This window comes from Paracoccus marinus, assembly GCF_007018965.1.
GTDB classification, from domain to species: Bacteria; Pseudomonadota; Alphaproteobacteria; order Rhodobacterales; family Rhodobacteraceae; genus Paracoccus; species Paracoccus marinus.
Genome location: NZ_VJYZ01000001.1, coordinates 55,082 through 109,242, shown reverse-complemented (window position 1 = coordinate 109,242; position 54,161 = coordinate 55,082). Strand labels below are relative to the sequence as shown.

General features: G+C 70.3%; 57 protein-coding genes and 2 tRNA genes (2 of these 59 running past the window's edge). 29 read left to right on the top strand and 30 right to left on the bottom strand.

Features of this window, described 5'->3' with window-relative positions:
* From FNF32_RS00555 to FNF32_RS00520, 8 genes are all read right to left on the bottom strand, one after another.
* Positions 1-219, bottom strand: the 5' end (the start) of a protein-coding gene (locus tag FNF32_RS00555) for an AEC family transporter (protein WP_131675335.1). 726 nt of this gene lie to the left of the window's left edge; only the first 219 of its 945 coding nucleotides appear in the window; it begins with the start codon at positions 217-219; its stop codon lies off the left edge, out of view.
* Positions 216-1,016 (bottom strand): MBL fold metallo-hydrolase, encoded by an 801-nt coding sequence (locus FNF32_RS00550; RefSeq protein ID WP_131675334.1) that lies wholly within the window; start codon positions 1,014-1,016, stop codon positions 216-218. Before FNF32_RS00550 ends, FNF32_RS00555 begins: the two co-directional genes overlap by 4 nt.
* Positions 1,013-1,867: a TatD family hydrolase gene (locus FNF32_RS00545; RefSeq protein WP_131675333.1), complete on the bottom strand. Its 855-nt coding sequence runs from the start codon at positions 1,865-1,867 to the stop codon at positions 1,013-1,015. The genes FNF32_RS00550 and FNF32_RS00545 overlap by 4 nt, the downstream gene beginning before the upstream one ends.
* A 60-nt stretch (positions 1,868-1,927) precedes the next feature.
* A complete protein-coding gene (locus FNF32_RS00540; RefSeq protein WP_143796429.1) occupies positions 1,928-3,016 on the bottom strand; it encodes a DNA polymerase III subunit delta' in 1,089 nt (362 codons plus the stop codon).
* Positions 3,013-3,636, bottom strand: coding sequence for a dTMP kinase (tmk, locus tag FNF32_RS00535; RefSeq protein ID WP_131673595.1), 624 nt, complete (start codon positions 3,634-3,636; stop codon positions 3,013-3,015). Before tmk ends, FNF32_RS00540 begins: the two co-directional genes overlap by 4 nt.
* 10 nt (positions 3,637-3,646) lie before the next feature.
* Positions 3,647-4,816 carry a D-alanyl-D-alanine carboxypeptidase family protein gene (locus tag FNF32_RS00530; protein ID WP_131673594.1) on the bottom strand — a complete coding sequence of 390 codons (1,170 nt, stop codon included), beginning with the start codon at positions 4,814-4,816 and terminating at the stop codon, positions 3,647-3,649.
* A 144-nt stretch (positions 4,817-4,960) separates the two neighbouring features.
* A complete protein-coding gene (locus FNF32_RS00525; protein ID WP_131673593.1) occupies positions 4,961-5,533 on the bottom strand; it encodes a thymidine kinase in 573 nt (190 codons plus the stop codon).
* A gap of 114 nt (positions 5,534-5,647) precedes the next feature.
* Entirely contained in the window at positions 5,648-6,889 is a 1,242-nt protein-coding gene (locus FNF32_RS00520; protein WP_131673605.1) for a DEAD/DEAH box helicase, read from the bottom strand.
* Between the two features lie 667 nt (positions 6,890-7,556).
* Between FNF32_RS00520 and FNF32_RS15495 the strand changes: the two genes are divergently transcribed.
* From FNF32_RS15495 to FNF32_RS00495, 5 genes are all read left to right on the top strand, one after another.
* On the top strand, positions 7,557-8,852 hold the full coding sequence (locus FNF32_RS15495; RefSeq protein ID WP_246087613.1) for a BON domain-containing protein: 1,296 nt from the start codon (positions 7,557-7,559) through the stop codon (positions 8,850-8,852).
* A 178-nt stretch (positions 8,853-9,030) separates the two neighbouring features.
* The gene (osmF, locus tag FNF32_RS00510) at positions 9,031-9,936 is read left to right on the top strand and encodes a glycine betaine ABC transporter substrate-binding protein OsmF (RefSeq protein WP_246087612.1); all 906 of its coding nucleotides are present in this window, start codon (positions 9,031-9,033) and stop codon (positions 9,934-9,936) included.
* Between the two features lie 7 nt (positions 9,937-9,943).
* On the top strand, positions 9,944-11,080 hold the full coding sequence (locus FNF32_RS00505) for an ABC transporter permease (RefSeq protein ID WP_131673591.1): 1,137 nt from the start codon (positions 9,944-9,946) through the stop codon (positions 11,078-11,080).
* A gap of 44 nt (positions 11,081-11,124) precedes the next feature.
* Complete coding sequence (locus FNF32_RS00500) at positions 11,125-12,036, top strand: ABC transporter ATP-binding protein (protein ID WP_342778001.1); 912 nt, start codon at positions 11,125-11,127, stop codon at positions 12,034-12,036.
* Positions 12,033-12,785: an ABC transporter permease gene (locus tag FNF32_RS00495; protein ID WP_131673589.1), complete on the top strand. Its 753-nt coding sequence runs from the start codon at positions 12,033-12,035 to the stop codon at positions 12,783-12,785. The genes FNF32_RS00500 and FNF32_RS00495 overlap by 4 nt, the downstream gene beginning before the upstream one ends.
* A 2-nt stretch (positions 12,786-12,787) precedes the next feature.
* Here the strand turns inward: FNF32_RS00495 and dtd are convergent, their stop codons facing one another.
* Both dtd and FNF32_RS00485 read right to left on the bottom strand, forming a co-directional pair.
* Positions 12,788-13,237 carry a D-aminoacyl-tRNA deacylase gene (gene dtd, locus FNF32_RS00490; protein ID WP_131673588.1) on the bottom strand — a complete coding sequence of 150 codons (450 nt, stop codon included), beginning with the start codon at positions 13,235-13,237 and terminating at the stop codon, positions 12,788-12,790.
* Positions 13,238-13,239: 2 nt separating this feature from the next.
* Positions 13,240-13,479 (bottom strand): hypothetical protein, encoded by a 240-nt coding sequence (locus FNF32_RS00485; protein ID WP_131673587.1) that lies wholly within the window; start codon positions 13,477-13,479, stop codon positions 13,240-13,242.
* A gap of 141 nt (positions 13,480-13,620) precedes the next feature.
* On the opposite strand from FNF32_RS00485, the gene FNF32_RS00480 reads away from it, so the two are divergent.
* Positions 13,621-13,872, top strand: a complete 252-nt coding sequence (locus FNF32_RS00480; RefSeq protein ID WP_131673586.1) for a DUF2312 domain-containing protein — start codon at positions 13,621-13,623, stop codon at positions 13,870-13,872.
* Positions 13,873-13,917: 45 nt separating this feature from the next.
* Here FNF32_RS00480 and FNF32_RS00475 read toward each other — a convergent pair whose 3' ends face one another.
* Entirely contained in the window at positions 13,918-14,793 is an 876-nt protein-coding gene (locus FNF32_RS00475; protein WP_131673585.1) for a hypothetical protein, read from the bottom strand.
* A 123-nt stretch (positions 14,794-14,916) separates the two neighbouring features.
* Here FNF32_RS00475 and FNF32_RS00470 point away from each other — a divergent pair.
* Positions 14,917-14,991, top strand: a tRNA-Thr gene (locus FNF32_RS00470).
* 268 nt (positions 14,992-15,259) lie between these two features.
* On the opposite strand, the gene kce is transcribed toward FNF32_RS00470, so the two are convergent.
* Genes kce through FNF32_RS00450 form a run of 4 tightly spaced genes read right to left on the bottom strand, consistent with a single transcriptional unit; the run spans position 15,260 to position 18,635 of the window.
* Entirely contained in the window at positions 15,260-16,207 is a 948-nt protein-coding gene (kce, locus tag FNF32_RS00465; RefSeq protein WP_131673584.1) for a 3,5-dioxohexanoate:acetyl-CoA acetone transferase, read from the bottom strand.
* A 24-nt stretch (positions 16,208-16,231) separates the two neighbouring features.
* Positions 16,232-17,179, bottom strand: a complete 948-nt coding sequence (locus FNF32_RS00460) for a 5-oxoprolinase subunit C family protein (protein WP_131673583.1) — start codon at positions 17,177-17,179, stop codon at positions 16,232-16,234.
* On the bottom strand, positions 17,176-17,865 hold the full coding sequence (locus tag FNF32_RS00455) for a 5-oxoprolinase subunit B family protein (RefSeq protein ID WP_131673582.1): 690 nt from the start codon (positions 17,863-17,865) through the stop codon (positions 17,176-17,178). Before FNF32_RS00455 ends, FNF32_RS00460 begins: the two co-directional genes overlap by 4 nt.
* Positions 17,866-17,870: 5 nt before the next feature.
* The gene (locus FNF32_RS00450) at positions 17,871-18,635 is read right to left on the bottom strand and encodes a LamB/YcsF family protein (RefSeq protein ID WP_131673581.1); all 765 of its coding nucleotides are present in this window, start codon (positions 18,633-18,635) and stop codon (positions 17,871-17,873) included.
* A 137-nt stretch (positions 18,636-18,772) separates the two neighbouring features.
* Between FNF32_RS00450 and FNF32_RS00445 the strand changes: the two genes are divergently transcribed.
* Positions 18,773-19,000, top strand: a complete 228-nt coding sequence (locus FNF32_RS00445) for a hypothetical protein (protein WP_131673580.1) — start codon at positions 18,773-18,775, stop codon at positions 18,998-19,000.
* 26 nt (positions 19,001-19,026) lie between these two features.
* Here FNF32_RS00445 and FNF32_RS00440 read toward each other — a convergent pair.
* Positions 19,027-19,102 (bottom strand) — tRNA-Ile (locus tag FNF32_RS00440).
* A gap of 111 nt (positions 19,103-19,213) precedes the next feature.
* Between FNF32_RS00440 and purM the strand changes: the two genes are divergently transcribed.
* Both purM and purN read left to right on the top strand, forming a co-directional pair.
* Positions 19,214-20,245, top strand: a complete 1,032-nt coding sequence (gene purM / locus FNF32_RS00435) for a phosphoribosylformylglycinamidine cyclo-ligase (RefSeq protein ID WP_131673579.1) — start codon at positions 19,214-19,216, stop codon at positions 20,243-20,245.
* Entirely contained in the window at positions 20,242-20,829 is a 588-nt protein-coding gene (purN, locus tag FNF32_RS00430; RefSeq protein ID WP_131673578.1) for a phosphoribosylglycinamide formyltransferase, read from the top strand. The genes purM and purN overlap by 4 nt, the downstream gene beginning before the upstream one ends.
* A 15-nt stretch (positions 20,830-20,844) precedes the next feature.
* On the opposite strand, the gene FNF32_RS00425 is transcribed toward purN, so the two are convergent.
* From FNF32_RS00425 to FNF32_RS00405, 5 genes are all read right to left on the bottom strand, one after another.
* Positions 20,845-22,185: a branched-chain amino acid ABC transporter permease gene (locus FNF32_RS00425; protein WP_131673577.1), complete on the bottom strand. Its 1,341-nt coding sequence runs from the start codon at positions 22,183-22,185 to the stop codon at positions 20,845-20,847.
* A 10-nt stretch (positions 22,186-22,195) separates the two neighbouring features.
* A complete protein-coding gene (locus FNF32_RS00420) occupies positions 22,196-23,203 on the bottom strand; it encodes a branched-chain amino acid ABC transporter permease (RefSeq protein ID WP_131673576.1) in 1,008 nt (335 codons plus the stop codon).
* 96 nt (positions 23,204-23,299) lie between these two features.
* Entirely contained in the window at positions 23,300-23,980 is a 681-nt protein-coding gene (locus FNF32_RS00415; RefSeq protein ID WP_425467867.1) for an ABC transporter ATP-binding protein, read from the bottom strand.
* Positions 23,981-24,129: 149 nt separating this feature from the next.
* Entirely contained in the window at positions 24,130-24,912 is a 783-nt protein-coding gene (locus FNF32_RS00410) for an ABC transporter ATP-binding protein (protein WP_143796428.1), read from the bottom strand.
* 149 nt (positions 24,913-25,061) lie between these two features.
* Positions 25,062-26,246: an ABC transporter substrate-binding protein gene (locus FNF32_RS00405; RefSeq protein ID WP_131673574.1), complete on the bottom strand. Its 1,185-nt coding sequence runs from the start codon at positions 26,244-26,246 to the stop codon at positions 25,062-25,064.
* Positions 26,247-26,504: 258 nt separating this feature from the next.
* Here FNF32_RS00405 and FNF32_RS00400 point away from each other — a divergent pair, with 258 nt between their 5' ends.
* Positions 26,505-27,884 (top strand): class II 3-deoxy-7-phosphoheptulonate synthase, encoded by a 1,380-nt coding sequence (locus FNF32_RS00400; RefSeq protein WP_131673602.1) that lies wholly within the window; start codon positions 26,505-26,507, stop codon positions 27,882-27,884.
* A gap of 46 nt (positions 27,885-27,930) precedes the next feature.
* Here the strand turns inward: FNF32_RS00400 and FNF32_RS00395 are convergent, their stop codons facing one another.
* Positions 27,931-28,713, bottom strand: a complete 783-nt coding sequence (locus tag FNF32_RS00395) for a PAS domain-containing protein (RefSeq protein WP_143796427.1) — start codon at positions 28,711-28,713, stop codon at positions 27,931-27,933.
* 250 nt (positions 28,714-28,963) lie between these two features.
* Here FNF32_RS00395 and gmk point away from each other — a divergent pair, with 250 nt between their 5' ends.
* Genes gmk through FNF32_RS00380 form a run of 3 tightly spaced genes read left to right on the top strand, consistent with a single transcriptional unit; the run spans position 28,964 to position 31,220 of the window.
* Entirely contained in the window at positions 28,964-29,593 is a 630-nt protein-coding gene (gmk, locus tag FNF32_RS00390) for a guanylate kinase (RefSeq protein ID WP_131673573.1), read from the top strand.
* Positions 29,590-30,114 (top strand): gamma carbonic anhydrase family protein, encoded by a 525-nt coding sequence (locus FNF32_RS00385; RefSeq protein ID WP_131673572.1) that lies wholly within the window; start codon positions 29,590-29,592, stop codon positions 30,112-30,114. The genes gmk and FNF32_RS00385 overlap by 4 nt, the downstream gene beginning before the upstream one ends.
* Positions 30,115-30,122: 8 nt before the next feature.
* A complete protein-coding gene (locus FNF32_RS00380) occupies positions 30,123-31,220 on the top strand; it encodes a sensor histidine kinase (protein WP_281285628.1) in 1,098 nt (365 codons plus the stop codon).
* A 37-nt stretch (positions 31,221-31,257) separates the two neighbouring features.
* On the opposite strand, the gene purL is transcribed toward FNF32_RS00380, so the two are convergent.
* The 3 genes from purL to FNF32_RS00365 form a co-directional block, all read right to left on the bottom strand.
* A complete protein-coding gene (gene purL / locus FNF32_RS00375; RefSeq protein ID WP_131673571.1) occupies positions 31,258-33,435 on the bottom strand; it encodes a phosphoribosylformylglycinamidine synthase subunit PurL in 2,178 nt (725 codons plus the stop codon).
* Positions 33,436-33,529: 94 nt separating this feature from the next.
* Positions 33,530-34,213 (bottom strand): hypothetical protein, encoded by a 684-nt coding sequence (locus FNF32_RS00370; RefSeq protein WP_131673570.1) that lies wholly within the window; start codon positions 34,211-34,213, stop codon positions 33,530-33,532.
* Positions 34,214-34,551: 338 nt separating this feature from the next.
* On the bottom strand, positions 34,552-35,448 hold the full coding sequence (locus FNF32_RS00365) for a LysR family transcriptional regulator (protein ID WP_131673569.1): 897 nt from the start codon (positions 35,446-35,448) through the stop codon (positions 34,552-34,554).
* 137 nt (positions 35,449-35,585) lie between these two features.
* On the opposite strand from FNF32_RS00365, the gene FNF32_RS00360 reads away from it, so the two are divergent.
* From FNF32_RS00360 to FNF32_RS00330, 7 genes are all read left to right on the top strand, one after another.
* Positions 35,586-38,987, top strand: a complete 3,402-nt coding sequence (locus FNF32_RS00360; RefSeq protein WP_131673568.1) for an indolepyruvate ferredoxin oxidoreductase family protein — start codon at positions 35,586-35,588, stop codon at positions 38,985-38,987.
* A gap of 88 nt (positions 38,988-39,075) precedes the next feature.
* Positions 39,076-39,888, top strand: a complete 813-nt coding sequence (locus FNF32_RS00355) for a glutamate racemase (RefSeq protein WP_131673567.1) — start codon at positions 39,076-39,078, stop codon at positions 39,886-39,888.
* 18 nt (positions 39,889-39,906) lie between these two features.
* Positions 39,907-40,356 (top strand): cytochrome c maturation protein CcmE, encoded by a 450-nt coding sequence (gene ccmE / locus FNF32_RS00350; RefSeq protein WP_131673566.1) that lies wholly within the window; start codon positions 39,907-39,909, stop codon positions 40,354-40,356.
* Positions 40,357-40,437: 81 nt separating this feature from the next.
* A complete protein-coding gene (locus FNF32_RS00345; RefSeq protein WP_131673565.1) occupies positions 40,438-41,049 on the top strand; it encodes a holin-associated N-acetylmuramidase in 612 nt (203 codons plus the stop codon).
* Positions 41,040-41,534 carry a holin family protein gene (locus FNF32_RS00340; RefSeq protein ID WP_131673564.1) on the top strand — a complete coding sequence of 165 codons (495 nt, stop codon included), beginning with the start codon at positions 41,040-41,042 and terminating at the stop codon, positions 41,532-41,534. Before FNF32_RS00345 ends, FNF32_RS00340 begins: the two co-directional genes overlap by 10 nt.
* 102 nt (positions 41,535-41,636) lie before the next feature.
* A complete protein-coding gene (locus tag FNF32_RS00335; RefSeq protein WP_131673563.1) occupies positions 41,637-43,595 on the top strand; it encodes a heme lyase CcmF/NrfE family subunit in 1,959 nt (652 codons plus the stop codon).
* On the top strand, positions 43,592-44,053 hold the full coding sequence (locus tag FNF32_RS00330) for a cytochrome c-type biogenesis protein (RefSeq protein ID WP_131673562.1): 462 nt from the start codon (positions 43,592-43,594) through the stop codon (positions 44,051-44,053). Before FNF32_RS00335 ends, FNF32_RS00330 begins: the two co-directional genes overlap by 4 nt.
* 25 nt (positions 44,054-44,078) lie before the next feature.
* Here the strand turns inward: FNF32_RS00330 and FNF32_RS00325 are convergent, their stop codons facing one another.
* The 3 genes from FNF32_RS00325 to FNF32_RS00315 form a co-directional block, all read right to left on the bottom strand.
* A complete protein-coding gene (locus FNF32_RS00325) occupies positions 44,079-44,765 on the bottom strand; it encodes an NUDIX hydrolase (protein WP_131673561.1) in 687 nt (228 codons plus the stop codon).
* A complete protein-coding gene (locus FNF32_RS00320) occupies positions 44,762-45,166 on the bottom strand; it encodes a DUF983 domain-containing protein (protein ID WP_246087611.1) in 405 nt (134 codons plus the stop codon). Before FNF32_RS00320 ends, FNF32_RS00325 begins: the two co-directional genes overlap by 4 nt.
* Before the next feature lie 292 nt (positions 45,167-45,458).
* Complete coding sequence (locus tag FNF32_RS00315) at positions 45,459-46,874, bottom strand: diguanylate cyclase domain-containing protein (protein WP_131673559.1); 1,416 nt, start codon at positions 46,872-46,874, stop codon at positions 45,459-45,461.
* 85 nt (positions 46,875-46,959) lie between these two features.
* Here FNF32_RS00315 and FNF32_RS00310 point away from each other — a divergent pair, with 85 nt between their 5' ends.
* The 7 genes from FNF32_RS00310 to FNF32_RS00280 all read left to right on the top strand — a co-directional run bounded on the left by FNF32_RS00310 (position 46,960) and on the right by FNF32_RS00280 (position 52,711).
* Positions 46,960-47,247: a DUF3572 family protein gene (locus FNF32_RS00310; protein WP_246087610.1), complete on the top strand. Its 288-nt coding sequence runs from the start codon at positions 46,960-46,962 to the stop codon at positions 47,245-47,247.
* Positions 47,248-47,297: 50 nt separating this feature from the next.
* Entirely contained in the window at positions 47,298-47,888 is a 591-nt protein-coding gene (locus FNF32_RS00305; protein WP_131673558.1) for a heme NO-binding domain-containing protein, read from the top strand.
* Positions 47,885-48,925, top strand: coding sequence for a GGDEF domain-containing protein (locus FNF32_RS00300; protein ID WP_131673557.1), 1,041 nt, complete (start codon positions 47,885-47,887; stop codon positions 48,923-48,925). Before FNF32_RS00305 ends, FNF32_RS00300 begins: the two co-directional genes overlap by 4 nt.
* A gap of 371 nt (positions 48,926-49,296) precedes the next feature.
* Entirely contained in the window at positions 49,297-51,117 is a 1,821-nt protein-coding gene (locus tag FNF32_RS00295) for an ABC-F family ATP-binding cassette domain-containing protein (protein WP_131673556.1), read from the top strand.
* Positions 51,118-51,324: 207 nt separating this feature from the next.
* Positions 51,325-51,738, top strand: a complete 414-nt coding sequence (rplU, locus tag FNF32_RS00290) for a 50S ribosomal protein L21 (protein ID WP_131673599.1) — start codon at positions 51,325-51,327, stop codon at positions 51,736-51,738.
* A gap of 13 nt (positions 51,739-51,751) precedes the next feature.
* The gene (gene rpmA, locus FNF32_RS00285) at positions 51,752-52,021 is read left to right on the top strand and encodes a 50S ribosomal protein L27 (protein ID WP_131673555.1); all 270 of its coding nucleotides are present in this window, start codon (positions 51,752-51,754) and stop codon (positions 52,019-52,021) included.
* A 108-nt stretch (positions 52,022-52,129) separates the two neighbouring features.
* Positions 52,130-52,711: a GNAT family N-acetyltransferase gene (locus FNF32_RS00280; RefSeq protein WP_131673554.1), complete on the top strand. Its 582-nt coding sequence runs from the start codon at positions 52,130-52,132 to the stop codon at positions 52,709-52,711.
* 36 nt (positions 52,712-52,747) lie between these two features.
* Here FNF32_RS00280 and FNF32_RS00275 read toward each other — a convergent pair whose 3' ends face one another.
* Complete coding sequence (locus FNF32_RS00275; RefSeq protein ID WP_131673553.1) at positions 52,748-53,311, bottom strand: hypothetical protein; 564 nt, start codon at positions 53,309-53,311, stop codon at positions 52,748-52,750.
* A 123-nt stretch (positions 53,312-53,434) separates the two neighbouring features.
* Here FNF32_RS00275 and FNF32_RS00270 point away from each other — a divergent pair, with 123 nt between their 5' ends.
* Positions 53,435-53,845 carry a SufE family protein gene (locus FNF32_RS00270; RefSeq protein WP_131673552.1) on the top strand — a complete coding sequence of 137 codons (411 nt, stop codon included), beginning with the start codon at positions 53,435-53,437 and terminating at the stop codon, positions 53,843-53,845.
* Between the two features lie 35 nt (positions 53,846-53,880).
* Here the strand turns inward: FNF32_RS00270 and FNF32_RS00265 are convergent, their stop codons facing one another.
* Positions 53,881-54,161: the 3' portion of a glutathione peroxidase gene (locus FNF32_RS00265; RefSeq protein WP_131673551.1), read on the bottom strand. It continues 265 nt past the right edge of the window; only the last 281 of its 546 coding nucleotides appear in the window; its start codon lies beyond the right edge, outside the window — the gene reads right to left on this strand; its stop codon occupies positions 53,881-53,883.

The following is a 54,161-nucleotide window of genomic DNA, read 5'->3' as shown; positions in this document are numbered from 1 at the left end:
CGCGCCGGAATAGAAGGCGACCCAGGTCCAGGGGTTGAAGTTCGTGGCAAGATCCAGCCGCGCGACCTGAGCGAACAGCAGGACGGGCACGGCGAAGTTCTGCGCGAACCGCATCAGCGCGTCGATCGCGGCCTCGGTCAGCATCCCGCGCCAGGCGACGACGTAGCCGTAACCCAGCACGACGAAGACCGGCAGGATGACGGTGAACAGAACGCTCAAAGCGTCAGCACCAGCCCGTCATGCGCGGGGACGACATGGTCGGGCGTTTCCGCCATCACCGCCTCGTAGTCGAGATCGATGTGCATGTTGGTGATGACCGCCCGCCGCGCCCGCGACCGCTCGATCCAGCCGAGCGTCAGGTCCAGATGCGCGTGCGAGGGGTGGGGCACGCGGCGCAGCGCGTCGCAGATGAAGATGTCGGCGTCCATGATCGCGGGCCAGGCCGCATCCGGGATGCCGTTCACGTCGGGCAGGTAGACGAGCGCGCGACCGTCATCGCCGCCGATCTTCAGCCCCAGCGCCGTGATGTTGCCGTGCGTGACCTCGATCGGCAGGACCTCGATCGCACCGCCCGCGCCGTCCACGGCGAACGCGCCCTCGATCAGGTTCAGGGCGACGATGGGCGGATAGGACGAGCCCGGCGGCGTGTGGAAGATATAGCCAAAGCGGGTCTGCAGCGCCCGCGTCGTGGCGGCGTCGGCCCAGCCCGGCAGCACCCCGCCGGTGTTGTGGGTGATCTGGCGCAGGTCGTCGATGCCGTGGATGTGGTCGGCGTGGGGATGGGTCCAGACGACCGCGTCCAGCACCCCCACGCCCGCGTCGGTCAGCTGCGGGACCAGGTCGGGGCCGGTATCGACCAGCAGCCGGGTGGTCCCGCCGGGGCCGTCGCGTTCGACCAGCAGCGAGCAGCGGCGGCGGCGGTTCCTGGGGTTCGCGGGGTCGCAGGCGCCCCAGTGCCCGCCGAGGCGCGGAACGCCGCCCGACGAGCCGCAGCCGAGGATCGTCGCCCGGATCATGCGCGACGGGCCAGCGCGGCGGAGTCCGGGTGCGCGGCCGCCTTGGCGAACAGGCGGTCGAAGTTGGCGCTGGTCTGGGCGGCGAACGCGGCCTCGGTCATCTCGAACAGCGCCGCGCCCGCGCGCGCGGTGTGGACGACATGCGCGGGTTCGTTGCGCTTGCCGCGGAACGGGGGCGGGGCGAGGAACGGCGCGTCGGTTTCGACGAGGATGCGGTCAACCGGGGCGGCCGCGAAGATCTCGCGCAGCTCGGTCGAGCGCGGAAAGGCCGCGATCCCCGACATCGACAGGTAGAAGCCGAGCCCGAGGGCGGTTTCGGCCAGCGCGGGACCCGAGCTGTAGCAGTGCATCACGCAGGAAAACGCACCCGCCGCGTGCTCGGTCGACAGGATCCGCGCCATGTCGTCGTCGGCGTCGCGCGAGTGGATGATGAGCGGCAGCCCGGTCCGGCGCGCGGCCTCGATGTGGATGGCCAGGCTTTCGGCCTGCAAGGCGGCGCTTTCGGCGGTGTAGTGGTAATCGAGGCCGGTTTCGCCCAGGCCCACGAACCTGGGGTGCGCGGACAGGGCGACCAGTTCCTCGACCGTGGTCATCGGCTCTTCGGCGGCCTGCATCGGATGGGTGCCGGCGGCGTAGAAGATACCTTCATGCGCCTCGGCGATGGCGCGGACCGAAGGTTCGAGCCGCAGCCGCGTGCAGATCGTGACCATGCGCGTCACTCCGGCTTCGCGGGCGCGGGCGACGATCTGGTCCCGTTCGTCCGCGAAGTCGGGAAAATCGAGGTGGCAATGGCTGTCGACGAGCGCGGGCGGGGCGTCCGGCGCCGCCGGGTCGGTCTGCGGATCGGTCATGGCGGCCTTTGGTGGCATCTGGTCGGCGGGGGCGCCGTGGGTCGTCGGGCTTGCGGTCGCCTACGCCTCGGCGAGCGGGGCCTGTGCAAGCGTCACGAGCATATCCATGACCAGCGCGGAAGGGTCAAGGTTGACCGCCCGGCCGCGGCGCGCGCGCGCCGAAAGCTCGGCCTGCGCGGCGGCCCAGGCGCGCGCGGCGCGGTCGTCGGGCGCGATCCGCGCCATCAGCTCGGCCTCGCCCCGCGCCGCCTGCACCAGCGGCGCGCCCATCAGCCCGGCGCGCGCCGTGCGGGTCAGGAAGCGGTCGAGAAGCGTGATCACAAGATCGAACGGATCGCCGTCGGCGCCCGGGCGGCCACCGGCCACATCGGCGAGCGCGGCGGCGCGGGCGCGGTCGAAACGGGGCAGGGTGGCGAACAGGTCCACGATCGACTGGTACACCGCAAGCCCATCCTGCCCCGACAGCCGCAGCGCCTCGCCCACCGATCCATCCGCCAGCGCCGCGAGTTGGACCGGATCGCCCTCGATCTCAAGCGGTTCCATCGCCTGCGCCATCGTCTCGGGCGTCAGCGGGGACAGGCGCAGGGTGCGGCAGCGCGACCGGATCGTGGGCAGAAGCCGCGCGGGCTGGTGCGCGATCAGCAGGATCAGCGCGTCCGCCGGCGGCTCTTCCAGCATCTTGAGCAGCGCGTTGGCGGCGGCGGTGTTCAGTTCGTCCGCGGCATCCACGATCGCGATCCGGCGCCCGCCCTCGGCCGCGCTCATGTGAAAGAACGACAGAAGCTTGCGGACCTCGTCCACCGTGATCTCGGACCGCAGGCGGTTCGTCTTGTCGTCCACCGGGCGGCGGACGAGATGCAGCCGCGGCTCGGACATCGCGGCGATGCGGCGCGCGACCGGGTGGTCGGGCGGAACGGTCAGGTCGTCGGTTTCGCCGCCTGCGAGAAGCCAGCGGGCGATGGCCCAGGCAAGCGTCGCCTTGCCCGTGCCGCGCGGCCCGGTCAGAAGCCACGCGTGGTGCAGGCGGTTCGACCGTGCGGCGGCCACGAACTCGGCCACGACATCGTCGTGTCCCAGCACGCGCGGGGTTTCGCGCGGGTGGGGCGCGCCGGGGACCCGGTCGGCCTCGGGTGGCGGGGCGTCGGTCATGCGCGCGGGGCGGGGGCGACCGCGTCCACGGCGGCGCGGACGCGGGCTGCGACGTCATCCACGCCGCCGCGGCCGTCGATCACCCGGACCCGGTCCGGCGCCTCGGCCGCGAGCGCAAGGAAACCCGCCCGCAGCCGCGACTGAAACGGCAGGCCCATGTTTTCAAACCTGTCCTCGCCCGCGTTCCGGGCCTTGCCGCGGCCCAGTGCCGTTTCGGGATCGGCGTCGATCACCAGCGTCAGGTCGGGCTCGACCCCGATCATCAGCGCGTGAAGCCGGTCCACCTGGCCGCGCAGGTCGGCGCGCGCGGTCCCCTGATAGACGCGCGAGGAATCGGCGAAACGGTCGCTGACGACCACCGCGCCGCGTGCGAGCGCGGGCCGGATCGTGCGCTCCAGATGGTCGCGCCGGGCGGCGGTGAACAGCAGAAGCTCGGTTTCGGCCGACCAGCGTTCGCTCGCGCCCTCGACCAGCAAACGGCGGATTTCCTCGGCACCCGGCGAGCCGCCGGGTTCGCGCGTCAGCACCACCTCGCGGCCCGTGTCGCGGATGTGGTCGGCCAGCAGGCGGGCCTGCGTCGATTTGCCGGACCCGTCGATGCCTTCAAGGCTGATGAACATGCGCCGCCGGTCAGCTGCCGACGGCCGCATCGACCGCGCGCCGGCCCAGGCGCATCGCGGCGCCCTGCAAGCGGCCCACCACGCCCGCGCGCGGCACGTCGCTTGCGGCGAGAAGCGGCAGGCGCGCGCCTTCGGTGCCGGGGATCGTCACGACCAGATCGCCCAGCTTCTGACCGGCGCGGACCGGCGCCTCGATCGGGCCCTGGAACACCGCCTCGGCGGTGACGCCGCTTTCGGCACCGGCGGGGATCAGGACGTTGACGCCCTCGGGCGTGGTCAGGTCCACCTTCGACCGCTCGCCCAGCCACACCGGGGCGGTCGCCACCGTTTCGCCCTTGGGCACCAGCGTGCGCATGGTGAACTGCCGGAAGGCCCAGTTGACGATCCGCTCGGATTCCTCGGCCCGCGCGGTGTCGGACGGCAGGCCACCAATCGCAAAGACGATGCGGCGCCCGTCCTGAACCGCCGATCCGACCAGCCCGTATCCCGCCTCGGCGGTGTGGCCGGTCTTCAGCCCGTCCGCGCCGATCCCGAGGTCGAGCAGCGGGTTGCGGTTGTAGCGGTTCGCGGGCGCGCGGTTGTCATAGGGGTATTCGGTTACCGCGAAGTTCTTGTAGAGCTCGGGGAAGTCCTGGATCAGGTGCAGGCCCAGCATTCCCAGGTCGTGGGCCGACATCTCGTGACCCGGCGCGGGCCAGCCCGAGGCGTTCACGAAATGCGAGTTCGTCAGCCCCAGCGCCTTTGCCCGGTCATTCATCAGTCGGGCAAAGGCCTGTTCGGTGCCCGCCAGCCCCTCGGCCACGACCACGCAGGCGTCGTTCCCGGACAGGACGATAATGCCCTTTATCAGCTCCTCGACGGTGGGCCGGTCGCGTTCGTTCAGGAACATCGTCGACCCTTCCATCTGGCGGGCCTTGGTCGACACGGGGAACTGCGTGTCCATCGACACGCGGCCTTCGTGAACCGCCTCGAACAGCATGTAGACGGTCATCAGCTTGGACATCGACGCGGGCGGGCGCGCGACGTCCGCGTCCTTTTCCATCAGCACGGTGCCGGTTGAAATGTCATAGACCCATGCCTCGCGTGCGTTGGTGTCGAACGCCCGGGCGGCCGGAGCCAGCGCCAGAAGCAGCGCCAGAATAGGGGCGGCGGCGAGACGGCGTGACGGTAACGGGCGCATGGGACAGTCCTTCGGTTCGGCCTTTGCCGGCATGCCGACAGGGTTAACGCAGCGCGGCCCCGGTCGCAATCGACGGGCGAGTTGTGGCATGGAGGTCGTGAAGATTTCCTGAACGCGGCCGCGGGACGGGACCGACGCGGGCGTTCACATCCCCATCGCCTCGCGCCAGTGGCGGCGGCAAAGCGAATCGTAGGTCTCGTTCCCGCCGATCTGGATCTGCGCGCCGTCATGCAGGACCTGCCCGTCCGGCCCGCGCCGCACCACCATCGTGGCCTTGCGCCCGCAATGGCAGATGGTGCGGACCTCGCGCAGGTCGTCGGCCAGCGCCAGCAGCTCGGCCGAGCCGGGGAACAGCTGGCCCTTGAAGTCCACCCGCAGCCCGTAAGCCATGACCGGGATCCGCAGGTCGTCTGCGACGCGGGCCAGCTGCCAGACCTGCGCCGGGGTCAGGAACTGCGCCTCGTCCACAAAGACGCAGGCCACGCCGCGCCCTTCGGCCTCGATCAGCGCGAACAGGTCGGTGTCGGGCCAGAAGGGGGTCGCGTCGGCGCCGATGCCGATGCGGCTGCCGATCCGGCCGGGACCCGCGCGGGTGTCGAGCGCCGCCGTCAGCAACAGCGTCGCCATGCCGCGTTCGCGGTAGTTGTGCGATGCTTGCAGCAGCAGCGTGCTTTTGCCCGCGTTCATCGTGGAATAGTGGAAATACAGTTTCGCCATGGCGCGGGTTAGCGCGCCGGGGTCGCGGCTGGCAAGTCGCTGCGGCGATGAAAAAGGGCCGCGTGAACGCGGCCCTTTAAGGTTGGGGGGTAGTTGGTCCGATGGTTCGGGCGATCAGCCGCGACCTGCCGACCGCGGCGCGCGCGACGGCCGCCGCGCCGGGCGCTTGCGCGCCTCGCCCTCGGGCTTGGCGCCGAACTTGCGCGCGGCGGGGACCGGCCCGGTCGGCGCCTCGCCCCCGATCACCGGGATCGGCGACTTCATCGCCTTTTCGATCGCCCGCAGCTCGCCCACTTCGGCGGGCGCGCAGAACGCGACGGCGCGGCCATCGCGGCCGGCGCGGGCGGTGCGGCCGATGCGGTGGACATAGTTTTCAGGCACGTTCGGCAGGTCGAAGTTGTAGACATGCGCGACCTCGGGAATGTCGAGGCCACGGGCCGCCACGTCGGTCGCGACCAGCACATGGGTCGTGCCGGCGCGGAACGCGGCCAGGGCACGCTCACGCTGCCCCTGGCTCTTGTTGCCGTGGATCGCGGCGACCTTGTGGCCCCACTTGTCCAGAAGCACCGCAAGCTTTTCCGACCCGTGCTTGGTGCGCCCGAACACGATCGCCAGCTCGCCCGGGTGCTTGGCAAGGTAATCCGCCAGCAGCGAGGCCTTGTCGCCCTGGTTCACGAAGTGGACCCCTTGCGCGATCTTGTCGGCGGCCTTGCCGGGCGGGTTCACCGCCACGCGGACCGGATCGGTCAGGTAGCTTTCGGCAAGCTCCTCCATCAGCTTCGGCATGGTGGCCGAGAACAGCATGGTCGTGCGTTCCGCCGGGATCAGGCGAGAGATCCGGCGCAGCGCGTGGATGAAGCCGATGTCGAGCATCTGGTCGGCCTCGTCCAGCACCAGGTAGCGGGTCTGGTCGAAGCGGATCGCGCGGCGCTCGATCAGGTCGATCAGGCGGCCGGGCGTGGCGATCAGCACGTCGACGCCGCGCGCAAGGCGGTCCACCTGCACGTTGATCGAGGCGCCGCCGACCACGCGGAAGGCGCGGATGCCGGTGCCCTGGGCGAAGCCCTCGACGTTCTGGGCGATCTGGGTCGCGAGTTCCCGCGTCGGCGCGAGGATCAGCGCCCGGCAGGTGCCGGGTTCGGGGCGGCGGCCCTCGGCCAGAAGCCGGGTCAGCATCGGCAGGCTGAACGCCGCCGTCTTGCCGGTGCCGGTCTGGGCAAGGCCCATGACGTCGCGCCCGTCGATCAGCGCGGGGATCGCCTGCGCCTGGATCGGGGTCGGCTCGGTCAGGCCAAGGTCGGGCAGGTTGATCGCCACGCGCGGGTCGATACCCATGCGGGTGAAGGGCGTGTCCATGTCGGGGATGGCGCGGCGGACGAAGGGCTCGGCCTCGGCCCGTTCCTTCTTGGCGCGGCCGGGGCCGCGGCGGGCGCTGAAGCCCTCGGACCGGGTTTTCGGCGCGCCTTCGGGGCGGGTGCCGCGATCGCCGCGGGGCTGGGCCGCGCCCTGGTTGCCGCGGGTCGGTGCGCCGCGCTCGCCGCGCGAGCGCCCGGCGTTGGACCTGCCGTTGGACGTGTCGTTGGTGGTGTCGGTCATGTCTTTTCCTGGCGCCGGCCCTCGTACCGGACGGCGCGGGGCCGCCCGTCCATGCGGAACGGCGCGGCAACGTAAGGGTGCGGGTCAGATACGAAACCCGCCGGAGCCCTTGCGTGACATGGGAACCTGAGAAGCGCCGGGCCTTCGCGAGAACGCGGCTGCTCACGCGGCAGCAGGCATCGACCGGATCCATGTGGTCGAGAATGCATGGAAAGTCAAGGGCTCGCCCTTGGGTCGCCGCCCGGATCGGCGCTGAAGGCGCGACCGTCATCAAAAATTATGCATCCGTTGGCGATGACGCCGCGTTGGTCAGCCATCGGCAAGTTCGCGTGGCGATCACGCCCTCGCGCAGCGCCGAACCGGCGGACACCAGCCCGGTGGCGCCGTTCGCAGACGATCGCAGACGCGATCAATCGGGAGCGAAAACATGCAAGACGACTGGAACTCGAACGACGATCGCCGCCGCGGCGGGTCCGACTGGGATCGCCGGGGCAACCGCCCGGGCTTCGTGGACCGCGACGACTGGCGCGACGACCGCTATGCCTCGCGCGGGCAGAACGAGGGCTCGGGTTCGGGCGGCGGCTGGGACCGCAGTTCGGGCGGGAATTATGGCGGCGGCATGGGCGGCGGCATGGGCGGAGGCTCGGCCGACCGTGACTACGGCGGGCGCGGCGCGCGCGGCGGCAACTACGGCGGCGGCAGCGGCGGCGGCTATGGTGGCAGCAGTTACGGCGGCGACGATTACGGCCGCACCTATTCCGGCAGCGGCAGCTATGGCGGCGGCGCGCGCGGAAACTACGGCACCGGCTACGGCGGCGCGAACTATGGCGGCGGAACCTATGGGTCCGGCGGTTACGGCGGCAGCTACGGCGGTGATTACGGCGGCGGCGCGGGCGGACGCTCGATGCGCGGCGGGCAGGGCCGTGGCTACGACGATGATTACAGCCGGTCGGCTTCGGACTATGGCCGGTCGTCGGACGATTACAGCCGGATGGGCGGCCAGACGGGTGGCCAGTACGGCGGCCAATATGGCGGCCAGTCGCGCGGCGGCTACGGATCGTACGGGTCCGGCGGCGGCATGGCCGGTGGCATGGGCACCAACTACGGCACGTCCTTCGACGACGGGATGATGTCGCGCGGCTCGCAGGACTATGGCCAGGACTACAGCCGCGACGATTACAGCCGGGGCGTCGGCTCGCGTTCGATCGCCGGTATGAGCGGTTATGCCGGCGGCATGTCGCAGGGCGAGCGGTCGGGCGACGGGTGGACCAAGACCTATCACGCCGGCAAGGGTCCCAAGGGCTATTCGCGTTCCGACGACCGGGTGCGCGAGGACGTGTCCGATCGGCTGAGCGACGATCCGTCCGTCGACGCCTCGAACATCGAGGTGAGCGTGTCGAACGGCGAAGTAACGCTGAGCGGCACGGTAGACCGCCGCGAGGATAAGCGCCGGGCCGAGGACTGCGCGGAAAGCGTCAGCGGCGTGAACCACGTGCAGAACAACCTTCGGGTCGGGTCGGGCTCGGGTTCTTCCGGGTCGGGTTCTTCGGCTGCTTCGGGGTCGGGCTCCGGTTCGACCGGACCCTCGTCCACCGACACGTATGGCAGCACGAGCTCCGGTTCGGGCAGCACGATGACCGGTTCGACGAGCGGCTCGACTGCGGGCTCGACCGGTGGCTCGATGTCCTCGGACAGCTCGTCGTCCTCGGGCAAATCCCGCTGACCTGTCACTGACCCACCGACAACGGCCCCGGCATCCCGCCGGGGCCTTTTTTGCAACATCGCGGCCGCCTTCGACCGGTATTCTTCCACCCCGCGCACGATCCCGTGAACCTTTGCGCCCGGCCTGCGTTCATCTGTTCCGGCGAAGCGCGTCGATGCCCATCCCAAGGAGACTGCTCTTGTTCCGAACCCTTCTGCTTTCGGCCGCTGCCTCGGCCACGCTTGCCTTCGCGGCACAGGCTCAGGTGGTCGTCTCGTCCAAGATCGACACCGAAGGCGGCGTTCTGGGCAACATCATCCTCGCCGTCCTCGACAACGCCGGGATCGAGACGGAAAACCGCGTCCAGCTTGGCGCCACCCCGGTCGTGCGGCAGGCGCTGGTCGCGGGAGAGATCGACATCTACCCCGAATACACCGGCAACGCCGCGTATTTCTTCAACCGCCCCGACGAGCCGGTCTGGAAGGACGCGGCCGCCGCCTATGCCGAGGCGAAGAAGCTGGACGGCGAGCAGAACAAGCTTGTGTGGTTGACGCCCGCGCCCGCGAACAACACCTGGGGCGTGGCCGTGCGCCGCGACGTGGCCGAGCCGGCGGGCGTCACGACGTTTTCGCAGTTCGGCCAGTGGGTCGCGGGCGGCGGCGAGGTCAAGCTGGCCGCCTCGTCCGAATTCGTGAACTCCGCGCCGGCGCTGCCGGCGTTCCAGACGACCTACGGGTTCACGCTGAGCCAGGACCAGTTGATCGTCCTGTCGGGCGGCGACACCGCCGCCACGATCCAGGCCGCGAGCAACCAGACCAGCGGCGCGAACGCGGCGATGGTCTATGGCACCGACGGGCAGATCGCCGTGTCGAATCTGGTCGTGCTGCAGGACGACAAGTCCGTGCAGCCGGTCTACCAGCCCGCGCCCGTGATCCGGGCCGAGGTGCTGGCCGACCATCCCGAGATCGAGACGCTGCTGAAGCCCGTGTTCGAAAGCCTGACGCTCGAGACGCTGCAGGACCTGAACGGCAAGGTTCAGGTGGACGGGCTGCCGGCCGCCGACGTGGCAAAGGAATACCTGACCGCGAACGGGCTGCTCAAGTGACCTGCTGATGAACGGCGGGACACGGCTTCTGATCCTGCCGCTGGCGCTTTCGCCGCTGCTTCCCTTTGCCGTGTTCCGCGCGAACCGGATCGCCGAGGCCGAGCCGCGCTCGCTCGTCGCGGCGCTGGGCGGGGGCGGCGCGGCGCTTGCGGTGGCGGGTCTTGCGGCGATGATCGGCGCGCTTGTGCTGGCGCGGCGGGCGCAAGTCCGCACCGTCGTGGCGGCGGCGTTAGTCGTGGCGATCCTGCTTGCGATGGGGTGGGCGGCCGCACGGCTGACCGCGGGCGGTCCGCCGCAGGTGCGGGTGGGTCCCGGCGCAGGGTTCTGGGTCGCGCTGGTAAGCGCGGGGCTGCTGGTCGTGGACGCGCGCGCGCGGCTGCACCCGCGCCCCGCCATGCGGCTGGCCATCGTCGCCGTCGCGGTCGCGATCGGCGCGGCGATCCTGTGGTCGGGCGCGCTGTCGCAGCTGTCGATCATGCAGGAGTACGGCAATCGCAGCGCGTCTTTCTGGCGCGAAGGGGCGCGGCACCTTTGGCTTGCCTTCGGGTCCTTCGCGGCGGCGATGCTTGCCGGGGTTCCGCTGGGGATCGGGCTGACCCGGGCGCGCCGCGCCAGTGCGCCGGTGCTGGGGCTGCTCACCATGCTGCAGACGATCCCGTCGATGGCACTGTTCGGAATGCTGATCGCGCCGCTGGCGTGGATCGCCGCGAACGTGCCCGCCGCGCACGCGCTCGGGATCCGCGGGATCGGCGCCGCGCCCGCCTTTGCGGCGCTGTTTCTGTATTCGCTGCTGCCCATCGTCGCCAACACCGTGGTTGGGCTGACCGGCGTGCCCCGCAGCGTGACCGAGGCGGCCGACGGCATGGGCCTGACGCGGCGCCAGCGCCTCACATCCGTGGACGTGCCGCTGGCGCTGCCGGTGATCGTGTCGGCGGCGCGGATCGTCCTCGTGCAGAATATCGGCATGGCGACGGTCGGCGCGCTGATCGGGGCGGGCGGCTTCGGCACCTTCGTCTTTCAGGGCATCGGCCAGACCGCGACCGACCTGATCTTGCTGGGCGCGCTGCCGACCGTCGCGCTCGCCTTTGCCACGTCGGCCGTTCTGGACGCGCTGATCGGCATGCTGCCGGGGACCGCGCGATGATCGAACTGCAATCCGTAACCAAGGACTTCGCAGGGGTGAGGGCCGTGAACGACGTGTCCCTGACCGTCGAGCAGGGGACGGTCGCGGCGGTCGTCGGGACCTCCGGCTCGGGGAAATCCACGCTGCTGCGGATGGTGAACCGGCTGATCGAGCCGACCTCGGGCCGCATCCTGATCGACGGTGCCGACACCGCGGGCGTGCCCGCCCCGGACCTGCGGCGGCGGATCGGCTATGTCATCCAGGATCACGGGCTGTTCCCGCACTGGTCGGCCGCGCGCAACATCGCCACCGTGCCGGTGCTTCTGCGCTGGCCCCGCGCGCAGGTCCGCACCCGCGTCCGCGAGCTGATGGAGATGCTGCAGCTCGACCCCGATGTGATCGGCCCGCGCCTGCCGCACGAACTGTCGGGCGGGCAGGCGCAGCGGGTGGGCGTCGCCCGCGCGCTGGCGGTGCGGCCCGAACTTCTGCTGATGGACGAGCCGTTCGGTGCGCTCGATCCGGTGATCCGGGCGCAGGCGCAGGCCGATCTGGCGCGGGTCCAGAAGCGGCTGGGAACGACCGTGATCCTCGTCACCCACGACATGGCCGAGGCGATCCGGCTTGGCGACCGCATCGCTGTCATGCGCGCGGGGCGGGTCGAGCAGTTCGCAGCCCCCGCCGACATCATCGCCCGCCCGGCGACCCCCTTCGTCGCGGACCTGCTGGGCGAGGGCGACCGCGCCTTCCGCTACTTATCGCTGCGCCCGGCCGCCGATCTGGCCCGTCCTGAAGGACCCGGGGCCGGACCCGCGGCGGGCGATGCGGACGCGCCGCCGCTTTCGCCCGGCACGACCATGGCCGAGGCGCTGTCCGAGATGATCTGGACCGGGCGGGACCACGTGCGGGTCGCGCGGGCCGACGGGACCGGCGGCACCGTCTCGCGCGACGACCTGATCCGCGCGGGCCGCCCGGAATGAGGGCGGCCTGGCCCGTGCGGCTGGTCCTGTGGGCGCTGGTCGCCATCTTCGTGCTGTGGCCCGGCCTGTTCGCGCCGCTGCTGCGCCCGCTGGCGCCGCCGGGCATGCCCGTCGTCTATGACCGCGCGAGCCTTTCCGGCCTGACCGCGTGGCATCTGGGGCTGGTGGCGGCCGCGATCGTGCCCTCGGCGCTGATGGCGATCGGGCTGGCGATCCTCGTTACCCGACCGGCCGGGGCGGATTTCCTGCCGCTCGCGCGCGCGCTCGGCGGCTTCGGGCAGACCTTTCCGCCCGTCGCGGTGCTTGCCCTCGCCGTGCCGGTGGTGGGGTTCGGCGCGTGGCCCACGCTGATCGCGCTGTTCCTCTACGGCCTGCTGCCGATTCTCGAGAATGCGCTGGCGGGGCTGACGGGGGTGCCGCCGTCGGTGATGCTGGCCGCCGACGGCATGGGCATGACCCCGCGCCAGCGGCTGGTCCGGGTGGAACTGCCGCTGGCCGCGCCGCTGATCGTCGAGGGGGTGCGGATTTCGGCCGTGATCGCGATCTCGACCGCCGCGATCGGGTCCACCGTCGCCGCCCCGGGATTGGGAGAGGTCATCATCGCCGGGCTGAACGCCAACAACATGGCTTTCGTCGTGCAGGGCGGGCTGCTGACGGCGGCGCTGGCGCTGATCGTCCACGACGCGCTGGGGCTGGCGGGCGGGCTGGTCGGCCCGCGCGGCGCCCGCGCCCGGACGGCGGCCGCCTGATCTCAGGCGCGGTCGGCGCTGTCCATCCAGATCGTGACGGGACCGTCGTTCAGCAGCGACACCTTCATGTCGGCCCCGAACTCGCCCGTCTCGACCGGAACGCCCTGCTCGCGCAGCGCGTCCGCGAACGCCTCGTACAGCCGCAGCCCGTCGTCGGGCGCGGCGGCGGCGGAAAAGCCGGGGCGGTTGCCGGTGCGGGTGTCGGCGGCAAGGGTGAACTGGCTCACGACCAGCGCCCCGCCCGCAATGTCGAGGACCGACAGGTTCATCTTGTCCGCCTCGTCCCTGAAGATCCGCAGCTTGGCCACCCGTGCGGCAAGCTTCGCCGCCGCTGCGTCGTCATCGCCCCGCATGGCGCAGACGAGGATCAGTAGCCCCGGCCCGATCCGACCGATGCAGCGCCCCTCGACCTCGACCGAGGCATGGGTCACGCGCTGGATCAGCGCCCGCATCGTCAGCGCCCCAGCATGACGCCGACGACCACGGCCATCAGTCCCAGCATCGACGAGGCGAGCGCCGCCATGTTGATGACGACGACCCGCTGCATCCGCGCCCGCAACCCCGCCTCGTCCAGCCTGCCTTCGGCCCGCGCGCGCCGCGCGCCGAGGACGCGGACGATGCACCAGACGATCGCGCACAGCCCCAGCGCGGTCAGCAGCGCGCCGCCCCAGATCAGCAGGTCGAAAGCGGTCATGGATCGTTCCTTTCGGTCGGCGCGGCGCGCGTTCCCCCGGCCCTAGCGGCGATTGCGCCAGCGGGCAAGACGGCCTAAGGGTGCCGCCCTGACAAGATCGCCGCTGCGGCAACGGCAGGGCTTCAACGAACGGGGACACCGATGCAGGACGATACCAGCTACGGCGTCGCGGCCGGAGAGCTGCGGCAGTTCATCGAGCAGTACGAGCAGCTCGACGCCGAGAAGAAGGACGTGGCCGAGCGCCAGAAAGAGCTGATGGCTGAGGCGAAGGCGCGCGGCTACGACACCAAGGTGATGCGCAAGGTCATCGCACTGAGAAAGCGCGACAAGGACGACATCGCCGAGGAAGAGGCGATCCTGGAAATGTACAAGGCCGCCCTGGGCATGGCCTGACGCGGGCAGGGCGACCCGGCACCGCCGCGCGGTTTCGCCAGGTCATCAGGGGGCGATGAACTCCACCCCCGGCAGGGCTGCGATCTCTGCCACGTCCTCGTCATAGGCCGCCGTCATCCGGTCCACCCGGTCCTGCGTCCAGCCGGGCGTGGTGATCGTCGCCTCGATCGCGTCGGGGCGGGCGTGGCGGCCCAGAACGTCCGAAAAGATGTCGCGGCGCGAGTCGATCGTCAGCCGCGGCGCCGATTTCAGCGCCGCCCGCAATTCGATCATGCCGTCGTCGGTCAGCACATCCGCCAGCGCCGACAGCCCCGCGCGCAGCGGCACGTCGGCGGGAATGCCCGCGATCCGCCGCAGCACCTCGGGCCAGATCAGCGGCGTATCCTCGTGGCACCACAGGACGAGCCGGCGGCGGCCGATGGATTGCAGCATCTGCCGGACCGCGGGCGCCCACCGCATCGTCTCGGGGTTGCGCCCGCCCATCAGCTGTTCGGTCCGGTTCGGGTCGATCTTGTCCAGCAGGAACGGGATCAGCGTGGCGGGGTTGCGCAGGGCCATGAAGAACTCTGCCTCGGCGGCGGGAAACAGGTTCGCGGCCGCGACCATCTTGGGCCCGGCGGCGGCGAAGAAGCCCGGCTCGGACAGGCAGCGCGCGGGCACGCCGATCAGCGCGGGCTGCGAGATGATGATCCGCTCCGGCGCGTCGCTGTCGAGGATGGAATCCAGCAGCACGTCTTCCATCTCGGGCGTGGCGGGGCCGCCGGACAGGGCGGCGAGCGCCTCTTCCAGAAGGCCGCGGTGACGCGAGGGGGGGATCGGTTCGATGCCGTGTTCCAGCATCCAGCCGCGGTTGTCCATCAGGGCGCGGACGGTGCGCTCGGGTTCGGTCCCGTGGGTGCCCAGATAGAATGCTGCCTTCATCGCCCGCCCTTCATGCCCGCCCTTCACACCCAAGGGTCGCAGCACACTAGCGTCCGCGCGGTGACAGTCAAACCGAACGGAAATCTTGCGCGCGGCCGTGGCGGGGTCTAGGGATCGCAGCGCGCCGGTTTAGCTCAGCGGTAGAGCAGCGGTTTTGTAAACCGAAGGTCGGGGGTTCAATCCCCTCAACCGGCACCACCCCGCATTTTCAGGACATCGTGGCCGCGCGCCGGTCTGCGCGTCGGTCCGTTCGCCGGGCGCGAGGATGTCGGCTGAGTTGGCCCGTGCGCCACTCGCCTCACACCTGTCCCAATGGACAACTAAACAGGGAATGCCAGATGCGGTATTCCCGCATCAGTTGCCGAGTATAGCTGGTATCGTGGTTGCGTTAAGACCTTGTCGGGGGTGGCGAAAGCCGCCCCCGGCTGTGTTTTCGGGCAGGCCTATGCGCGACCGAAGCGGGCCTTCAGAAGCCGACCTTGTCGCCGCCCTTCAGCGCAAGGATCTCGCGCGCCTCGTCGGGGGTCGCGATGGCCAGGCCCAGTTCCTCGATGATCCGGCGGATCTTGGCGACCTGTTCGGCGTTCGATCGGGCAAGCTGCCCCGCGCCGATGTACAGGTTGTCCTCAAGCCCCACGCGGACGTTCCCGCCCATCATCGCGGCCTGCGTGATCAGCGGCATCTGGTGGCGGCCCGCGCCCAGCACCGACCATCGGTAATCGTCGCCGAACAGCTTGTCGGCGGTTTCCTTCATGAAGATCAGGTTTTCCGGCGCGGCCCCGATCCCGCCCAGGATGCCGAAGATCATCTGGACGAAGAACGGCGGCTTGAGCAGCCCCCGGTCCACGAAATGCGCCACGTTGTACAGGTGCCCCACGTCGTAGCATTCATGCTCGAACCGCGTGCCGTGCGCCTGGCCCAGGTTCGTCAGGATGTGCTCGATATCCTTGAACGTGTTGCGGAAGATGAAGTCGTCGGTGCCCTGCAGGTAGGGCTTTTCCCAGTCGTGCTTCCAGTCGCGGTCCTTCGCCGCCATCGGGAAGATGCCGAAGTTCATCGACCCCATGTTGAGCGACGCCATTTCGGGGCGCGCGGCCATCGCCCCTTCCAGCCGCTGGTCCATCGTCATGGTCAGGCCGCCACCGGTGGTGATGTTCACGACCGCATCGGTCGCCTGCTTGATCCGCGGCAGGAACTGCCCGAACACCTCGGCCGACGCCGAGGGCCGCCCGTCCCTGGGGTCGCGGGCGTGCAGGTGAAGGATCGCGGCCCCGGCTTCGGCCGCCTCGATCGCGGACTGCGCGATCTCGTCCGGGGTCACGGGCAGCGCGTCCGACATGCTGGGGGTGTGGATGCTGCCGGTGATGGCGCAGCTGATGATGACCTTGGGGGTGCGGTAGGGGGCTTTCTTCATCGGGTCCTCCGGTCTCGCGAACGGTCAGGCGTGGTGCGCCAGCGTGTCCAGCCACATCGCCTTTGTCCTTGCCTGCTGGCGCGCGATCTCGACCGCGCGGGCGGGGGTCACGGCCTTGAACACGATCCGGGCGCGCGGGCGCAGCTGCACGATCTGGTCGAGGTCCGAGGCGAGGACCGTCGCGATCTTGGGATAGCCGCCGGTCGTCTGGTGGTCGCGCAGCAGAAGCGTGGCCACGCCGTCGCCCGCGACCTGGATCGAGCCCGCCACGATCGGCTCGGACGGGATCGACAGCGCGTCGCGGATCGCAAGCGCGGGCCCGCGCAAGCGCACCCCCATCCGGTCATAGGAATCCGACAGCACATGCACCCCGTCCAGCAGCGCCGACAGCGCCTCGGGTTCCAGCCGGTGGTCCTGCGGGCCGACGACGACGCGGGCCTGCGCCTTGGGCCGGGCGAAGACCGGGCAGGGAAAGCTTCGCTCGCGCGCGGGCTCAGCGCGGCTGTCCTCGATCACGATTTCACCATCGGTCGCCAGCAGGCCGCCGCCGAAGCCCGACGTCGCCAGCGTCGCGGTGTGGCCCAGCCACTCGGTCGCGCGCACGCGCCCGGCGAGCGCGAGGTAGGTCCAGCTGCCCCAGTGGCCGCGCATGATCCGCAGCGTCTCGCCGGCGCGCAGGGTGCGGGTTTCCCAGACGCCGCCACGGGTGCCGGCGTGATCCATCAGGAACCCGCCGCCCGCGACCGCGAAGGTGACCTGCCCCTCGACGCATTCGACCGCGAGGCCCGCGGGCGACACCTCGATCGCGGTGGCCCCGGCGGGGTTGCCGACGGCGAGGTTCGCGGCCGCGTGCGCGGTGCAGTCCATGGGGCCCGATTCCGGGACCCCGAACCGCAGCATCCCGTGCCGCCCGCCATCCTGATAGGACACATGCGGGCCCGCATGCGTGATCCGAAGCCGTGTCGTCGTCATGCCGGGTCCTCGCGGCGCGCCTTGCGTTCGTAGTCGTCCCGGCTGATCCGGCGCATCGTCACGGCGTCGCCCACGTCGAACAGGAACGGCTGGTCCTCGTCGCCGGTCAGGATCCGCGTGGGCGAGCGGCCCAGCACCCACCACCCGGCGGGCATCAGCAGCGTGGTGACGATGCATTGCGGCCCCGCGATGATGACGCTGCCGGCCGGCACGCCGCGGATCGCGGCAGGCTTGCGGGGCAGCTGGATCGCGGCGGGCGTGCCCGACATGTAGGCGTAGCCGGGGGTGAAGCCGTACATCCTGACGCGGTAATCGCCGCCCAGATGCGCGGCGATCACCGCGTCCACGCCAAGGCCGGTCTGTTCGGCCACCGCCGACAGATCGGTGCCGAGGTCGGAGTCGTAGCACACCTCGACCTCGCGCCGGGTACCGGCGGCGGACGCGGGCACCGGGCGGGTCAGGCAGTCGCGGACCGCAGCCTCGATCCGGGCGTGGTCGGTGACGAGCGGGTCGAAATCCACCAGCAGGTTGACCATGCCCGGCACCACCTCGCGCAGCCCATCAGGCGCGGCGGCGGCAAGGGCGCGGTCCAGCGCCACGATGCGTTCGCTGGTGGCGTCGTCGATGGTTTCGCCGAACTCGACCAGCAGGGCGTGTTCCGCCACGGGCGCAAGGCGCAGCGTCATCGCGGTCAGTCCTGCAGGAACGGGGCGACGGTCACGCCCGCCTCGTCCAGCCGCGCGCGCAGCAGCTTCGCCATCTCGACCGCGCCGGGGGTGTCGCTGTGGACGCAGATGGAATCGGCCGCAAGCTCGATCGGCTGGCCGCCCTGCACCGGCATCCGGCGGTCCTGCAGGAATCCGATCAGCCGCTGCGCGACCGCGTCCACGTCGTGCAGCACCGCGCCCGGCTGGCTGCGGGGCACCAGCTGGCCGTTCGGCTGATAGGCGCGATCGGCGAAGATTTCCGAGAATACCTGCACGTCGGCAAGCCGCGCCGCCTGTTCCAGCGCGGTGCCGGAAATCGCGAGGATGGCGAGGTCGCGGTCAACGCCCTTGACGGCCGCCGCGATGGCGCGCGCCACGTCCATGTCGGCCGCCGCAAGGTTCCCCAGCGCGCCGTGCGGCTTGACGAAGCGGACGCGGGTCCCCGCCAGCGCGGCCAGCGCCGACAGCGCCCCGGTCTGGGCCGCGACCATGCGCCCGATCTGGTCGGGCTGCATCGGGATCACGCGCCGCCCGAACCCCTCGCGGTCGGGATAGCCCGGATGCGCCCCCACCACGACCCCGCGCGCGGCGGCGAGCGACAGGGTCGCGAACATGTTGTCGGGATCGCTGGCATGACCGCCGGCGGCGACGTTGGCGCTGGTCACAAGGGACAGCATCGCGTCGTCGTCGCCCATCTTCCACGGGCCGAAACCCTCGCCCAGGTCCGAGTTCAGGTCAATCCTTGCCATGCTGCCCCCCATTGCCCCCTGGCGTTTCGCCCGCATCTGACACGACCCCGGCGGCGGCGTCCAGACGGGGGCGCAGCCCGGCGCTTGAAGGGGCGCGATGTGGCGTCCTAGCCTGCACGCCGAAAGGGGATCGGGGGATGGAGCCATATGGCAACGGCGATCACGGATCGGGCGTGGTCGCTTTCCAGATCGGCCGCTCGCATATCGACGTGCGGTTCAGGAACGGGTCCGTCTATCGCTACACCGCCGCGTCGGTCGGGCAGGGCAACCTTGACCGGATGGTCGCGCTTGCCCGTGCGGGCCAGGGCCTGAGCGGCTTCATCAGCCGCACGGTAAGCGACCGCTTCGCCGCGCGGCTTGAGTGACGGATGGCTGCGGAATCAGGAAAAGTTGGTAGGCCCGGAGGGACTTGAACCCCCAACCAAGGCGTTATGAGCGCCCTGCTCTGACCATTGAGCTACAGGCCCGGCCGCCGGTGGCCGCACAGGGCCGCCGGTGCGCCCGCTGTCGCAAATGCGGGTTTGCGGGTCAAGTCAATCTGTCCTAAGGCAGCGAAAACCGGGCCAGTGGGGACGATCATGAGCATCAGCTATCGCGACGCGGGCGTCGATATCGACGCGGGGAACGCCCTTGTGGACCGGATCAAGCCGGCGGCCGCCGCCACGCGCCGCCCGGGCGTGATGGAAGGTCTCGGCGGCTTCGGCGCGCTGTTCGACCCGCGCGCGGCGGGCTACGACGACCCGGTGCTGGTCGCGGCCACCGATGGCGTGGGCACCAAGCTGCGGATCGCGATCGACACCGGGGCGCTTGACGGCGTGGGGATCGACCTGGTCGCGATGTGCGTCAACGACCTGGTGTGCCAGGGGGCGGAGCCGCTGTTCTTCCTCGACTACTTCGCCACCGGCAAGCTGAGCGTGGACGAAGGCGCCCGCGTCATCGCCGGCATCGCCGAGGGGTGCCGCCTGTCGGGCTGCGCGCTGATCGGCGGCGAGACGGCCGAGATGCCGGGCATGTACGCGGCGGGCGATTTCGACCTCGCGGGCTTCGCCGTCGGCGCGATGCAGCGCGGGACCGCGCTGCCGCGTGACGTGGCGGCGGGCGACGTGCTGCTGGGGCTGCGGTCGGACGGGGTTCATTCCAACGGCTTCTCGCTGGTCCGCAAAGTCGCGGAAACGGCGGGGCTGTCCTGGACCGACCCGAGCCCGTTCGGTCAGGGCACGCTGGGCGAGGCGCTGCTGGCGCCCACCCGCCTTTACGTCCGCCCGGTGCTGGCCGCGATCCGGCACGGAGGCGTTCACGCCGCCGCCCACATCACCGGCGGCGGCCTGACCGAGAACCTGCCCCGCGTCCTGCCCGAGGGACTCGGGGCCGAGATCGACCTTGAAGCCTGGACCCTGCCGCCGGTCTTTGCGTGGCTGTCGCAGGCCGGCGGGATCGCCGAGCGCGAGATGCTCAAGACCTTCAACAGCGGCATCGGCATGGTGCTGGCCGTGGCCGTGGACAAGGCCGGCGCGATCGAGGCACTGCTGGCGTCTGAAGGCGAAGCCGTGGTGCGTCTGGGGCATGTGCAGCCCGGCGCAGGGGTCGGGTATCGCGGCCGGCTGAAGTGAAGCGGGTCGCGATTCTTATATCAGGCGGCGGATCGAACATGGTCCGCCTGGTGGAAAGCATGACCGGGGATCACCCGGCACGGCCGGTGCTGGTCGCGTCGAACGATCCCGCCGCCGCCGGGCTGGACCGCGCCGCGGCGCTTGGCGTGCCGACCGCAGCCGTCGATCACAGGCCCTTCGGCCGCGACCGCGCCGCGTTCGAGGCCGCGCTGCTGGAACCCCTGTTGGCGGCCCGGCCCGACATCCTGTGCCTTGCTGGGTTCATGCGGATCCTGACGCCCGCATTCGTCGTGCGGTTCGAGGGGCGGATGCTGAACATCCATCCCTCGTTGCTGCCGGCCTATCCGGGGCTGCATACCCACGCGCGCGCGCTGGACGCGGGCGACGCTGTCGCGGGATGCTCTGTCCACCTCGTCACCCCGGAACTGGACGACGGCCCGATCCTGGGGCAGGCGCGGGTGCCGGTCGAGCCCGGCGACACGGCTGAAAGCCTGGCCGCGCGGGTGCTGGTCGCGGAACACCGGCTTTACCCTGCGGTGCTGCGGCGGTTCGCGGACGGACAGACGGCGCGGATCGACATCTGACCCGCTCCGCGCTCCCTACCGTTCGGGCACCAGCCCGCGCGGGGCGAAGCGCAGCACTAGCAGCAGGACCAGCCCCATCGCCACGAACCGCATGTGCGGCGCGCTTTCCAGCAGTTGCGCCTTGAGCGGCCCCGGCTCCATCGCGGTGGTGACCAGCTTCATAAATGCGGGCCCCCAGACCTCGGCCTTGATCCAGAGACACCAGATCAGGATCGCGCCCAGCACCGCGCCCCAGTTGTTGCCCGACCCGCCCACGATCACCATCACCCAGACGAGGAAGGTATAGCGCAGGGGCGCGTAGCCGCCGGGGTTCAGCAGGCCGTCCAGCGTCACCATCATCGCGCCGGCAAGGCCGATGACCGCCGCGCCGATGATGAACACCTGCAGGTGGCGGCGGGTGACGTGCTTGCCCATCGCCTCGGCCGCCGTCTCGTTGTCGCGGATCGCGCGCATCATCCGCCCCCAGGGCGAGCGCAGCGCCAGTTCCGACAGCAGCACCAGGGCCAGCAGCACGGCCACGAACAGCCCGGCGTAGCACAGCTTGACCCAGATCCCCGACGCGGTCGCCACGTCCATCCCCCAGCCCGCCGCGCGGGCCTGAAAGCCGGGATCGGCCTGCAGGTTCAGCTCGTACGGGACCGGGCGCGGGATGCCGGTCATGTTGAGGACGCCGCGCGCGAGCCAGCCTTCGTTGCGCATCACGGCGACGATGATCTCGCCGATCCCCAGCGTCGCTATGGCGAGGTAGTCCGACCGCAGCCCCAGCGCGACCTTGCCGACGCCCCACGCTGCGGCGGCGGCCAGAAGACCGCCGACCGGCCAGCTGAGCAGCACGGGCAGGCCAAGCCCGCCGATGTTGCCCGCCTGCGCGGGGTTGTTCGCCTCGATCGCGACGACGGCCGGGTCGAACAGCTCGCGGTAGATGACGAAGCCTATGGCAACGACGGCAAGCGCGGCCCAGAACCGCCACGCGCCCGACAGCCGCCGGGCCACGACAGCCGCCAGCCCCAGCGTGACCAGTCCCACGAGCAGCGCCAGCAGGACGCCCGGCCCCCCCGCGGCCCAGGCGCCGGGAATTGTGCGGGTAGAGATCAGCACCGGCGCGAGCCCGCCGAGCGCGAGGAACCCGACCACGCCCGCGTTGAAAAGGCCGCCGTAGCCCCAGGTGATGTTGACGCCCAGCGCCATGATCGCCGACAGCAGCCCCATGTTCAGGATGCCGAGCGCGCTGTTCCAGCTGCCCGAGAACATGGCGTTCGAAACGCCCCCTTCCAGCAGGAACAGGATGACCAGCACGGCCAGCAGGGCAGGGGCGCGCCACGGGCTCGCCGCATCGGATTGACGGTTTGTGGACATGGCGGCCCCCTTAGAACGACTTGCCGCGGAACAGCCCGGTGGGCCGGAACAGCAGCACCACGATCAGGATCACGAAGCTGACGGCGAACTTGTATTCGGTGGACAGAAGCTGCAGCAGCCCGTCTGGCTGCCAGCCGGGCACGAGGTAGCCCGCGATCTTCTTCCACGGGTAGGTCACGGCGACCTCGGAAAAGGCGATCACGAAGCCGCCCGCGACCGCGCCCGTAGGGCTGCCGAGGCCGCCGACGATGGCCGCCGCGAAGATCGGCAGCAGGATCTGGAAATAGTTGAACGCCTTGAACGACTTGTCGAGACCGTAGAGCGTGCCCGCCATGACCGCCAGCGCGGTGGCGATGATCCAGGTCAGGCGCACGACCCGCTCGGGGTCGATGCCCGACAGAAGCGCCAGATCCTCGTTGTCGGAATAGGCGCGCATCGCCTTGCCCGACCGGGTGCGGTTCAGGAACCGGAACAGCGCCCAGCAGGACACCGCCGCCACGGCCAGGGTGATGAACTGGCTCAGCCGCAGCGCCAAGCCCTCGGTCAGGCCGGTCCAGGCCTTGAACTGCTGGACCGAGATCAGGAACCGGGCGCCGTCATCGAAGCGGATCTCGTCCACGCCGATCAGCAGGCGGGTCAACCCGTTCATCACGAACATGACGCCGGTCGAAGCCATGACGAGGACGATCGGGTCCGCGCGGACCCGCCGGTAGTGGCGATAGACCAGCCGGTCGGTCAGCAGGACCAGCCCCGACGTGATCGCGATCCCGATCGGCAGCGCCAGCAGCGCGGTCGGCAGCGGCCCAAGGTTCACGCCCATCGACTGCAGGCCCCACGTCAGCAGGATGACGATCGCGGTGCCGATCGCCATGGTGTCGCCGTGGGCGAAGTTGGAAAAGCGCAGGATTCCGTAGATCAGCGTCACCCCCAGCGCGCCGAGCGCGAGCTGGCTGCCGTAGGCGGCGGCCGGGATGACGACGAAGTTCAGGATCGCGACCAGCGCGTTGGCGATATCCATCAGCGGATCTCCTTGGCCGGGCGGGGCGCATGGGGTGCGCAGGCGCCGGGACCGCCGCGCGTGGCGGCGTTCGGAACGAAGGCGGCGCGCATCGGCTCAGCCCCCCAGGAAGGTGCGGCGCACCTCGGGGTTGGCCAGAAGCGCGGCGCCGGTGTCGGTGTAGCGGTTGGTGCCCTGAACGAGGACATAGCCGAGGTCAGCGATCTCCAGCGCCTGGCGGGCGTTCTGTTCCACCATCAGGATCGAGATGCCGGTGCGCGCGATCTCGATGATGCGGTCGAACAGCTCGTCCATGACGATGGGCGACACGCCCGCGGTTGGCTCGTCCAGCATCAGAAGCTTGGGCTGCGTCATCAGCGCGCGGCCGACGGCGACCTGCTGGCGCTGCCCGCCCGACAGCTCGCCCGCCGCCTGCCTGCGCTTGGCGGCGACGGCCGGGAACAGGGTATAGACCTGGTCCATCGTGTGGCGGAAGTCATCCTCGCGGATATAGGCGCCCATCTGCAGGTTCTCCTCGACCGTCATCGAGGGGAAGACGTTCGCGGTCTGCGGAACGAACCCCATGCCGGCGCGCACCCGGTCCTGCGGGTTCAGGGCCGAGATGTCGGTGCCGTCCAGCTGGACCGAGCCCTCGCGCAGGTCGAGCATCCCGAAGATCGCCTTCATCGCGGTGGATTTGCCGGCGCCGTTCGGGCCGACGATGACCGCGATCTGGCCGCGGTCCACGGTGATGGTGCAGCCGTTCAGGATGTCGGCCTTGCCGTAGCCGCCGCGCATGTCGCGGGCGGCAAGGAACGGCGCCGCCGCCACGCCCGGCCGAACCGCGCCGCTGCGCCGGGTGCCGTCGATGGTGCCGCGCCCGGCCGTGTTGACGATGGACGCGTCGCGCATCCCGCGATGGCCGCCGAAGCCGTGATCTTCGTCGCTCATGCGCCGACCAGGTCCTTGTTCTTGAGGCCGCGGCCCAGATACGCCTCGATCACCGCCTCGTTTTCCATGATGTGGTCGGCCGAGCCCTGCGCCAGCACCTTGCCTTCGGCCATGACGATGACCGGGTCGCACAGCTTGCCGATGAAATCCATGTCGTGCTCGATCACGCAGAAGGTGTAGCCGCGCTCGCGGTTCAGCCGCACGATCGCGTCGCCGATGGTGGACAGAAGGCTGCGGTTCACGCCCGCGCCGACCTCGTCGAGGAATACGACCTTCGCCTCGACCATCATGCAGCGGCCGAGTTCCAAGAGCTTCTTCTGCCCGCCCGACAGGTTGCCGGCCTTTTCGTCGGCGACGTGGCTGATGGTGAGAAAGTCCAGCACCTCGTCGGCGCGGCGGCGCAGCGCGGCTTCCTCGGCGCGGATGCGGCCGCGCCCGAACCAGGTGTTGAACAGCGTCTCGCCCGACTGCCCGCCCGGAACCATCATCAGGTTCTCGCGCACGGTCATCGAACTGAACTCGTGCGCCATCTGGAACGTGCGCAGCAGTCCGCGGTGGAACAGCTCGTGCGGCGGCAGGCCGGTGATGTCCTGCCCGTCCATCGTGACCCGTCCCGAGGTGGGCGGCAGGACACCGGCGATGACGTTGAAGAGCGTGGATTTGCCGGCGCCGTTCGGGCCGATCAGCCCGGTGATCGAGCCGGTCCTGATGGTCAGGCTGGCGCCGTCGACGGCCCGGAAGCCGCCGAAATGCCGGTGCAGGTCATGGACCTGGATCATGTCGTGTTCCCCCCCCCTTCGCGCCCTGGCTCGGCCCGGCCGCAAGGTCTTTGCCCCGCCTTGTCCCGGCGCGTGCATCGGTTCGTCAGGTGTGCCTGCGCCGGCCCCGGCGGTCAGCCCCGGGCCGGCGCATCAAGTTTCGTCCGCGATCAGTGCAGCTTGACGACGTGGATCCTGCCCTCGGGGAAGTCCACCTCGCGGTAGACGCCGGCGCTTTCGCCCGGGCCGACCAGCTCGACCGAAGTCGCGCCGACGAAGTCGATGTCGGTCCCGGCGGCCAGCAGTTCCAGCCCCTTGGCCAGTTCGCCCGGTCCGATCTTTTCGCCCGGCGCGTTCGCGACATTCATTACCTGGTCCTTGTAGACCTTGGGGTCGGTGGACTTCGCCGCTTCCATCGCCAGCAGCAGCAGCGCCGCCGCGTCGTAGCTTTCACCGGCAAAGGCCGAGTTGCCGTCGAAGCCCGCGGCTTTCGTCATTTCAAGGAACTTGTCGCGGGTCGGCCCCTCGGCCGACGGGTTCTGGCCGAACGAGGTCGAAAGCTCGGTTCCGAAGCGATCGACGAGCGCGTCGCTCATCATGCCGTCGGGGAACACGAAGGTCTGGAACGCGCCGGTGTCGAGCGCGCCGCGCACGATCCCCGACCCGCCCTGATCGACGTAGCCCGCGACGACCAGCGCGTCGCCGCCGGCTGCCGCCAGCGCCGCGACCTCGGCCGAATAGTCGGCCTTGCCGTCGTCATGCGCGGCCATGATCGTGACCGTGCCGCCCGCTTCCTCGTAGAAGCGCTTGAACGACTCAGCCAGACCCTTGCCGTAGTCGTTGTTGGTGTAGGTCACGGCCGCGTTCTTGACGCCGCGCTCGTTCATGATGTCGGACATGACTTCGCCCTGACGCGCATCGGACGGCGAGGTGCGGAAGAAATAGCCCTGGTCCTGGATGTCGGTCAGCGCCGGCGACGTGGCCGAGGGCGAAATCATGACCATCCCGTTCGGAACCGCCACGCGCTCGAGGCTGGCGATCGTCTCGCCCGAGCACATGCCGCCCATGATGCCGTTCACCTTTTCCGAGGTGACGAGGCGCTCGACCGCGGCGACCGAGGCGGCGGCGTCGGCGCAGGTGTTGTCGACCTGGACGGAGGTCACTTTCGAGCCGCCCATGAACTTGCCCGACTCGGTGACTTCCTTGATCGCCATCTCGGCGCCCTGCGTCATCGCGGGCGACATCGATTCCAGCGGGCCGGTGTAGCCAAGCGAGATGCCGATCTTGGCATCCTCGGCCGAAGCGGCGCCGGCCAGCGCGGCGGTGGCGACAGTGGCGAGCAGAAGTTTCTTCATATGGCAGACTCCCTGGAGTTTTGGTTCTGGACTGTTGTCCTTGCCCGGGACGTTAGATGCGGCCCGACTAAAAAGAAAGTGTCATGATCGGGTCCGCGGGCCGTTCCGGCTGCTCTTTCTGGCAGTCCCCGCAGGGTTTCATTCGATCCTGCCCCGCCCTATAAACGCCCGGCATCCGGAGGAACCGACATGGGCCAGACCACCCCGACACCCGCATCCGCCACCGAACGCCGCGACGCGTCCTTTACGGCCGCCGCTATGGGTGCCGCGTGGGACCGGGCGGGCTGGCGGGCGTTGCCGCGGGTGCAGATGCCCGACTATCCCGACGCGGCGGCGCTGGGCCTGGTCGAGGGCCAGCTGCGGCAGTTTCCGCCGCTGGTCTTTGCGGGCGAGGCTCGGCGGCTGAAGGCCGGTCTTGCCAAGGTCGCGGCGGGCCAGGCGTTCCTGCTGCAGGGGGGCGACTGCGCCGAAAGCTTCGCCGAGTTCAGCGCCGACAACATCCGCGACACCTTCAAGGTCATGCTGCAGATGGCCGTCGTCCTGACGTGGGGCGCGCAGCTTCCCGTGGTCAAGGTCGGGCGCATGGCCGGGCAGTTCGCCAAGCCGCGCAGTTCCGCCACCGAGTCGGTGAACGGCGTGGACCTGCCGAGTTATCGCGGCGACATCGTGAACGGCTTCGACTTCACCGCCGCGGCCCGCATCCCTGACCCGCAGCGGATGCTGCAGGCCTATACCCAGGCGGCGGCGTCGCTGAACCTGCTGCGCGCCTTTTCGACCGGCGGCTATGCCGACATCCACCGCGTTCAAAGCTGGATCGCGGACTTCACCGACGGCCCCGAGGCCGCGCGCTACCGCGACATCGCCCAGCGGATCGGCGATGCGATGGCATTCATGCAGGCCGCCGGCGTCACCTCCGAGACCGCGCAGGAGCTTGGGCAGGTGCAGTTCTACACCAGCCACGAGGCGCTGTTGCTGGAATACGAAGAGGCGCTGGCGCGGATCGATTCGACCACCGGCCTGCCGGTCGCGGGGTCCGGCCACATGCTGTGGATCGGCGACCGCACCCGCCAGGTGGACGGCGCGCATGTCGAGTTCTGCCGCGGGGTCCAGAACCCCGTGGGGCTGAAATGCGGGCCGACGATCACCACCGACGATCTGAATCGGCTGATCGAGCGGCTCAACCCCGCGAACGAGGCCGGTCGCCTGACGCTGATCGCGCGGTTCGGCGCGGGCAGCGTCGGCGATCACCTGCCGCGGCTGATTCGCGCGGTCGAGGACGAGGGGGCGTCCGTCGTGTGGTCTTGCGATCCGATGCACGGCAACACGATCAAGTCCGCGTCGGGCTACAAGACCCGGCCGTTCGACAGCGTGCTGCGCGAAGTGCGCGAGTTCTTCCAGGTCCACGAGGCCGAGGGGACCGTGCCGGGCGGGGTGCATTTCGAGATGACGGGCAAGGACGTGACCGAATGCACCGGCGGCGTTCGCGCGGTCACCGACGAGGACCTGCGCTCGCGCTATCACACCGCTTGCGATCCGCGCCTGAATGCCAGCCAATCGCTGGAACTGGCGTTCCTGGTCGCGGAAGAACTGCGCGCGCGCCGCACGGGCACGAAGGGCGGGCTGCGCCACACCGGCTGAATGGCGGCGGCTGCCGGGATTGCTGCGGGCGGGTAAGCCTTGCGGGTCAGCCCTGCGGGTCGGACGAGACCACGCGAAACATCGCCCGGCGCGATTCGGGCGTGGTCGCGATTTCCGGCAGCAGCGGCAGCGACACCTCGCGGCTTTCCCGGCGCGCGCCCCCGGCCGCGCGGGCGGCCGGCTTGGGGCGCAGTGGCCACGGATCGACCTGATCGGCCATGTCGTGGCGCGAGGGTTTGGGCGAAAGGACGCAGGCGCCGGGGATCACCGGCTCCACCTGTTCTTCCAGCAGGTCGAACCGGCGCGGGCCCCGGCCGATCTCGCCGGCCGTGACGAGGCAGCCGAGCGCGCGGCTGACGTCGCCTAGGTCGGATTTCAGCGGCAGGATCAGCATCCGCCCATGCAGCTGCGGCCGACCGTAGCCCGCGGGCGAGATCAGGGTCAGATCGGCGAGCTGCGGGCCGCGGAACACCGTTTCCAGCACGTCCGACAGCCGCCCGCGCGAACCGGCGTTGAGGACCGAACAGAGCGGCATCCCCCGCACCTCCATTCCCATCAGGTCGACGATGTGGCGTCCGGCAAGCCGGAACCGAGCCGCGCCCGGCGCGATCCGTTCCAGGATAAAGGCGAAGTCCAGCCCGCGCCCGATGCCCGCCGGCTGCACGTCGGTCCGCATCGGCACGGCGCGTCCCTGTCGCAGCCCGTCCCAGTAGCTGCGAAGCTCGGCCACCAGCCGGGCAGGCTGAGCGGCGTTGTACCCGCCGATCGGGATCACGGGCGCGCCGTCCTGGATCTCGCAGGTCAGGTTCTTGCTGTCTTCGTCCGCCATGAGGCTACCGTCGTGTTTGCAACTGGGCAGGTTAACGCGATCTTAAGGCTTCGGTTGCGCTTTGCTAAGCCGGTTTCGTCTCACATAGTTAAGTGGGGCGCGTGATCGCCGACGCACGGGTGAGGCGGGCAGGTGGCGCGGGCGGGTCTTGCCCGCGCGGACCGGCTGCGCCATTCAGGGGCACGCCGCCCGTGGTCCGCACCTCATCTTGCGGGTCCGCCGATCAAAGACGCCACCCCAAGGACGCCGCATGGACCGGACCGGACTTCTCATCATCCTGTCGTCGCCTTCGGGCGCGGGCAAATCCACGCTCGCCCGGCGGCTGATGACGTGGGACCCGGCGCTGAAGTTTTCCGTATCGGCGACCACCCGCGCGCCCCGCCAGGGCGAGGTCGAGGGGCGCGATTACTATTTCACCGACCGTGCCCGGTTCGACGAGATGGTCGCCACCGCCCAGATGCTGGAACATGCCGAGGTGTTCGGCAATCTTTACGGCAGCCCGCGCGGACCTGTGGAACAGGCGATCGCCGCGGGGCGCGACACGCTCTTCGACGTGGACTGGCAAGGCGGCCAGCAGATCCGCGCCTCGGCGCTCGGAAACCAGGTGGTGTCGATCTTCGTCCTGCCGCCCAGCCTGCACGAGCTGGAGCGCCGCCTGCACAGCCGGGGCCAGGACAGCGCCGAGGTGATCGCCGACCGGATGCAGAAAAGCCGGGGCGAGATCAGCCATTGGGCCGAATACGACTACGTCCTCGTCAACCACGACCTCGACGAGACCGAGCGCGACCTGCGCGCCATCCTGACCGCCGAACGGCTGCGCCGCGACCGGCAGCGGGGCCTGGGCGGGTTCGTGATGTCCCTGATGGAGCAGCGGCCATGATCTGGGAACTGGACGGGATCGCCCCGTCGCTGGGCAAGGACGCGTGGGTCGCGCCCGACGCGCAGGTCATCGGCCGGGTGACGCTGGGCTGCGCCGCGAGCGTCTGGTGGGGCGCGGTCCTGCGCGGCGACAGCGACGACATCCGCGTGGGCGCGGGCAGCAACGTGCAGGACCTGTGCGTGTTGCACCTCGACACCGGCTATCCGCTCACCATCGGCGAGAACGTCACCGTCGGACACCGGGCGATCCTGCATGGCTGCACCGTGGGGGACGGCGCGCTGGTCGGGATGGGGGCCACGATCCTGAACGGGGCCGAGATCGGGGCGGGCGCCCTGATCGGCGCCGGCGCGCTGGTCACCGAGGGCAAGCGCATCCCCGAAGGCGCGCTCGTCATGGGCGCGCCGGGCAAGGTCGTGCGGATCCTCGACGAGGATGAGCAGGCCAAGCTTCTCGCCTCGGCCGCGCACTACCGGATGCGGGCGGCGCAGTACCGGCGCGGCCTCGTCGCGGTCGATCGGTAGGTAGCGGCGTGGAAGTCAGACATCTGCGGCAGCTTGCCGACGCGATCCCGGTGGCGATGCTGGTCGTGGACCGGCGCGCGCGCGTGGTCGCGGCCAATCACGCCGCCGTCGCGCTGTTCGGGCAGGGGCTGAGCGACCGGCCCTTCGTCACGGTCGTGCGCCATCCGTCCGTGAACCACGCCATCGACTGGGTGCTGGACCCCGACGCCGACCCCGCCCCCTACGACGACCCGGACCTGCCGCCCCCGGCCGAAGGCATCCTGAGACTGCGCGCCACCCTGTCGGCCAAGGGGCGCGACCGCGCCTGCGTCGTCACGGTGGGACCCGTGGTCATCGGCGGCACCCGGGGCGCTGCGGTGTCGATCGAGGACAGCACCGGGATCGAGCAGGCCGAGCAGATGCGCCGCGATTTCGTGGCCAATGTCAGCCACGAACTGCGGACGCCCCTGACCGCGCTGATGGGCTTTATCGAGACGCTGCGCGGACCGGCCCGGAACGACGCCGCCGCGCGCGACCGCTTTCTGGACATCATGGAACGCGAGGCGGGGCGGATGAACCGGCTGGTCGCCGACCTGCTCTCGCTGAGCCGGGTCGAGGGGGACGAGCGCCGCCGCCCGGCGCAGAAGGTGGATCTTGCCAACCTCGTCCGCAGCGTGGTCGCGACCGCGACGCCCAACGCGCGCGCGGCCGGCGTCCGGTTCGAGATGGACATGCCGTCCGAGCCGGTGAACGTGCCCGGCGACGCCGACCAGATCGTGCAGGTGTTCCACAACCTGATCGAGAACGCGGTGAAATACGGCGGCCAGGGCGGCGTGGTGCGGCTGTCGCTCGTTCACATCGACCACGAGCCGGTGCTGCGCGGCCCCGGCTGGGCGGTCACGGTCGAGGACCAGGGCGAGGGGATCGACGCGCTGCACCTGCCGCGCCTGACCGAGCGGTTCTACCGCGTGGACAATCACCGCTCGCGCGAGCAGGGCGGGACGGGCCTTGGGCTCGCCATCGTCAAGCACATCATCAACCGCCATCGCGGGCGGCTGCGGATCGAAAGCGAAAAGGGGCACGGCAGCCGGTTCACGGTGATCCTGCCGGAACAGCAGCCCCGCTGAAGGGGGCGCGCGCCGAGGCGCGCGGCCCTTTTGCGCCTCAGGCCCCGATCGCGGCCGCGAAGGCGCTGCGGTAAAGCGCCGACAACTCGGCCAGGGGCGCGGCGTCCCCGCCCAGCGCCACGACATCGCCGCCAAAGCGCCCTGCCTGCGTGACCGGCACCCCCGCCGCGCGCGCCGCATCGGCCAGCGCCGCCACATCGCCGGCGGACGCGGCGAGCAGGTAGCGGGCCTGATCCTCGCCGAAGAGCTGGCCGATGTCGGCCGCGTCCAGCGTCACGCCGATCCGCGCGGCCTCGGCCATCTCGAACGACGCGAGCGCAAGGCCGCCGTCCGACAGGTCCGCGCAGGCGCGGATGAGGGCGCGGTTCCGCAGGATGAAGTCGCCGTTCCGGCGCTCGGCGTCCAGATCGACGGGCGGGGCGTCGCCATCCTCGATCCCGAACGCCTCGTAGGCCAGCGCCGACTGCGCGAGATGACCGCGCGTTTCGCCCACGAGCAGGATCACGTCGCCATCCGTCGGCAGTCCCGCGATCAGGTCGTCCAGCGTCTCAAGCAGCCCGACGCCGCCGATCGTCGGCGTCGGCAGGATCGGCTGGCCGTCGGTTTCGTTGTAAAGCGACACGTTGCCCGACACGATGGGGAAGTCGAGCGCGCGGCACGCCTCGCCGATGCCTTTGATCGCGCCGACGAACTGGCCCATGATCTCGGGCTTTTCCGGGTTGCCGAAGTTCAGGTTGTCGGTCGCGGCCAGCGGCGTCGCGCCGCAGGCGACGAGGTTGCGCCACGCCTCGGCCACCGCCTGCCGGCCGCCCTGCACGGGGTTCGCGCGGACGTAGCGGGGCGTCACGTCGCTGGTGAAGGCCAGCGCCTTGTCGGTGCCGTGGACCCGCACCACCCCGGCGCCAAGGCCCGGACGGCGCACCGTGTCGGCGCCGACCTGGGTGTCGTATTGTTCCCAGACCCACGCCTTGTGCGCGTAGCTGGGCGATCCCATCAGCGCCCGCAGCGCCGCCACCGGCGCGATCTGCGGCAGCGCCACGTCGGCCCGCGCGGGCGGCGTCTCGACCCACGGGCGGTCGTATTCGGGCGCGCTGGACGACAGCTTCGACAGCGGCAGGTCGGCCTTGACCGCGTTTCCGTGCAGGATCAGGAACCGGTCCTCGGCGATCGTCTCGCCCACGACCGCGAAGTCGAGGTCCCACTTCTCGAAGATCTCGCGGGCCACGGCTTCCTTTTCGGGATGCAGGACCATGAGCATCCGTTCCTGGCTTTCGGAAAGCATCATCTCGTAGGCGGTCATCGCGGTTTCCCGCACCGGCACCCGGTCGAGGTCCAGCCGGATCCCCAGCCCCCCCTTGTCGCCCATCTCGACAGCCGAGCAGGTCAGCCCCGCCGCGCCCATGTCCTGGATCGAGATGACCGCGCCCGTCTCCATCAGCTCAAGGCAGGCTTCGAGCAGGCATTTCTCGGTAAAGGGGTCGCCGACCTGCACGGTGGGGCGCTTTTCCTCGATGGTGTCGTCGAACTCGGCGCTGGCCATGGTCGCGCCGCCGACGCCGTCGCGGCCGGTCTTGGCGCCCAGATAGACGACCGGCATGCCGACGCCGGACGCGGCCGAATAGAAGATGCGGTCGGCCTGTGCGATCCCGGCGGCAAAGGCGTTCACGAGGCAGTTGCCGTCATAGGCGCGGTGGAAACGGACCTCGCCGCCCACGTTCGGGACGCCGAAGGCGTTGCCGTAGGCGCCGATCCCCTCGACCACGCCCTTGACCAGATGCGGGGTGCGCGGGTGGTCGGGCCGGCCGAAGGACAGCGCGTCCATGGCGGCAACGGGGCGCGCCCCCATCGTGAAGACGTCGCGCAGGATGCCGCCGACGCCGGTCGCGGCGCCCTGGTGCGGCTCGATGTAGCTGGGGTGGTTGTGGCTTTCCATCTTGAAGACCACGGCCAGTCTCTTGCCGTCAGGGCCGTCGCCGATGTCGGCCACGCCCGCGTTCTCGCCCGGGCCGCAGATCACCTGCGGGCCGGTGGTGGGCAGGGTCCGCAGCCATTTCTTGGACGACTTGTAGGAACAATGCTCGTTCCACATCGCCGAGAAGATGCCGAGTTCGGTAAAGCTCGGCTCGCGCCCCAGCAGGTCGAGGATGCGCTGGTATTCGTCGGGTTTCAGCCCATGCGCCGCGATCAGGTCGGGGGTGATGGCGGGGTCCTGCATGGATGGTCCTTTCGGGCGACGGAAACGTGCCGCCTTGTAGGTCGCCGGGCCGCGCCGTTCAACGGCCTGCGAGCCGGGGCCTCGCGGGCGGCGTTCAGTCCAGCCGGATAAGCAGGTCGAAGGGCAAAGGCGTCCGTCCGGGCGCCTGCGGCGCGCGCAGGACCCGCAGTTCCTGCCGGCCGGGCGGCACCGGCAGGGGCTGGTCGGCAGCAAGGTCGGTGGTGGTGCGGGAATAAAGGACCACCTTGAGGTCCGGCAGCGCCGGTCCCGGGCCGACCAGCGTCACCCGCGAGGCGGTGTCGGCGGGGATGAGCAGCCGGCAGATCGCCTCGCCTCGCACCTCGCCCGCGATCCGGTTCTCGCCGGGCGCCAGCATGTTCGGGGTCGGACAACCGGCGGGCACCGGCAGCGACCATGACGCAAGCGGGGCGGCCGGGGCGGTCGGGGCGGGCGCGGCGGGCAGGATCGCCGGGGGTTCTAACGGGGTGGCGGCGGCCGGGGTGGCGCGGCGGACCGGCCGACCGGGGATCGCCGCCGCAGGGGGCTGCGCCGCTTCTGCGGACGGGAACGGCATGGACGGCGGCAGTTCCGCCGGGTGCGGGCGCATCACGGGGCGCCGGGACATGTCGGCGCCGCCCGCCTGTGCCAGCCGGATCGCCCCGGGGGCGACGTTCTGGGGCGCGCAGGCCGCGCCGCCGCCGCAGCCGGGTTCCGCCGCGCCCAAGGCAGGGATCGCCAAAGCCAAGGTCGCCACCACGATGCAGATCCGTCCCGACATGCCTTTGCCTTCCATGCGCGTCTTGCATGACGTGCATGGCACAACTCGGACGCGATCGCACCCCGGCGGCGTTCACAACCCGTCCAGCGGCCATGACGCGGGCAGGGCCGCGACGCCTGCGCCGGGCCAAAAAAAAGCCGGGCACGAAGGCCCGGCTCAAGTCCAACAGGGAGGTGAAGAACAACGGCGCCCGAAGGGCCATCGTCGCTTCGGGGATCGAAATATGGACAGCGATGCCCGCGCGCAAGGCAGGCGAGGCGGCCGGATCAGCATATCGGCGTTGCGCGTGGCGAATGTCTGCCGATGCGGGCCTGCGTCAGGCGCAAACCCGCGAGGGGTCACTCGGCCATTATCGGCCGCCGCATCTGCTGGATTTCGTCGAGCACGAAGTCGCGGAAGGCCGCCACCCGGCGCGACCCGCGCAGTTCCTCGGGAAAGGCAAGAAAAACCGGCACTTCGGTGCTCTCCACCTCGGGCATGACGCGGACGAGGTGGGGGAAGTCCACGGTCAAATAGTCGGGCAGGACGCCGATGCCCACATGGCTCAGCACGCCTTGCAGGACCCCGAAGTAGTTGTTCACCAGAAGCGTCGACGCGATGTTCTGCGCCAGAAGCGTCTGCACCAGCGCCGCCCCCGACTGCACCTGCGGCGTGGCGGGGTTCTGGCAGATCAGGCGGTGCGGCCCGAGGTCCGAGATTTCGGTCGGCGTGCCCGCCTGGTCGAGATAGGTCTGCGAGGCGTAAAGCCGCATGCGGATGTTCAGCAACCGCCGGCGAATCAGGTCGGCCTGGCTGGGTTCCTTCATGCGGATCGCCACGTCCGCCTCGCGCATGGGCAGGTCCAGCACGCGTTCCTCGAGCATCAGGTCGATCTTGAGGTCGGGATAGCGCGCGAAGAGCTTCGCCAGACGCGGCACCAGCCACATCGTCCCGAAACCCACGGTCGTGGTCACGCGCAGTTCGCCGAAGACATGTTCCTCGCTGTCGCGGATGCGGGCGGCGGTGGTGTCGAGCTTGCGCGAGATCGAGCGCGTCGCCTCGAACAGCATCTCGCCCTGTTCGGTGAGGATCAGCCCGCGCGCATGGCGGTGGAACAGCGTGGTGCCCAGCATCTCCTCGAGCGCGCGGACCTGGCGGCTGACGGCCGACTGCGACAGGTGCAGCACGTCGCCCGCATGGGTCAGGCTGCCCGCGTCGGCGACGGCGTGGAAAATCCGCAGCTTGTCCCAGTCCATGTCGCCCCCCTTTGGCCCGGGTCGTTGGTCCGCCCGTTGCCGTGCAGCGGTATCCCATAAACGCCGTTTCAGAAAATCCTTTATCGGTCAGTTTGACTGACCTATACTGACGCCATCATCCAGCTGGGGGGAGCAAGATGAGCATCCAGGTTTCCTTGTCCGATCGCTTCGACCTGTCGCGGCAGCACGTCCTTTTAAACGGGACGCAGGCGCTGGTCCGGCTGATGCTGATGCAGGCCGCGCGCGACAAGGCGGCGGGGCTGAACACGGCGGGGCTCGTCACCGGCTATCGCGGCTCGCCCCTCGGCGGCGTCGATCTGCAGATGATGAAGTCGAAGAAGCTGCTGGATCCCGCGAACGTCCTGTTCCAGCCGGGCCTGAACGAGGATCTGGCGGCGACCGCGATCTGGGGCAGCCAGCAGGCCGAACTGCGCGGCGAGGGGAAATACGACGGCGTCTTCGCGCTGTGGTACGGCAAGGGCCCGGGCGTGGACCGCACCGGCGACGTGATGCGCCACGCCAACATGGCGGGATCGTCCAAGCACGGCGGCGTCGTGATGGCGATGGGCGACGACCACACCGGCGAAAGCTCGACCGTGCTGCACCAATCCGACTGGGCCATGGTCGATGCCTATATCCCGGTCCTGTCGCCAGCGGGCGTGCAGGAAATCCTGGACTACGGCCTTTATGCATGGGCGCTGTCGCGCTATGCGGGCGTTTGGACCGGCCTCAAGACCATGAAGGACACGGTCGAGGCGACGAGCGTGGTCGATGGCGACCCCTTCCGCATGTCGTTCGTCACCCCCGACGACTTCCTGATGCCCGAGGGCGGGCTGAACATCCGTCTGGGCGACACGCCGGTCGTTCAGGAAGCGCGGATGATCGACTACAAGCGTTTCGCGGCCGAGGCGTTCGCCCGCGCGAACCGCATCGACCGCCGCGTCTGGGGCAAGCCCGGCGCGAAGATCGGGATCGCGGCGGCGGGCAAGAACTGGCTCGACGTGGTGCATGCGCTGTCGCTGCTGGGCATTGATGAGGAAATGGCCGAGCGGCTGGGCATCACCACCTACAAGATCGGCCAGACTTGGCCGCTGGACATGACCAGCTTCCACGAGTGGGCCGAGGGGCTCGATCTCATCATCGTGGTCGAGGAAAAGCGCAAGCTGATCGAGGTGCAGGTCAAGGAGGCGATCTTCGACGATCGCCGCGGCCGCCGCGTCTATGGCTGGCACAAGGGCGACACCTGGGAACACGGCCGCCGGATCGAACTGTTCCCGACCCGCTACGCGCTCGACCCCGTCCTGATCGCGCAGCGGCTGGGCGACATCTTCATCGAGGAAGGGCGCCGCACCGACGCGCTTGAGGCGGCTTTGTCGCGCATCGCCGACACCCGCCGCGCCGACAATGCGGCCGAGATCGCTGTCCGCACGCCGTGGTTCTGCTCGGGCTGCCCGCACAACTCATCGACCAAGGTGCCGGACGGCAGCCGCGCATATGCCGGGATCGGCTGCCACTACATGGTCCAGTGGATGGACCGCGAGACGACCGGTTTTACCCAGATGGGCGGCGAGGGCGTGAACTGGGTCGGCGAGGCGCCGTTTTCCAAGCGTCCGCACGTTTTCCAGAACCTGGGCGACGGCACCTACAACCACTCCGGCAGCCTTGCGATCCGCGCCGCCAAGGCGGCGGGCACCAACATCACCTACAAGATCCTGTTCAACGACGCCGTCGCGATGACCGGCGGCCAGCCCAACGAGGGCGGGCTGACGGCACCGCAGATCGTGCGCGAGGTGCAGGCGATGGATGTGCCGGTCGTCCTTGTCTACGACGAAAAGGAAGAAATCGACCGCGGCATCTTCCCCGCCGGGCTGCGGTTCGAGGAACGCGCGAACCTGATGGCCGTCCAGCGTGAGCTGGAACAGGTCGGCGGCGTCTCCGCCATCGTTTATGTCCAGACCTGCGCCGCCGAAAAGCGCCGCCGCCGCAAGAAGGGCGCGTTCCCCGACCCGGACCGGCGCGTTTTCATCAACACCGACGTCTGCGAGGGGTGCGGCGACTGCTCGGTCCAGTCGAACTGCGTCTCGGTCGTGCCGGTCGACACGGAACTCGGCCGCAAGCGCGCCATCGACCAATCGTCGTGCAACAAGGACTTCAGCTGCGTCAAGGGCTTCTGCCCCAGCTTCGTCAGCGTTCAGGGCGGCCGCCCGCGCCGCCCAAAGGCCGAGGCGTTCGAGCTTCCCGTTCTGCCCGCGCCCCGGCTGCCCGCGATCGACGGCACCCACAACATCGTCATCACCGGCGTCGGCGGCACCGGGGTCGTGACCATCGGCGCGGTGCTGGCGCAGGCCGCCCAGATCGACGGCAAGGGCGCGGGCATGATGGAAATGGCCGGCCTCGCCCAGAAGGGCGGCGCTGTCCACATCCACCTGCGCCTTGCGAACCGGCCCGAGGACATCAGCGCCATCCGGGTCGCGGTGGGCGAGGCCGACTGCATCATCGGCGGCGACCTTGTCGTGACGGCGGGCGCCCGGACCATCGGCCTGATGACCACCGGCCGCACCGGCGCGGTCGTCAACGACCACGAGATCATCACCGGCGAGTTCACCCGCAACCGCGACTTCCGCGTGCCCGCCGACCGGCTGAAGATGTCGCTGCAGGCGCGGCTGGGCGAGCGGACGGCGTTCTTCGACGCATCGCAGCTGGCCGAGCGTCTGCTGGGGGATTCGATCTATTCCAACATGCTGGTGATGGGCGCGGCCTTCCAGCAGGGGCTGATCCCGCTGAGCGAGGCGGCGATCCTGAAGGCGGTCGAGCTGAACGGCGCCAAGGTCGCGGAAAACCAGCGCGCGTTCCAGATCGGGCGCTGGGCGGTCCTGAACCCCGACAAGCTCGCCGCACCCGCAGAGCCCACCACGCTGCCCCGCGACCCGGTCGCCTACCGCGCCGCGCGGCTGGTGGATTACCAGGGCGAGGGGCTGAAGCGCCGGTTCCTCGACCTCGTGGCGCAGGCCCCGGCCGAACTTCGGGAAAGCGTCGCCAAGGGCTACTACAAGCTTCTGGCCTACAAGGACGAATACGAGGTCGCGCGGCTGCATCTCGACACCGCCGACCGCGTGGCGCAGGCCTTCGAGGGCGAAGTGCGCGTGACCTATCACCTCGCGCCGCCGGTGCTGACCGGCCGCGACAGCGACGGACGGCCGAAGAAGCGCGAGTTCGGGCCGTGGATGGGCCGGGCGTTCAGGTTGCTCGCGGGCATGAAGGGCTTGCGGGGCACGCCCTTCGACGTCTTCGGATATATGCCCGAACGCCGCCGCGAGCGGGCGATGATCGCCCGGTTCGAGGCCGACATGCGCGAAGTCCTGCCCCGCGCGACGCCCGCGACGATGGACCTGATCCGCGAACTGGCGGAACTGCCGCTGGATATTCGCGGCTACGGCTTCATCAAGGACCGCGCCGCCGAGGACGCCGCCCCCCGCCGCGCCGCCCTGCTCGACGCGATCCGCGCGGGCGGCACGCCGATGCGGCACGCGGCCGAGTGACGCATTCGCGGCCCGGCGCCGCGTCGAAGTGGTAATTTCCGCCGTCAGTCTCTAAACCAAGCGGCGGATTTCAACCGGGGACACTGCGATGGCGGTCGGCGTATTCGATTCGGGGCTGGGCGGGCTGACGGTGCACCAGGCCATCGCCGCCCGGATGCCCGACCTGCCGCTGGTCTATCTGGGCGACAACGCAAACGCCCCCTACGGCACCCGCACGCCCGACGACATCTTCCGCCTGACCTGCGCCGCGACCGAGCGGCTGTGGGACGAAGGCTGCGACCTTGTGATCCTCGCCTGCAACACCGCCAGCGCCGCCGCGCTGCGCCGGATGCAGGAAAGCTGGCTGCCCGAGGGCAAGCGGGTCCTGGGCGTGTTCGTGCCGCTGATCGAGGCGCTGACCGAGCGGCATTGGGGCGACAACAGCCCCCCGCGCGAGGTCGCGGTCAAGCACGTGGCCCTGTTCGCGACGCCCGCGACCGTCGCCAGCCGGGCGTTCCAGCGCGAACTGGCGTTCCGCGCGATCGGCGTCGATGTCGAGGCGCAGCCCTGCGGCGGCCTTGTCGATGCGATCGAGGATGGCGACGAGATCCTGGCCGAGGCGCTGGTCCGCAGCCATGTCGAGGCGCTGAAACGCCGGATGCCGCACCCGCAGGCGGCGGTGCTGGGCTGCACCCATTACCCGCTGATGGCGCGCGTGTTCCAGGACGCGCTGGGCCCCGGCGTGAAGCTTTTTTCTCAGGCCGATCTGGTCGCCGCGAGCCTTGAGGATTATCTGGCCCGCAGGCCCGATTATTTGGGCACCGGCGCTCGCTCGCTGTTCCTGACCAGCGGCGACCCGGCCCGGGTGGGATCGAAGGCCACGCAGTTCCTGCGCGCCCCGATCCGGTTCGAGGCAGCCTGAGGAAGAACCGGCAAAGCCATGAAGTCGCTCAAGAAGAAACGCCGCATCCAGCTTGTCGCCGCAGCCGCCGCGCTGCTGCTGCTGTCGGCCGTGCTGATCGGTTATGGCTTCCGCGACGGGATCAGCCTCTATCGCTCGCCCGCGCAGGTCGTGGCCGACACGCCGCGCGAGACCGAGTATTTTCAGCTTGGCGGGCTGGTGAAGACCGGCTCGATCGTGAACCGTGGCGGGGTGGCGTTCGATTTCGTCGTGACCGACGGCGCGCAGGACATTCCCGTCAGCTACGTCGGCGCCGACCCGCGGCCGGACCTGTTCACTGAAAACTCCGGCACGATCGCAAAGGGCTATTACCGCGACGGCGTGTTCCGGGCCGATTCGCTGCTGGCCAAGCACGACGAGAACTACATGCCGCGCGAGGTCATCGACACGCTGAAGGCGCAGGGCGTGTACGAGGAACCGACCTCCTGATTGCCGCAACGCACGGTCGGTTAAGCCCGGGTTAACCGCCCCGCGCGAGCCTTGCCCTTGAACCGACATGCGGGGGCAGGGATGCAGACAGTGGATCAGATCGCGGCCGAGATCGTCGCGCGCGAAGGAGGCTTCGTCAACGACCCCGACGATCCGGGCGGGGCCACCAAGTATGGCGTCACCTTCGGCACGCTCAGGCGGCTGGGGATCGACCTGAACGGCGACGGCAGGACGGGGACCGACGACCTGAAGCTGCTGACCCGGGCACAGGCGGCCCGCATCTTCGTCGAACATTTCTTTCGCGGACCGAAGCTGGACCAGCTTCCGCCGACGATCCAGCCCGCCGTGTTCGACATGTACGTGAACTCGGGTGCCAACGCGGTGAAGATCCTGCAACGGCTGGTGGCGCGGATGGGCTTTCCCTGCGCCGACGACGGCATCGTCGGGCCAAAGACCGTCGCCGCAGTCAGGGGCGCGGCCGAGGTCGCGCCGCGCCACCTGGCCGACGCCTACGGGATCGCGCGGCGCAACTATTACTACGCCATCGCCGACGCCCGCCCGGCAAGCCGCAAGTACGCCCGCACACGCGCCGGCGGAAAGGGCGGCTGGATCACCCGGGCCGAGGCGTTCGTGTCCCCCCGTTACCGCCTGACCGCCGTCGAGCATCAGGAAAGGACCGCCGCATGGGCATGATCGACCGCGTGATCGGGGCCGGCCCCGCCATAGCCGCCGTGGGCAACGCCGCGGGCCAGCTGTCCGAGGTGTTCACCCCCAACGCCACCCGCCGGATGGAGCTGGACGAGGAAGCCTATGCCCGCGCCATGTCCGAGCACGGGCAGGAGTTCGTGTCGGCGGGCGACAGCCATTTCGACGCGATGGTCAACGGGCTGAACCGCCTGCCGCGCCCGCTGCTGACCCTGGGGACGATCGGGCTGTTCGTCTATGCGATGGCCGAGCCCGCGGGCTTCTCGATGCGGATGGAGGGGCTTGCCCTCGTGCCCGAGCCGCTGTGGTGGCTGATGGGCGCCATCGTCAGCTTCTACTTCGGCGCGCGCGAGGCGCATTATTTCCGGGGCCGGGTCTGGCCGCGCGGAAAGGTCACGACGACCACGACCGGCGCGCCTGCCGCCGACTTCGCCGACAACGCCGCGCTCAGGGACTGGGCGGCGGAACGCTGACCCCGCCACGACAGCGTGACGATATGACCCGCGCACGGGGCTGGTTCGCACCGGCCCCGCGCCTTATTGTGCGCGCTTGCAGGGTTTTTGCGGGGTCGCGACATGATTGCCGAGCTGGGTCACTTCGCCCTCGTCCTGTCGCTCGGCGTGGCGCTGTTCCAGATGATCGTGCCGATGATCGGCGCCGCGCGCGACCGCGCGCCCTGGATGGAAAGCGCGCGCCCCGCCGCGATGGCGCAGTTCGGGCTGCTGGGGATCGCCTTTGCGGCGCTGACGGTGGCGTTCGTCACCTCGGACTTCTCGGTCGCGCTGGTCTACGAGAACAGCCACTCGGCCAAGCCGATGATCTACAAGGTCAGCGGCGTCTGGGGAAACCACGAAGGCTCGATGCTGCTGTGGGTGCTGATCCTGGCGCTGTTCGGGGCGGCGGCGGCGGTCTTTGGCGACAATCTTCCGCCCCGGCTGCGCGCCCGCGTCCTGTCGGTGCAGGCGTCGATCGGGTCCGCGTTCATCGCCTTCATCCTGTTCACGTCGAACCCGTTCCTGCGGCTGGACGTGCCCCCGTTTGACGGGCGCGACCTGAACCCGCTGCTGCAGGACCCGGGCCTCGCGTTCCATCCACCCTTTCTCTACCTCGGCTATGTCGGCCTGAGCATGTCGTTCAGCTTTGCCGTCGCCGCCCTGATCGAGGGGCGGGTGGACGCGGCATGGGCGCGCTGGGTGCGGCCCTGGACGCTGGCCGCGTGGATGTTCCTGACGGTCGGGATCGCGCTGGGATCGTGGTGGGCCTATTACGAACTCGGCTGGGGCGGGTTCTGGTTCTGGGACCCGGTCGAGAACGCATCCTTCATGCCGTGGCTGCTGGCGGGCGCGCTGCTGCACTCGGCGGTGGTGGTCGAAAAGCGCGAGACGATGAAGGCGTGGACGATCCTGCTCGCGATCATGGCGTTCGGGCTGTCGCTCACGGGGACGTTCATCGTCCGCTCGGGCGTGCTGACATCGGTCCACAGCTTCGCCACCGATCCCGCGCGCGGGGTGTTCATCCTGGGGATTCTCGCGGTGTTCGTGGGCGGGGCGCTGACGCTGTTTGCGGCGCGCGCGGGCGCGATGACGACGCGGACGGTGTTCTCGCCGGTGTCGCGCGAAGGGGCGCTGCTGCTCAACAACCTGCTGCTCGCGGTGGCCGCGTTCGTGGTGTTCGTGGGCACGCTGTGGCCGCTGGTGGCTGAATTCGCGGCCGGGCGAAAGCTGTCGGTCGGCCCGCCGTTCTTTGAAAAGGCGTTCACGCCATTCATGATCGTGCTGGCCATCGCGCTGCCGATCGGGACGATCCTGCCGTGGAAGCGCGGCCGGATGGGGCGCGCGGTTGCCACGCTCAGGCCCGCGCTGGTGCTGGCGGTCGCGGTCGCAGCGGCGGTGTTCGCGGTATCGACCGGAAAATCGGCGCTGGCCGTCGTGGGCGCGGCGCTCGGCGCGTGGCTTGTCGCCGGGTCGGCCGTGGACCTGTGGACGCGTGCGGGCGGAACGCCTGCGCGGCTCGGCCGGCTGCCGGGCGCGGACTGGGGCCGGGCGCTGGCCCATGCGGGCCTGGGCATCACCTTCATCGGCGTCAGCCTGCTGATGGCCTGGCAGGTCGAGGATATCCGCGTGGCGAATATCGGCGACCGGATGCGGATCGCGGATTACGACGTGACGCTGCAGGCGGTCGATGAGGTCGAGGGGCCGAACTATACCGCGACCATCGCGACGATGCTGGTCGAGCGGGGGGGTCGGCAGGTCGCCGTCCTGCACCCCGAAAAGCGGGTCTATCCCGTGCAGGCGATGCCCACGACCGAGGCCGCGATCACAAGCGGGGTGTTTCGCGACATCTACCTGGTGATCGGCGATCCGCAGAAGGGCGGCGGCTGGGCGGTGCGCAGCTACGTCAAGCCGTTCGCCGCCTGGATCTGGTCGGGCTGCGCGATGATGGCGCTTGGCGGCTTGGCGAGCCTGACCGACCGGCGCTACCGCGTCGCCGCCACCGCGCGCCGCGGCGTGGCGCGCGCGGTCCCCGCCGAATGAGGGCCGCGGCGGTCCTGCTGGCCGCGATGCTCGCGGCCACGCCCGCGCTAGCGGTGCAGCCCGACGAGGTTCTGCCCGACGCGGAGCTTGAGGCGCGGGCGCGCGCGATCTCCAGGGACCTGCGCTGCCCGGTCTGCCAGGGCGAGAACATCGACGAATCGAACGCGCCGATCAGCCGCGACCTGCGGCTTTACGTGCGCGAGCGTCTGGTCGCGGGCGACGACGACGACGCCGTGATCGACGCGGTGACGGACCGGTTTGGCGAGTTCGTGCTGTTCGATCCGCCCGCGACGGGCAGCACCGTGATCCTGTGGCTGGCTGGCCCGGCGATGGCGCTGCTGGGGTTGCTGATCGCATGGGCCTTCGTCCGCCAGCGACCGGCCGCCACGTCACCCGACAGCCTGTCGGCCGAGGAAAGCGCCCGGCTGGACCGGATCATGCGCGACGACGACATGTAGGACGGCTTGCCAGGCGCGGATCGCGTCAGTCGATGCGCTGGAAGCCGGGCGTCGGGCCCTCGTTGTCGAAGAACGGCACGCTTTCGGGCGCGCGCAGCGGTCCGTCCCCGGCGGCGGCAACCAGCGCCTGAACCTCGGCCAGCACGACCTCGGTGATGAAGGGAAGGTTCAGCCGCCGCGCTTCGCCGAGCGCGACCCAGTGCAGGTGCGACAGCTCGTCCGAGGCGCGCGAGAAGTCGTTGCGGTCGCCGTGCAGATTTTCCGCGTCGATCACGAAGAACCGGGCGTCGAACCGGCGCGGGCGGCCGGGCGGCGTGATCGCGCGAAAGACGTAGATCAGCGCCGACGCGTCGGGCACCAGCGCCGCTTGTGCGTATTCGGGCCAGTTGACGGCCGCATGGCCGGGCCTGCCGACCATGAGGCCGGTTTCCTCGGCCAGTTCGCGCAGCGCGGCGGCGGCGATGGCGGGGCCGCGCGCGGCGGCATCGGTGCGCAGATGCGCGTCGAGCCGGGCAAGGCAGCCGGGCCCCGGCGTGGCGCAGACGATTGCGGCGTCGCCCTGATCGACCGCACCCCCCGGAAAGACGTATTTCGACGGCATGAACGCCGCCGTCTCGCCGCGCATCCCCATCAGGACCGCAGGCCCTTGGGGACCAGCCCGGTCGATGACGAGGACGCTCGCCGCGTCGCGGATCGCGGCAGGATCGGTCACGGACGCGGCGACGGCGTTGCGGCCTGCGCGTCCACTGGTCGTGCCGCAGGGGATCTTGCGTCGAAGTCCCGCGTGTTGAACGTCCGCGCGTCGTAGTCGGGCGCGCCCGGGTCGCCGTCTCCGAACCCGTGCATGCGCTTTGCCCACTGGAACCCGACCATGCCGCCCTTGATCCGGGGCAGCATCAGCAGCGAAAGCAGGGTCGCCGCCGCGCAGAAGCCCGTGACCATGACCATCGGCGCAGGCTGCCACGCCATGTAGACGACAAGCAGAAGCGGCCCCACCAGGTGCGAGACGATCAGCACCGTGAGGTAGGCCGGCCCGTCGTCGGCCCGCTGCGCGCTCAGATCCTCGCCGCAGGACGCGCAGGCGGGGCTGACCTTGAGGAAGCTTGCGAACATCGCCCCGTCGCCGCAGGCGGGGCAACGCCCGCGCGCGCCCCGGACCATTCCCTGACGCAGGTCGCGGACGGGCAGGGAAGCGCCGGCCGGAGGGATGTCGGAAACGGATCGGGGCGCGGCGGCGTGCATCTGAAATCCTTCGGGCGATCTGATCCGCCAAGATATACGCGCGCGTGACCGGGGTTGAAAGGCGCCGGGCGCACGGCGCCCGCAACGCGCGACCGCGTGCCGCAGCCGGGCTATCGACCGGAGCCTGCCGCGCGGTGCAAGTCAGCGCCGGAAACTGCGCCCGTCAGGCCGCAACGGGCGCCCCGTGTCGGACCGATCGGTCGCGGCCGGACAGCTTTGCCTGCATCATCGCGCCGTCGGCCCGCGCAAGAAGCAGCTCGATCCCCGCCGCGCTCGCGCACATGCCGCCCTGATCGACGGCGATCCCGGCCGAGACGGTGACGCTCAGCGCGCCGCCCCCGGCGCAGTCGGGCAGCGGGACTGGCGAGCCCGATACCGCCGCGCGCAGCCGGTCGGCCATCTCGGCCCCGGCCCGGTCGCCGCCGCGCGGCAGCACCGCCAGGAACTCTTCTCCGCCGACGCGCGCCAGCAGCGCGCTTTCGGGCAGCACCGCCTGCATCCGGCGCGCGACCACGCGCAGCACCTCGTCGCCCGCCGCGTGGCCGTGCAGGTCGTTGACCCGCTTGAAGCGGTCGATGTCGAGCGCCACGACCGCCGCGCCGATGCCGGCCGTCCCGAGCTCGGCCATGCGGGCGAGGAAGTGCCGGCGGTTGGGCAGCTCGGTCAGGGGGTCGGACCAGGCGAGCCTGCGATCCCGCGCCGCCGCCTGCCGCGACCTGTCGGCCGCGAGCTTGCGGCGCAGCTGTGCCGCGATCCGCAACGCGACCTCTTCCTCGTGCGCGGGATCGGGCGGGTCCGACAGCACGTCGTTGGCGCCAAGATCCAGCGCCACCGCGGTCAGATCGGCCCGGTCGCGCGGCAGCAGCATCAGGAACGACGCCTCGCGCGAGGCGGGGCGCGAGCGAAGTTCGGAGAGCAGTTGCAGGCCCGCCGCGCCGGCGCCGCCCGCGATCAGGTAAAGATCGGCCGCGCGCCCCTGCGCCGCGTCCGACAGCGCCCGCTCGGGCTCGCAGAACTGAACTGCCAGGTTCAGCCGCGCCTGCACAGCGCGCCGCCACATCAGCGACCCGGCCCCCGGCTGCCCCACCAGCACGATCGACGCCCCGCGCAGGTCCGCGTCTTTGGCCCCCTCAGGGCCGATGAATGCGGCCGCCGCCTCGGCCATCCCCATCGGCTGCAGGGCCGCGCCATCGGCCGGTCCGACCGGCACGGCCATGCCCTGCGCGTCGCGCAGAAGCCCGCGGATGCGGGCGAGCAGCAGCGGTTCGTCCACCGGCCGGTCAATCGCCGCCGACGCGCCCGCGCGCAGCGCCCGCACCCGGTCCTGGGGTTCGGTGATCGCGATGATCGGGATCGTCCCCATCGTCTCGGCCGCAAGCCGCGCGCAGCACACGACGACCGGCATGTCGCCCGCGGCACCGCCCACCAGGATCATCTGCGGCGTCCCGCGTCGCAGCGCCGACAGCGCCTCGTCCAGCGACGGCGCGGTCGCGACCTCGTAGCAGGCGCCCGACAGACGCACCTTCATCGTGATCCGGCTGGTCGCCGCGCCGTCCAGGACAAGGATGCAGTCGCCCATGCGCTTCCCTTTACTTCCACGCCTCGTTTCAGCACTCTGGAGGACAAAGCTTAACAAAGCGTTTCGATGCGCACAGACGGTCCACATGATCTCGCACGCTGAACTGTCCGGGATGACCGAGGCGGCGATCATGCATTTCGCCGCGAATCCCGACCTTCTGGCAGAGCTGATGGCCGCCAGCGGACTTCAGGCGCAGGATCTGCGCGCGGCCGCCTACCGGACCGAGTTCGCGGCGGCGATCCTGGATTTCCTGTGCGAAAGCGACCAGCGCCTGCTGGATTTCGCCCGCGCCTCGGGGCTGAGGCCGGAACGCATTGCCTATGCCCGCGCAGCGCTCGAGGCGGGGCAGGTGGCGCCGCTGCGGCGGCATTGACGATTTCTTCAGCCTTCCGTGCCAAGCATGCGCCCTTGAAGGAGTCGGTCATGCACGGTCTGGTCAATCGTTTCGTCGAGGAGTTCCTGCGCGCGCGCTATGGCGAGGGGGTCTGGCGCGAGGTCGCGGTCGCCTGCGGCGTCGACGCGCAAGGGTTCCATTCCTGGCGCGCGCAGCCCGACGCGGTCACGGCGCGGCTGATCGCGCGCGCGGCGCGGCGGGTGGCCGTTCGCCCGAGCGATCTTGCCGAGGATGCCGGCGCCTGGCTCGCCCAGGTCGAGGCGATACGAAGGCTTCTGCGTTTCGGCGGGCGCGACTACGGCGAGTTCCTGCAATCGCTCGACCAGCTCCCGGGGCGGGCCGAGATGGTCGTGCGCGGCCTGGGTCTGCCGCCGCTTCGGGTGTCCGAAACGTGGAGCGATGCGTTCTGCATTACCCTTCCGGGCGGGCATCGGCTGTGGATCTGCGCTATGGCCGGTATCCTGCGGCAGATGGCGGATGACTATGGGGCGCTGGCGCTGATCACGACGGGGCCGGGGCACCGCATCGTCGTCGAGGTGCCGGAGCGCCGGTTCGCCAGCGGCCGCAGCTTCGCGCTGGTTGCGGGCGGCTCCGGCCTCGCGGGCGAGGTCGCGGCATGAGTTTTGCCGGGCCCGAGGGGTCCGCGGTCGCAGGGCTGCCGGTCAACGCGGCGGTGCCGCCGGGCGGCGCCCTTGCGGCGCCCTGGGCGCTGCTGCCGATGGCGGTTCACCTGCATCCCGACGGGCGGATCTCGGATGCGGGTCGGACGATCCGCAAGCTGATCGGCGACGCGGGCAGCTTCGCCGCCGCGTTCGAGCCGTTGCGCGCCGCGCGCGATGGCAGCCCGTCCCCCGACCTTCCCGACGAAGGCCGCCTGTTTCTGCGGCTGCGCGAACGCCCCGCCGTGACGTTGCGCGGCGACGCGATGCGGACGCCGGGCGGGGGCGTCGTGATCAACCTGGGCTTCGGGATCGGGCTTGCGGAGGCGGTCGCGCGCTTCGGCCTGACCGATCAGGATTTCGCGGGCGCGGAACTCGCCATGGAGATGCTGTTTCTGCACGAGGCGAACGGGGCGATGCTCGCCGAACTTTCCCGCTCGAACCTGCGGCTCGAGGAAGCGCGGCGGGCGGCCGAGGTCGAATCCTTCACCGATCCGCTGACCGGGCTTCACAACCGGCGCGGCGCCGAGGTCGCGATCGGGCTGGCGGTCCAGGCGGCGGCGGGGTTCCGCAACATGCCGGGCTTGCCCTTCAGCCTGATCCATCTCGACCTCGACCTGTTCAAGGGCATCAACGACACCCACGGGCACGCGGCCGGCGACGACATGCTGCGGGTCACCGCGCTGAAACTGCGTCAGGTCACGCGGGCGGACGACAGCGTGGCGCGCATGGGCGGCGACGAGTTCCTGCTGGTCATGCCCGGGCTGGTCGATCGCACGGCGCTGCGGCGGCTGGGCCGCCGGATCGTGCGCCGGATCGAGGAGCCGGTGGTGCTTAACGACGTGTCCTGCCGCGTGTCGGCGAGCCTCGGCGTGGCGATGTCGACGAGCTACGACGCGCCCGACGCGGCGCGGATGATGGGCGACGCGGACCGGGCGCTGTACGCGGCCAAGGTGGCCGGGCGGGGCAGGGTGGCCTTTGCGGACGAGGCTGGGTGAGGGGCAGGTTGGGCACGCAGGCGGGTCTCGCGGCGACCTGCAGCTTGGCCGGGGGAGGCCGGGCGCTTGCTGTCTGTTTGGTCGCAGCTTCTGCGGACTGACGGGCCCGGTCGATCCTGCGTGACAAGCGGCACCTTCCGACCTGAGGCACCCGACGACGCCTGAGACGTCGACCTTCGCGGAAAGCGGTTCGTGACCAGCTCGTCGTATTCTACGGGTGTCCTTCGTGCTGGCAGCAGGCAAGTGCCGCCTCGGCAAGGCTCCTCGTCCCAGGCATCCACCTCATCCATCCACCTCTGACGCGCGCGCGGCCGACCCACCGCACCCGCCCCGCGTTGACGACCTTCGCCGGGCAGGATAGGCGGCGCGTCATGGCGCGCGCACCTCTTCTGCAACTCTCCGACATTTCCCTTACCTTCGGCGGTAACCCCGTCTTCGACGGGCTGTCCCTCACCGTCCAGCAGGGCGACCGGCTGGCGCTTGTCGGGCGCAACGGGTCGGGCAAGTCCACCCTGATGAAGGTCATGGCGGGCCTGGTCGAGGCCGACCGGGGGGAGGTCGTGACGCCCGCGGGCACCAGTGTCGGCTACATGGAACAGGACCCCGACCTGTCGGGCTTCGCGACGCTGGGCGAGTTCGCCGCCGCCGGGCTCGCACCGGGCGAGGATTACCTTGTCGATGTCGCGGCCGAGGGGCTGAAGTTCGATCCGCACCGGCCGGTCGCCACCGCCTCGGGCGGCGAACGCAGGCGGGCGGCGCTCGCGCGGCTGCTGGCGCAGGCGCCCGACCTGATGCTGCTCGACGAGCCGACCAACCATCTCGACATCCAGGCGATCGGCTGGCTAGAACGGCAGCTGGCCGAGACCCGCGCGGCCTTCGTCCTCATCAGCCACGACCGCGCCTTCCTGCGCGCGCTCGCGCGCTCCACGCTGTGGATCGACCGCGGCGAGGTGCGCCGGCAGGACAAGGGGTTTGAGGCGTTCGAGGACTGGCGCGAGGCGACCTGGGCCGCCGAGGACGAGGCGCGCCACAAGCTCGACCGCAAGATCAAGGCCGAGGGGCGTTGGGCGGTCGAGGGCATCAGCGCCCGGCGCAAGCGCAACCAGGGCCGGGTCCGCGCGCTGGCGGCGCTGCGGCAGGAACGCTCGTCCCAGATCCGGCGGCAAGGGACGGCCGCGATGGCCTTCGACAGCGGCGTGCAGTCGGGCAAGCGGGTGATCGAGGCCCGCGACATCTCGAAGTCGTTCGGCGACCGGATGATCCTGCGCCCGTTCGACCTGCGCGTGCAGCGCGGCGACCGGATCGCCTTTGTGGGCCCGAACGGCGCGGGCAAGACGACGCTGATCCGCATGCTCACGGGCGAGATTGCGCCCGACACCGGCACCGTCGTTCACGGCACCAACCTGCAGATCGCGGTCTTCGACCAGAACCGCTCGGCGCTGGATGAAAACGTCAGCCTTTGGGAATCGCTGACCGGCGATCCCGAGATGCGCGTGGGCGGGCGCGCCGACCAGGTGATGGTGCGCGGCCAGCCCCGGCATGTCGTGGGATACCTCAAGGATTTCCTGTTCGACGACGCGCAGGTGCGGGCACCGGTGGGCAGCCTGTCGGGCGGCGAAAAGGCGCGCCTGCTGCTGGCGCGGATCATGGCGAAGCCGTCGAACCTGCTGGTGCTGGACGAGCCGACCAACGATCTTGATATCGAGACGCTGGACCTGCTGCAGGACATTCTGGGCGACTACGACGGGACCGTGCTGCTGGTGAGCCACGACCGCGACTTCATCGACCGCGTGGCCGACACCACCATCGCGATGGAAGGCGACGGGCGTGCCACGACCTATGCCGGCGGCTGGACCGACTATCTTGCGCAGCGGCAGGACGACGCGGGGCCGCAGGCGTCGGTGGCCGTGCGCACGGCGACCGGATCGGCCGCAGCGGCAGCGGCGCCCGCTAAATCGCGGGCCGCGAAGCTGTCCTTCACCGAACGGCACCGGCTCGAGACGCTGCCGGGCGAACTGGCCCGGCTTGAGGCCGAGATCGCGAAGCTGGGCGAGTTCCTGGCCGATCCGCAGCTTTATTCCGCCCAGCCCGCCAAGTTCGCCAAGGCGACCGAGGCGCTGTCCGAACGCCAGCGCGCGCTGGCCTCGGCAGAGGACGAATGGCTGGCGCTGGCCGAGCGCGACGACGCCTGACAGACCCGCGGCCGGCGCGTTCGTTTCGTTTGACTTGGCCGCGCGATTGGGGCATAGAGGCCGCGTCCGGCCGGGGCTTCGCCCGTGGCCTGACTTTTGTTTCCACACATCCCGCACAAGGGGTGCGCTGTCTGACGGCGGGCTTTGGCCCGAAACATCCGGTTTCCGACCGGGGGCCACAGGACGCGGCAGATGAAAGAAGACACGATGTTCGCAGTCCTCAAGACGGGCGGCAAGCAGTACCGGGTTCAGGCCGGTGACGTGCTGCGCGTCGAGAAGCTGGACGCCGAAGCCGGCGACAAGGTCCAGTTCAACGATATCCTGATGATCGGCAGCACCATCGGTGCGCCCATGGTGTCCGGCGCCGGCGTGGTGGCCGAGGTCATCGACACCATCAAGGCCGACAAGGTCATCACCTACCACAAGCGCCGCCGGAAGCACTCGTCGCAGCGCACCCGCGGGCATCGCCAGCAGCTGACGCTGCTGCGCGTCACCGACCTGCTGGAATCCGGCGCCGATTCGTCCGACGTCAAGGCGGCGACGGGTGCCCGGATCGCGCGGCGCGCCTATGCCGCGGGCGTGAACGGCGGCACTGCCGCCGCAGCCGTCACCACCGCATAAGGAGCGCTGAACCATGGCACACAAGAAAGCAGGCGGTTCTTCCCGCAACGGTCGCGACTCCGCCGGTCGTCGTCTCGGCGTCAAGCTGTTCGGCGGCCAGGCCGCGATCGCCGGCAACATCATCGTCCGCCAGCGCGGCACGCAATGGTGGCCGGGGGCCAATGTCGGCATGGGCAAGGACCACACGCTGTTCGCGCTGGTCGATGGTCACGTGACCTTCAAGAAGGGCCTGAAGGGCCGCACGTTCATTTCCGTGCAGCCCGCCGCGCAGGCCGCCCAGTAAGGCAACCGCACACCGAAGGGCAGGGGGATCGGCTCGGCCGGTCCCCCTGCTCATTTCCCGGTTCCGCCGACACGCCCCTTGGGGGTTCGTTCACCAACAGGATCATCGATGGCCGATCTAGCGCTCGCCCGTCACGCCGCCCCGCTTACCCCTGCCGCGCACAAGGGCGCGGACCAGCCCACCATCCAGGCGGGTCGGTTCACGCTGCGTCCGTTGCGGGTGTCGGATGCGGGGCTGATCGCGCATTACACCGCCGACCGCCGTCTGGCCGAAGGCACGCGCGCGATCCCGCACCCGCTGCCCCCCGGCGCGGCACAGGGCTACGTCGAGCGCGCGATGGACGCGGGTCGCGACGAGGATGTGTGGGCGATCGACGGCTCGACCTCGGACCAGTGCGAGATGGTGGGGGTCGTGTCGCTGACCCGGCTCGAGGACGAGCAGTCCGAACTGGGCTTCTGGATCGGCGCGGGGTTCTGGAACACGGGATTCGCGACCGAGGCCGTGCAGGCGCTGGTCGCGGCCAATCCGCACGATGCGCGGACGCTGTTCGCCGAGGCGTTTCAGGACAATCCCGGATCGGCCAAGGTGCTGACGAACTGCGGCTTCGCCTATCTGGGCGACGCGGAAAGCTGGTCGGTCGCGCGCGGCGCGCGAGTGCCGACCTGGACCTATCTACGGCGTATGCGCTGACCCGCGCCGCGCCTGCGCCTTTGCTGAGGCACCGTTTCAGCGCTGAAGGGTGATGCCGTTCAGCCCGCCGCTGACGGTAACGCTGCCGATGCTGCGCAGCTCGACCGTGCTGATGGGCATCGCCGCGGTGATCGTGTCGGCGCCGGGCTGGGCCGCCCGGGCCGCGTCGGCCGACCCCTCGGGCGGCGGCGAGGCCAGCAATTGCAGCCGCAGGACCCCGTCGGCATCCGGCACGATCCGCCCCGCTGGCTGCGAGGTCTGGTTCACCAGCGCCGCGTCGTGCCACCCCTTCGTGGGCGCGATCGCGGTGACGACCAGCAGGCGCCCTTCGTTCAGCGGCTCCCACCGGGCGGACAGGATCTGCGCCACGGGCGTGCGCGCATCGACCTTGCCGTAGCCGCCTTCGGGCTCCAGCGTCTTGGGCGCGCGCGACGACAGGGGCGAGGTGATCCACGTCACCGGATTCCAGCGGCTGCCGCCACCGCCCCCATCGCCAGCCGAACGGCCGCCGCCGCAGGCGGACAGGACCCCGGCCGCGCAGACCAGCACCACGAGCGCCTTTGCGGACGCGATCGGCGGATAGCGGCGGGTGTGCGTCATGGTGCGGGCCCTCGAACGTGAACTCCTGCCGGTGATAGGCGATCGGGGCGCGACCGGAAAGGGGGCGCTTTGACCATCGCCGGTGGCGGGTCTAGAACGGCGGCCAAGCCGAAAGGAACCCGCATGGCCTCCCCCGCCTTTGAAACGCTCGTCGAGGATTTCGCCTTTCTGGACGACTGGGAAGATCGCTATCGCCACGTGATTGAACTGGGCAAGGCGATGGCGCCGATGGACGAGGCGCTGAAGGTGCCCGCGACCAAGGTCGAGGGCTGCGCGAGTCAGGTCTGGATCCAGCCCGTCGTGGATGGCGGCCGGTTCGATTTCCAGGGCGACAGCGACGCGCTGATCGTGCGCGGCCTGATCGCGGTGCTGCACGAGCTGTACGCCGGCTTGCCGGTCGCGGACGCGGCCCGCGTGGATGCGACGGCGGAACTCGGGCGCCTGAACCTGCAGGACCACCTGTCGGCGCAGCGGTCGAACGGCCTGAGGGCGATGGTGGAGCGATTGCGCGCCCACGCCGCCGCGGCGGCCTGACGGCGCGCCCGACGTCGGCTTCGATCCCGACCGTATCAGGCCTGGTCCAGAGCCGCCTCGACCGCCTGCACGATCCGGGGATCGTCGGGTACGGTGTCGGGGGCGAAGCGCGCGATGACGCGCCCATCGCGGCCGATCAGGAACTTCTCGAAGTTCCACATCACCTCGGGCGCGTCGTTCACCGACAGCCCGTGCTTTTCCAGCCCGGCGCGCATCCCGCCTTCGTCCTCGCGCCGGGGGCGCGCCGCGATCAGCGCCGCATACAGCGCCTGCTTGTCGGCCCCCGCGACGGGCGCCTTGGCGAACAGGGGAAAGG

Coding starts and splice junctions, on each gene's coding strand:
- FNF32_RS00495 (WP_131673589.1), top strand. CDS start 12,033: ATGAGGGCGGCCTGGCCCGTGCGGCTGGTCCTGTGGGCGCTGGTCGCC.
- FNF32_RS00280 (WP_131673554.1), top strand. CDS start 52,130: ATGGCCGATCTAGCGCTCGCCCGTCACGCCGCCCCGCTTACCCCTGCC.
- dtd (WP_131673588.1), bottom strand. CDS start 13,237: ATGCGGGCGCTGATCCAGCGCGTGACCCATGCCTCGGTCGAGGTCGAG.
- FNF32_RS00340 (WP_131673564.1), top strand. CDS start 41,040: ATGGGCATGATCGACCGCGTGATCGGGGCCGGCCCCGCCATAGCCGCC.
- FNF32_RS00530 (WP_131673594.1), bottom strand. CDS start 4,816: ATGCGCCCGTTACCGTCACGCCGTCTCGCCGCCGCCCCTATTCTGGCG.
- FNF32_RS00455 (WP_131673582.1), bottom strand. CDS start 17,865: ATGACGCTGCGCCTTGCGCCCGTGGCGGAACACGCCCTGCTGGTCGAG.
- rpmA (WP_131673555.1), top strand. CDS start 51,752: ATGGCACACAAGAAAGCAGGCGGTTCTTCCCGCAACGGTCGCGACTCC.
- purM (WP_131673579.1), top strand. CDS start 19,214: ATGAGCATCAGCTATCGCGACGCGGGCGTCGATATCGACGCGGGGAAC.
- FNF32_RS00420 (WP_131673576.1), bottom strand. CDS start 23,203: ATGGATATCGCCAACGCGCTGGTCGCGATCCTGAACTTCGTCGTCATC.
- FNF32_RS00505 (WP_131673591.1), top strand. CDS start 9,944: ATGAACGGCGGGACACGGCTTCTGATCCTGCCGCTGGCGCTTTCGCCG.
- FNF32_RS00545 (WP_131675333.1), bottom strand. CDS start 1,867: ATGACCGATCCGCAGACCGACCCGGCGGCGCCGGACGCCCCGCCCGCG.
- FNF32_RS00385 (WP_131673572.1), top strand. CDS start 29,590: ATGATCTGGGAACTGGACGGGATCGCCCCGTCGCTGGGCAAGGACGCG.
- FNF32_RS00295 (WP_131673556.1), top strand. CDS start 49,297: ATGGCGCGCGCACCTCTTCTGCAACTCTCCGACATTTCCCTTACCTTC.
- FNF32_RS00370 (WP_131673570.1), bottom strand. CDS start 34,213: ATGTCGGGACGGATCTGCATCGTGGTGGCGACCTTGGCTTTGGCGATC.
- FNF32_RS00540 (WP_143796429.1), bottom strand. CDS start 3,016: ATGACCGACGCCCCGCCACCCGAGGCCGACCGGGTCCCCGGCGCGCCC.
- FNF32_RS00320 (WP_246087611.1), bottom strand. CDS start 45,166: ATGTTCGCAAGCTTCCTCAAGGTCAGCCCCGCCTGCGCGTCCTGCGGC.
- FNF32_RS00445 (WP_131673580.1), top strand. CDS start 18,773: ATGGAGCCATATGGCAACGGCGATCACGGATCGGGCGTGGTCGCTTTC.
- FNF32_RS00415 (WP_425467867.1), bottom strand. CDS start 23,980: ATGCGCGGCGGCTACGGCAAGGCCGACATCCTGAACGGCTGCACCATC.
- FNF32_RS00520 (WP_131673605.1), bottom strand. CDS start 6,889: ATGGACACGCCCTTCACCCGCATGGGTATCGACCCGCGCGTGGCGATC.
- FNF32_RS00475 (WP_131673585.1), bottom strand. CDS start 14,793: ATGAAGGCAGCATTCTATCTGGGCACCCACGGGACCGAACCCGAGCGC.
- ccmE (WP_131673566.1), top strand. CDS start 39,907: ATGAAGTCGCTCAAGAAGAAACGCCGCATCCAGCTTGTCGCCGCAGCC.
- FNF32_RS00275 (WP_131673553.1), bottom strand. CDS start 53,311: ATGACGCACACCCGCCGCTATCCGCCGATCGCGTCCGCAAAGGCGCTC.
- FNF32_RS00310 (WP_246087610.1), top strand. CDS start 46,960: ATGATCTCGCACGCTGAACTGTCCGGGATGACCGAGGCGGCGATCATG.
- FNF32_RS00425 (WP_131673577.1), bottom strand. CDS start 22,185: ATGTCCACAAACCGTCAATCCGATGCGGCGAGCCCGTGGCGCGCCCCT.
- FNF32_RS00345 (WP_131673565.1), top strand. CDS start 40,438: ATGCAGACAGTGGATCAGATCGCGGCCGAGATCGTCGCGCGCGAAGGA.
- FNF32_RS00355 (WP_131673567.1), top strand. CDS start 39,076: ATGGCGGTCGGCGTATTCGATTCGGGGCTGGGCGGGCTGACGGTGCAC.
- FNF32_RS00395 (WP_143796427.1), bottom strand. CDS start 28,713: ATGGCGGACGAAGACAGCAAGAACCTGACCTGCGAGATCCAGGACGGC.
- FNF32_RS00550 (WP_131675334.1), bottom strand. CDS start 1,016: ATGATCCGGGCGACGATCCTCGGCTGCGGCTCGTCGGGCGGCGTTCCG.
- gmk (WP_131673573.1), top strand. CDS start 28,964: ATGGACCGGACCGGACTTCTCATCATCCTGTCGTCGCCTTCGGGCGCG.
- purL (WP_131673571.1), bottom strand. CDS start 33,435: ATGCAGGACCCCGCCATCACCCCCGACCTGATCGCGGCGCATGGGCTG.
- FNF32_RS00480 (WP_131673586.1), top strand. CDS start 13,621: ATGCAGGACGATACCAGCTACGGCGTCGCGGCCGGAGAGCTGCGGCAG.
- FNF32_RS00365 (WP_131673569.1), bottom strand. CDS start 35,448: ATGGACTGGGACAAGCTGCGGATTTTCCACGCCGTCGCCGACGCGGGC.
- FNF32_RS00450 (WP_131673581.1), bottom strand. CDS start 18,635: ATGGCAAGGATTGACCTGAACTCGGACCTGGGCGAGGGTTTCGGCCCG.
- FNF32_RS00405 (WP_131673574.1), bottom strand. CDS start 26,246: ATGAAGAAACTTCTGCTCGCCACTGTCGCCACCGCCGCGCTGGCCGGC.
- tmk (WP_131673595.1), bottom strand. CDS start 3,636: ATGTTCATCAGCCTTGAAGGCATCGACGGGTCCGGCAAATCGACGCAG.
- FNF32_RS00300 (WP_131673557.1), top strand. CDS start 47,885: ATGAGTTTTGCCGGGCCCGAGGGGTCCGCGGTCGCAGGGCTGCCGGTC.
- FNF32_RS00270 (WP_131673552.1), top strand. CDS start 53,435: ATGGCCTCCCCCGCCTTTGAAACGCTCGTCGAGGATTTCGCCTTTCTG.
- FNF32_RS00485 (WP_131673587.1), bottom strand. CDS start 13,479: ATGACCGCTTTCGACCTGCTGATCTGGGGCGGCGCGCTGCTGACCGCG.
- FNF32_RS00460 (WP_131673583.1), bottom strand. CDS start 17,179: ATGACGACGACACGGCTTCGGATCACGCATGCGGGCCCGCATGTGTCC.
- FNF32_RS00360 (WP_131673568.1), top strand. CDS start 35,586: ATGAGCATCCAGGTTTCCTTGTCCGATCGCTTCGACCTGTCGCGGCAG.
- FNF32_RS00305 (WP_131673558.1), top strand. CDS start 47,298: ATGCACGGTCTGGTCAATCGTTTCGTCGAGGAGTTCCTGCGCGCGCGC.
- FNF32_RS15495 (WP_246087613.1), top strand. CDS start 7,557: ATGCAAGACGACTGGAACTCGAACGACGATCGCCGCCGCGGCGGGTCC.
- FNF32_RS00410 (WP_143796428.1), bottom strand. CDS start 24,912: ATGATCCAGGTCCATGACCTGCACCGGCATTTCGGCGGCTTCCGGGCC.
- kce (WP_131673584.1), bottom strand. CDS start 16,207: ATGAAGAAAGCCCCCTACCGCACCCCCAAGGTCATCATCAGCTGCGCC.
- FNF32_RS00400 (WP_131673602.1), top strand. CDS start 26,505: ATGGGTGCCGCGTGGGACCGGGCGGGCTGGCGGGCGTTGCCGCGGGTG.
- FNF32_RS00335 (WP_131673563.1), top strand. CDS start 41,637: ATGATTGCCGAGCTGGGTCACTTCGCCCTCGTCCTGTCGCTCGGCGTG.
- FNF32_RS00525 (WP_131673593.1), bottom strand. CDS start 5,533: ATGGCGAAACTGTATTTCCACTATTCCACGATGAACGCGGGCAAAAGC.
- FNF32_RS00330 (WP_131673562.1), top strand. CDS start 43,592: ATGAGGGCCGCGGCGGTCCTGCTGGCCGCGATGCTCGCGGCCACGCCC.
- rplU (WP_131673599.1), top strand. CDS start 51,325: ATGTTCGCAGTCCTCAAGACGGGCGGCAAGCAGTACCGGGTTCAGGCC.
- FNF32_RS00315 (WP_131673559.1), bottom strand. CDS start 46,874: ATGGGCGACTGCATCCTTGTCCTGGACGGCGCGGCGACCAGCCGGATC.